Source organism: Arthrobacter sp. 01T428 (assembly GCF_056398685.1).
Genome location: NZ_JBFTPW010000028.1, coordinates 57,672 through 100,057, shown reverse-complemented (window position 1 = coordinate 100,057; position 42,386 = coordinate 57,672). Strand labels below are relative to the sequence as shown.

The window sequence follows — 42,386 nt, the reverse complement described above, 5'->3', positions numbered from 1 at the left end:
TCCGAACCCGGAAGCTAAGACCCACAGCGCCGATGGTACTGCACCCGGGAGGGTGTGGGAGAGTAGGACACCGCCGGACAACCATTCACCGGCCAGGCCCCGACACACCGTGTCGGGGCCTGACCCACTTAAAACACCCCAACACACGACACACGAGAGCCCGCGACCAACGAAAACCCTTTATTACTGAGCGGCGGTCCGGGGCATCCAACCCCGGCCCACCCATGACCCGGTTTCCCCGGACGCCCGCTCACCTATGGCCCGGTTTCCCCGGACCCCCGCTCAGATATAGGGCCATTTTGGCAGACCCCGGCTCGGATATGGCAGGGAAATCCCAAACCCCGGCTCACCTATCCAGGTTCCACGACCGACGCCCGCCGCCATAAGTGAGCGGGCGTCCCGCCGGGACCCGCCATACGTGAGCGGGCGTCCGGCCGGAACCCGGTATATGTGAGCGGGCGTCCGGCCGGAACCCGGTATATGTGAGCGGGCGTTGTTTGAGGATTCCGATCCCGGACTCGGATCTGTAAGCCAGCCCTAGCGGCTCAGTCATGCTTGGGGTTGTGATGATTCCCACGGGAAGCTGAATAGGCGGCCTACGAATGCGTTCGCAGATGCCTGTTCACCTAGAATTACATAAGAGATACGAGCCGGATCCCGGCGGCGTGAGAACAAAATACGGATAAGAGCGGCTGCGCATGCGCCAGTGGTCAGCTCACAACAGGAGGAATCCATCATGGCTGAGCACAACGGCGGCAACCGCGGCAACTTCGGCGGTGGCCGGGGCGATCGCGGCCCGTTCCGCGCCAACAACAATTCCGGGGGCGACCCGCGAGGATTCCGTTCCAGGGAAAACCGTGACGGCGCTCCTGGCGGTGACCGGGATCGTAAGCCGTTTGGTGACCGTCCGAGCCGCGACGGCGACCGTAAGCCGTTTGGTGATCGTCCTCGTCGTGATGGGGATGCGCGTCCGAGTATTGGTGACCGGGATCGGAAGCCGTTCGGTGACCGTCCGAGCCGTGAGGGGGATCGGGATCGGAAGCCGTTCGGTGATCGTGACAGGAAGCCCTTTGGTGACCGTCCTCGTCGTGATGGGGATGCGCGTCCGAGTTTCGGCGACCGGGATCGGAAGCCGTTTGGCGATCGTCCGAGTCGTGAGGGTGACCGTGATCGTAAGCCGTTTGGTGACCGTGACCGTAAACCCTTTGGTGACCGTTCTCGTCGTGATGGGGATGCGCGCCCGAGTTTCGGTGAGCGTGATCGTAAGCCGTTTGGTGACCGCGATCGCAAACCGTTCGGTGACCGTCCGCGCCGCGAAGGTGATGCGCGTCCGAGTTTCGGTGACCGTGACCGGAAGCCGTTTGGTGACCGCGATCGCAAACCGTTTGGTGATCGTCCTCGTCGTGATGGGGATGCGCGCCCGAGTTTCGGTGACCGTGATCGGAAGCCGTTTGGTGATCGTCCGAGCCGCGACGGCGACCGTGATCGGAAGCCGTTCGGTGACCGTCCGCGCCGCGAAGGCGACGGAGAACGCCGTAGCTTCGGCGACCGCCCCGAGCGCGGTCCCCGCAAGTTCGATGGCCCACGTACCGAGGGACGCAGCTTCGGCGGCGGATCCTGGGAAGAGCGTCCCGCCCGGGTTCCCAACGCGGCGGATCTGCGCAGCGCCAACCGCCCGGACCGCGAGCGTTCCCCGGAGATCGACGACGACGTTACAGGCCAGGAGCTCGACCGGGTCACCAAGCACCAGATCAAGACCCTTGAAGGCACGAATGCCGATTGGGTTGCCAAGCACCTGGTGATGGCGGGCCGCCTCATCGATATCGACCCTGAGCTGTCCTTCCAGCATGCCCTCGCCGCAAGCCGCCGTGGTGGCAGGTTGGCGGCTGTCCGCGAGGCTGTGGGCCTGACTGCCTACGCTGCCGGCCACTACGGGGAGGCACTTCGCGAATTCCGCACCTACCGCCGGATCAGTGGCTCCAACGTCCATTTGCCCCTTATGGCCGACTGCGAACGCGGTCTGGGGCGCCCGGACCGTGCGCTGGACGTCGTCCGTTCACCCGAGGCCCAGGATCTCGACGCTCCCGGCAAGGTTGAGCTAGCCATTGTGGCTTCCGGCGCCCGGAGCGATCTTGGCCAGCTGGATGCCGCCGTCGCTGAGTTGGAGATCATCCAGCTCGACATCAACCGCGCCTTCTCCTACAGCCCGCGTCTGTTCCGTGCCTACGCCGACGCCCTGACTGCAGTGGGTCGCACGGAAGAAGCCGGCAAGTGGCAGCGCCAGGCAGTTGTCGCCGAAAATGCCCTCGGCGTTGGAGACTTCGAGGATCCGGACATCATCGACCTCGGCGAGGACGACGAGAACGAGGTTCGCAAGCCCCGTTTCCGGAGCATCGAAGAGAACACCGGGCGATCCGAAGAGAGCACGTCCGAGGCCGCGCCCGCGATCCCGGAGACGGCCATCTCCTCCGAAACCACCGAACAGGACGACACGGAACAGAACGACGTAGAACTCGACGACGTCGAGTCTGACTACTTCGAGTCCGACGACGCCGAGTCGGACCGCGATTCCGTAGAGGAAGACGAGGACAACGAGGAAGACGGAGAAGAGGCTTCCGACGGCGAAGAGACCAAGAATGACTGAGGCCTCGCTGGTATCGCGTTTTGACGCCGTTCTGTCCGACCTGGACGGAGTTGTCTACGCAGGTCCGCACGCGATTCCCGGCGCTGTGGAGTCCCTGCAGCGGCTCGAGTCGGTCGGGGTGCGTCTGGGCTATGTCACCAACAACGCCTCGCGTACCCCGGCGCAGGTTGCCGCGCATCTTCGTGAACTGGGCGCGCCTGCTGAGGACAACCAGGTGGTCAGTTCTTCGCAGGCCGCAGGCGACCTTTTGGCTGGACTCCTGGCTCCGGGTTCCCGGGTAATGATCACCGGCAGCCCGGCCCTGGCCCACGAAATCGAACTCGTGGGCCTCACACCTGTCCACAGCGCCAAAGACAACCCTGTGGCTGTGGTCCAGGGCTTCAACCCGGACATCGCGTGGAAGGACCTGGCCGAGGCGTCCTACGTTGTTGCCGCAGGCGCCCTCTGGGTGGCTACCAATACGGACATGTCCATTCCCCAGGCCCGCGGGATCGCTCCCGGAAACGGCACCCTCGTGGCCGCTGTCGCGTCCGCCACGGGCAAACAGCCGCGGGTCGCCGGCAAGCCGGAGGCCCCGCTCTTCCACTCGGCGGCACGGAGGCTGAAGTCGGAGCGCCCGATCGTCGTCGGAGACAGACTGGACACCGACATCCTTGGTGGCAACCGTGCGGGCTTCGCGACGGCAGCGGTCCTCACCGGCGTCGACACGCCCGAATCCATCCTTGCTGCACGCAGCTCGGAACGCCCCGGCTACTTGCTGGCTGACCTGACGGAACTGTACGAGCCCTACCCAGAGATCGTCGAGGAGGACAGCACGTTCCGCTGCGGAAAGGCAACCGCCGAAGTCCAGGACGGCCTGATCACCGTCTCCGGTTCCGAGAAGGACCTGGACGCCTGGCGTGCTGCGTGCGCAGCCTGGTGGGCCGCCAATCCCGACGCGGCAGAGGCTACATCGCCGCGGCTCGAATGGCTGGAAAACTAGACTGGTCCAATGAGCGAGTTGAACGATCACCCGGAGGGCGCCGGCGGTCCGCAAAGCCCCGAGCCGCAAAGCCCCGAGCCGCAAAGCGTCGAACCGCACGACGCCCCATGGCCGGACGACGCGGCCCCCACAGGTGACGCCGCCGTGGACTCTGCCGTGGAGCAGCTGGCGGGCATTTCCGCTGTGCCCGTGGCCGAGCACATCGGTATCTACGCCGAGATCCACGACTCCCTGCTGGCGGCCCTCGACGCCGACGAGCGCTGAGCATGGCCAGACTCGACCAGGAACTCGTCAGTCGTGGATTGGCGAGATCGCGGACCCATGCCGCGAAACTCATTGCGGACGGAAAGGTCAGTTCCGGAGGCAGCGTTCTCGCCAAGGCAGCGCAACAGGTCTCCGAAGAGACGGAAATCGATGTTCAAGCCCACGCCGAGGACGTTTACGTCAGCCGTGCCGGACACAAACTGGCCGGGGCGCTGGCGGCCTTCCCTGCCGTCATTGTGGAAGGAAAGCGGTGCCTCGACGCCGGAGCCTCCACCGGTGGCTTTACTGACGTGCTGCTCCGGCAAGGTGCCGCGCATGTGGTGGCGGTCGACGTCGGGCATGACCAGTTGGTGCCGTCCCTGCGGAACGATCCCCGCGTCGCAGTCCATGAGGGCCTCAACGTCCGTTACATGACGCCCGGGCAGATCGGCGGGCCGGCCGCGCTCACTGTGGCGGATCTGTCCTTCATTTCCCTCACCCTGGTTCTGCATCCGCTTGCTGCATGCACCGAACCCGGGGGAGACCTGGTGCTCATGGTGAAGCCGCAATTCGAGGTTGGCAAGGAACGGTTGAGCCGCACCGGCGTGGTCACCTCCGATCATGAACGGCGGCGCGCCGTGGCCCAAGTCGCCAGGGCGGCCGTGGACGCAGGGCTTGAACTCTGCGGCCTGGCATCGAGTCCCTTGCCCGGCCAGGACGGAAATGTGGAGTACTTCCTGTGGATAAAACGCAGGATGCAGGCGGACTTGCCTAAGATCGAAGAGCGGGACGACGAAGTTGCTGCACTGATGGAACGAATCTGGACCACCCACTAGAAAGCAGAACACCATGAGCAGGCGCGTTTTGGTCCTTGCCCACACCGGGCGCGAGGACTCCCTTCGCGCGGCTTGGGATGCCTGCGGGCAGCTCCACTACTCCGGCTTGATACCCGTGATGCAGAAGTCTGAACTGGACGACATCGAACGGTTCTATGGCGTGGTGGACAAGCCGATCGAGATACTCCACGAGGACGTCCGGTTGGAAGATGTCGAACTCGTCATGGTTCTCGGGGGCGACGGCACCATCCTGCGCGCGGCCGAGCTGGTCCGCAACGTCGATGTTCCCCTGTTGGGCGTCAACCTCGGGCATGTCGGCTTCCTCGCCGAGAGCGAGCGTGCCGATCTTGCCCAGACCGTCGAATGGATTGCCAGCCGCGAATACACGGTGGAAGAGCGCATGACCATCGATGTCCAGGTGTGGGTCCGGGGCCAGAAGATCTGGCATACCTGGGCCCTCAACGAAGCCGCCATCGAAAAGGCGGACCGGGAACGCATGATCGAAGTGGTGACCGAAGTGGATGAACGTCCGCTGACGTCCTTCGGCTGCGATGGAGTGGTGCTTGCTACCCCTACGGGCTCCACGGCCTACGCCTTTTCATCCGGCGGGCCTGTGGTGTGGCCGGAGGTGGAGGCCCTCGTGATCGTCCCCATCAGCGCCCATGCCCTCTTCGCCAAGCCCCTTGTAGTTTCGCCGCGGTCCAAGCTGGCCGTGGAGATCCTTACCCGGACCGACGCCCAAGGCGTGCTTTGGTGCGACGGCCGCCGTTCCGTGGACCTGCCGCCAGGCGCCCGGATCGAAGTAACCCGGTCCACCCGGCCTGTGCGGCTTGCCCGCACCCACCAGACCCCGTTCTCCGCCCGGCTCGTGCGGAAGTTTGAGCTGCCCATCCACGGCTGGCGGGGTCCGGCACCCCGTTCGGCTGACATCCACACCGGTCCTACCCCCGTGATCAGGACCTTCAAGCCCAGCCCTTTGCCGACGCCCCAGGACGTGCGGACAGGCAGAGCGGCCGACCCCACAAAGGAGATGTAAACCATGATCGAGGAACTCCGGATCCGTGATCTCGGCGTCATCACCGACGCCACCTTGCCGTTGGGGCCCGGCCTGAGTGTGGTCACGGGTGAAACGGGCGCCGGCAAGACCATGGTGGTCACCGCCGTCGGGCTCCTTCTGGGGGCCAGGTCCGACGCCGGTGCGGTACGCTCCGGTGCCAAGTCGGCCTCTGCGGAGGCCACGCTCTTGCTCGATCCGGCGCACGCCGCCGTGGGACGGGCCGTGGAGGCCGGCGGCGACGCGGAAGAGTACGACGGCGGCACCCAGCTCCTGCTGGCCCGCACCGTGGGTGCTGACGGCCGCAGCCGTGCGTTCGTGGGCGGCCGGTCGGCGCCCGTCGGCGTGTTGGCGGAACTTGGCGAGAGCCTCGTGGTGGTGCATGGCCAGTCGGACCAGATCCGGCTCAAGGGTGCCGTGGCGCAGCGGCACGCATTGGACCGCTTCGCCGGGGCCGAGCTCGCGGCGATGCTCACCGAATACCAGGAGCTTTACGGCCATTGGAAATCCAGCCAGGCAGAGCTCGACACACTCCGCGGCGAGGCCCGCGAAAGGCTGCGCGAGGCGGAATCGCTCGCGGTCGCGCTCAACGAAATCGACGACGTCGATCCCCAGCCGGGTGAGGACGAGTCCCTCAAGGCCGAGGCCGTGAAGTTGGCGAACGTGGAAGAGCTCCGCATCGCCGCCGCGGCAGCGCATGAAGCACTGATCTCGGAGGAATTCGGCGAAACGGCCGATGCCACGACTCTGATTGACTCTGCCAAACGTGCGCTCGACCAGGTTTCCGAGCATGACGAATCGTTGGCGGGAGCCGCCGCAAGGCTCGCCGAGATCGGCTTCCTCGTCAACGACATCGCGGGGGAGCTGTCCAGCTACCAAGCGTCCCTGGACTCCGAGGGACCCGAACGGCTTTCGGAGATCGAGGAGCGGCGCGCAGCGCTGGCCAAACTTATCCGCAAGTACGCTCCGAGCATCGACGAGGTCCTGGAATGGGCGGCAGCTTCGAGGACCCGCCTGGATGAACTGCAGGATGACTCGAGCCGGATCGAAGCGCTTGACGCCGAGGTGGTTGCTGCGGAGTCGACGCTGCGAAAGCAGGCCACGCGCATCTCGAAGTCGCGCTCGAAGGCAGCCAAGGAGCTCTCCGCGCGCGTGAGTGCGGAACTCACTGCCCTTGCGATGGCCGATGCAACCCTGGTGATCGAGGTGGACAGCCAAGGACAGCTGGGGCCGCACGGCATCGACGACATCTCCTTCCTCCTGCAACCGCACTCAGGTGCCCCGGCACGCCCCCTCGGCAAGGGCGCGTCCGGTGGTGAGTTGTCCCGCGTCATGCTCGCCATCGAAGTGGTCCTCGCAGCCGTGGATCCGGTGCCGACCTTCGTCTTTGACGAAGTGGATGCCGGAGTGGGCGGGCGTGCCGCCGTCGAGATCGGACGCCGGCTTGCCATGCTGGCCCGCCACGTCCAGGTGCTGGTGGTAACCCACTTGCCGCAGGTGGCCGCCTTCGCCGACCAGCACATTCGGGTCACCAAGACCTCAGTCCGGGGAAGCGACGGAAAGACCGCTTCTGGCTTCACGTCCAGCGATGTCCAGCTCCTCGATGACGAAGAACGCGTGAAGGAGCTTGCCAGGATGCTCGCGGGGCAGGAAGACTCGGAGTCTGCGCGCGCGCATGCCCAGGAGTTGCTGGACGACGCCAAACTGCTGCCCCAGCAGGCATAGAAGCCCGGCCGCAGCCTGGGACATCGGTCACATGCGCGCCTTCGTCGGGCTGGGAGACCGCTTCGGCGGTCCCGGTGCCGGGCGGCGGATTCCCAGCCGCCCGGCCTGTTTTTACCGGTCCGGGTGGACTTTACTCTTGATCCTTGCCCCACGGCAGGGGACTATTGAGCATTTGGGAAAACGGCAAAGCGGATCCTTTGGAGGCGCAATTGATGATAGGCTCGAATTCCGTGGTGCAGCGATCAAATTCCCGTGTAAATTCCCGGTTCCCGGGCTCGTCCAAGACGACCAAACACATCTTTGTCACTGGCGGTGTGGCGTCCTCGCTCGGTAAGGGACTGACGGCTTCGAGCCTCGGCCACCTGCTGCGGGCACGCGGTTTGTCTGTAACTATGCAGAAACTCGATCCCTATCTCAACGTGGATCCGGGCACGATGAACCCCTTCCAGCACGGCGAAGTCTTCGTCACTGACGACGGCGCCGAAACCGACCTCGACATCGGACACTACGAGCGCTTCCTCGATGAGAACCTCGAGGGCTCGGCCAACGTCACAACCGGCCAGATCTACTCGACTGTCATCGCCAAGGAACGGCGTGGTGAGTACCTCGGCGACACCGTCCAGGTCATTCCGCACATCACGGACGAGATCAAGCGCCGCATGCGCCTCCCCGCTGAGGGCAAAAACGCTCCGGACGTCATCATCACCGAAATCGGCGGCACCGTGGGCGACATCGAGTCGCAGCCTTTCCTCGAGTCCGCGCGCCAGGTCCGCCAGGACATCGGCCGCAACAACGTCTTCTTCCTGCATGTCTCCTTGGTGCCGTACATCGGACCCTCGCAGGAACTGAAGACCAAACCAACACAGCACTCTGTTGCCGCGCTGCGTTCCCTCGGCATCCAGCCGGAAGCGATCGTGATCCGTTCGGACCGCGAAGTGCCTGACGCCATGCGCGAAAAGATTGGCCGCATGTGCGACGTCGATATCGACGCCGTGATCAACGCCGCCGATGCGCCGAGCATCTACGACATCCCCAAGACGCTGCACACCCAGGGCCTTGACTCCTACGTTGTCCGAGCCCTGGATCTCCCGTTCAAGGACGTCGACTGGACCAGCTGGGACAAGCTCCTCGAAGCTGTCCACAACCCCAAGCACCACGTGGAAGTTGCCCTCGTGGGCAAGTACATCGACCTCCCGGACGCATACTTGTCCGTGACCGAGGCCTTGCGTGCCGGCGGTTTTGCAAACGAAACCAAGGTCAAGATCCGCTGGGTCCCGTCCGACGAGTGTGAAACCCTCGAGGGCGCCACCAAGTCCTTGGCCGGCGTCGACGCCATTTGCGTTCCCGGCGGCTTCGGTATCCGTGGCCTCGAGGGCAAGCTTGGTGCGCTCAAGTTCGCCCGCGAGACAAAGCTTCCGGTGCTGGGCCTGTGCCTCGGTCTCCAGTGCATGGTCATTGAGTACGCCCGCAACGTGGTCGGCCTCGAGGGGGCGTCCTCCAGCGAGTTCGAACCCGACTCCAAGTACCCGGTCATCGCCACGATGGAAGAACAGCTCGACATCGTGGACGGCAAGGGCGACCTTGGCGGCACGATGCGCCTGGGCCTTTACGAAGCCAAGTTGGATGAAGGCTCCGTGGTTGCAGAGACCTATGGCGCAACAACCGTCAGCGAGCGTCACCGGCACCGCTACGAGGTCAACAACAAGTACCGCGAGCAGATCGCCTCCGAGGGACTCGTGTTCTCCGGTACGTCCCCCGATGGCAAGCTGGTTGAGTTCGTGGAACTGCCGCGTGACGTACACCCGTACTACGTGGCAACGCAGGCCCACCCCGAGCTCAGCTCCCGCCCGACGCGCCCGCACCCGCTGTTTGCCGGCCTCGTGAAGGCCGCGCTGGAGCGTCAGTCCGGCGTGGACTCGGTAGCAAAGTCAGCCCGCAAGGTCGCTGCGAAGTAATCGCTCACACAAACGAAGGACGGCGCGATGCCCGGTATTTCTGAAACCCCCAGCACTTTTCGGAAGGTTTCGGACATGCCGAGCCCGCGCCGTCTTTTGTCGTCCAGCAAGGTCTATGAAGGCCGTATTTGGGACGTCGTCAGTGACGCCTTCGAGCTCGGCGAAGACACCGGCACTTTGGTCCGCGACTACATCGACCATCCCGGCGCCGTCGCGGTGCTGCCGATGAATGTCGACGGCGAGATCCTGTTGCTCAAGCAATACCGCCACCCGGTGGGAATGGACCTGTGGGAGATTCCTGCCGGGCTTCTTGACGTGGCCGGCGAGGACTTCGTGGTCGGCGCGGCCAGGGAGCTCGCGGAAGAGGCCGATCTCACGGCGGCCACGTGGAATGTCCTCGCGGACTTCTTCAATTCGCCCGGCTCCTCGAGCGAGGCGATTCGCATCTATCTGGCGCGCGGATTGGGTGACGTTCCCGAGGCGGAACGGCACGTCCGCACGGATGAAGAGGCCGAAATCGAACTCGTGTGGGTCACGCTTGACGAGGCTGTTTCGGCGGTCCTCGAGGGCCGCCTGCATAACCCGTCCGCCGTCGTCGGGATACTCGCGGCCGCCGCCGCACGCGCCGACGGCTTCAGGAACCTGCGGCCGGCCGATGCTCCCTGGCCCGCCCACCCGAGCCAGCGCTGACCGTGCCCCAGCTCGCGGAGACCAGGGTCCGGACCGCCATTGACCGGGCCGTCACGGACTACCTGCAACACCTCGGCGTGGAACGAGGCCTTGCAAGCAACACTCTGTCCGCATACCGACGGGACCTGTCCCGCTATTCGAACTTCCTGGCCGCGTCCGGCGTCGACAACCCGGGCAATATCTCCCGGCGTGACGTCACCGCCTTTGTGCAGGCGTTGGCAGACGGTTCCGATGGGGGCGCCGCCCTCGGCGTCCGCTCTGCGGCCCGCACCGTGGTTGCCGTCCGGGGGCTGCACAAGTTTTGGGCCCTGGAGGGGACGACGACGGCGGACCCCGCCAGCGATGTCCACCCGCCAATGCCCGGCAAGCGTCTGCCGAAGGCAATTAGCGTCGGCGAAGTGACCCGCATACTTGAGGCTGCCGGTGCCGACACCGCCACCGGGTTGAGGGACCGCGCGCTCTTGGAGTTCCTCTACTCCACAGGTGCCCGCATCAGCGAAGCTGTAGGCCTTGACGTCGACGATGTCTCGCTCGAAGCGGAAGCCGATGGTCCCGCGATCGTGCGGCTCTTCGGAAAAGGTTCCAAAGAGCGCCTGGTTCCTCTGGGGTCTTACGGTGCACGCGCCGTCGGGTCCTACGTGGTTCGCGGAAGGCCTGCGTTGGCCGCGAAAGGAAAAGGCACGCCGGCGCTGTTCCTGAATGCCCGCGGAGGCCGGATCAGCCGGCAGAGCGCCTGGACTATTCTCAAGACCGCGGCCGAGAAGGCCAACATCACCAAGGACGTCTCCCCGCACACCCTCCGGCATTCTTTCGCCACGCATCTGCTTGAGGGTGGCGCTGACGTCCGGGTGGTTCAGGAGCTCCTGGGCCACGCCTCGGTGACCACCACGCAGGTGTACACCTTGGTCACTGCCGACACTTTGCGTGAAGTGTATGCGGCTGCGCATCCGCGAGCCCTCGGCTGATGCATTGCGCCACCCGCTGGACACTGCACGCAGTCCGGTGCCGGTTATGCCAAGACCTTGAAGGTCAGTTCCACCGCGTTCAGGAACAGCGCCAGAATGGACATGCCGAGGCCGGCTACGAGCAGAAGGCCCGGGTGCGCCAAGCCGACAACCACCCGCCTCAGATGAGGCCGGGAGCGCAGGAATTTCCTCGGCACCCGTGAACTGGCGGGACTTTGGCTCCAACCACGCAGACGGCGCAGGAACCAGGCACAGCGGACGATGAAAGCCATCCACAGCACGGAGATGACAAGCGGGACAGCTGCCACGAGCAAGTTGAAGCCGAGGGCCGTGACTTCGCGCTCGGAATTTCCTACGGCGGCCTGGACAGTCGTGGAGATCGAGGCGCTCATGACCACCGAAACGCCCCACACGAGGAATGCAGTCAGCAGGGCAAGGAATCTCACGAAGAAGTGGCCCAGCACTGATTCGCTGTGTGGTTTCAAATGCCTGCGGGGAGTAGCGTTCAGCACAGCGAGCGTGGACAGGAGGGTCGGCAGTGCGGCCATGCCGACCAGCAGGTACCAGCTCCAGCCGGCCAGGTCCAGGAATTCGTCGAGGACGATCAACAACGCCCAGAATCCGGTCCATACCCACCCGGAGTAGAGCGGATGCCGGACCAGCCAGCCAGGCAGCCAGGCCTCGGAGGCTTGCTCGTTCCCCTCTTGGCTCACGGCGACACTTTAGCAACCGGCGGCTCTTGCTGGTCCGGTTGGCGTGGCAGCGCTGTAACCTGCGGGCTCGTGCCGGAAACTATACAGTTGGCCAGGGTTTGGTTGGGGTTTCGGATTGAGGGTGGGGGATTGTGCTTTCCGAGGGGGAATCGGCGTTCGTTGCGCTGCATAGGGATACGTACCCGCGCATCTTCCGTTTTGTGCGGCGACGTGTGGAGGATCCGCATGTGGCCGAAGAGTTGGCTGCGGACGTATTTCGGGTCGCTTGGCAGAAGTGGGATGAGGCGTCATCGGTGGATGTGGCCTGGTTGTTCACGGTGGCGAGAAATCTTCTGGGAAACGCTTATCGGAGCCATCGGCGCCAGGTAGCACTGCATGAGCGCCTCCGTGAGTCCGTGGTTTCCGGCGACGGGGCCGGAAACGGATACTCGCTGGTGGATGAGGTGTTGGATTCCATGCGGGAGAAAGACCGGGACATCCTGCAGTTGGCGTACTGGGATCAAATGACGATGGTAGAGATCGCGGCGGTCCTGCAGTGCGGAGAGTCGGCCGCGAAGGTGCGGTTGCACCGGGCGCGGGAGGCTTTCCGAAAGCTACTGCCGGCCGGTAGCGGCGCGGTGGCACAGAAGTTGGGGGCATAGGGATGGATCCGATCAGAGAATTGATTGAGAGGGCCGATCCGTTGCGCAGCGGAGTTGGCGCGGTGCCGGATGCAGAGGCGGCTTTGGCCCGGGTGCTGGCTTCTCCCGGGAACGGTCCTGACAAGCTGCCGCCGAACGTTCGGTCCATGGCGGCTGGACGCCGGCTGCGGAATGCCAGGATTGCAGGATTGCTGACGATGGCCGCTGCCGCGGTGACCACAGGGGTGCTCGTGGCAGCGCACTTGGGTTCGATCACTGCAGTCCCGGATCCGGCCGGCGCGTCCTCCATGACGCCGAGCGCGCCACCGACGGCCACAGCTACGGCGGCCGGCACAGCCAGCCCGACGGCGAGTCCGAGCGAGACAGCAGGCCCGACGGCGGCGCCCACGTCACTTGCCGGCGTCGGACACGGTGAGTGCTCGATTCAGAACCTGACGGGCGCCATGACTTCATTGGAGCAGCTGAAACCGGTTCTCCGGCTTGTGGGCTGCAAGGCCGGATGGATGAGCATCATGGCGCCCGCACCAAGCGACAATCCGAACCCGGAACCGGGGGACTGGTTCTGGATCGCCAAGCTTGTCAACGGGAGCTATGTGCAGGAAACCAGCCTTGGGAACTGGGCAGGCGCAGCGTCCAACAACGATCGGCTGACGGCTGAGCAATTCATGGACAAGGCGTTCGTCACCAACGGAATCCCGGTGGACCTTCGTCCCGATCTGGTGGGTTCCCCGGAGCCAGGATCACTCGCTGCCGAAGGTCTCAAGACGTACGAGGACCGGTCCACGGGTTATAAAGTGAGCTTCAATTACCCGGCATCGTGGCAACTGGCCGATCCGTCCGGCAGCCTTGCCCTCACAAACGGCCCGGGAACCGCCCTCACGGATTCCAGCGGCCAGTACACGGCACGGCTGGCCTTCGGCGACACCAATGACTGGAGCACCAGCGGCTGCCAAAACAGGGCGCCCTACAAGATCCTCGACAGTCAGCCCATGACCGGGCTGCCGACGGACCTGGCGTCGCCGGCCCAGGGCACACCGAGATTCGTGTATGTCGCAATGACCTCAGCCGCAAATGACGGGGGTCCGGTTCAGGCAGGGATAGGAATTACCAACCGTATCGCTGGACAGGACGGAATAGGCTGCGTCCTTGACCTCGCGGTAGCAGGACCCGGTCCCTTGAAGTTCTTTAGCTTCACCGATCGCCGTCCACTGGGAGGGCCTTCCTGGGGTCTTTACAAATTCACCACCATCGAAGAAGCCGCGGCCTTTACCCAGACACAAAGCTATAAAGACCTCAAGGCGGTCATCACTTCGCTCACGATCACCAAGGTGGGCTAGAGACACGGCGCGACGCCGGGCCACCTTAGGTGAGCGGCCCGGCGTCGTACTTCGGGGGCGACGCAGTCGTAGTCTTGATGCCATGACAGCCGCACACGTGACCCTCTGTTTTCTCCTCCGCGAGGTCGATGGCGGCCGGGAGGTCCTTCTGGGACGCAAGCGCACCGGCTTCGGCAAGGGCAAAGTAGTAGGCGTCGGCGGCCATGTGGAGGAGGGCGAGACCGCCGTCGAGGCGATCTGCCGGGAAGTCCGCGAGGAAGTCTACGTCGATGTTGAGCCGGACGACCTGGTGGCCGCGGGAACTGTGGACTTTGTTTTCCCTGCCAAGCCTGAATGGAACATGTTTACTACCGTGTTCCTTTCCGAATCCTGGGTGGGGGAGCCTTCCGAGAGCGACGAGATCACGCCCCAGTGGTACCCGGCGGAGGACCTGCCGGTAGCTCACATGTGGGCCGACGCCGAGCACTGGCTTCCCGCGATGATGAATGGCCGGCGCATGGATGTGCGCGTGGTGCTCGCAGATGACAACGAGAACATGGCCGAGGTCTTCCACGCAGACTGGAACAACGACGGAGCAGCAGCTGGTGGGTCCGCGCGGAATTGGGTGCCCGGGCTGTAACCTCGGGGCGTCTTGCGGAAACTTACACGATAGACGCCCACTTCGGGCGCTAACCGACAAAGGGGGAACGGTGGATTCCAGACAGAAGATGCGGAGACTGAGAATCATCGTGTTGGTGGCCCTTGCCGCAGCGGTCCTTGCAGCGGGATTCCTCGTTGCCGCCAACCTTGGGTCCCAGGGACAATCCCGGAGCGGAAGCCAGCTACCGGCAACAGCAGCTACGACGGCCCCTGCGACGACTGCCCCATCGGCGTCGGCCACGGCCTCGGCTTCAACGGCCGCTACGGAAGAACCGACAGCATCAACACCAGCGACGGCGGGCTCCGGGTGGGCGAGCTTCGTCAGCACCAGCGCCCACGTGCAGTTCGATCTTCCTTCGGGATGGACGGCCGCCGATGTTCCAGCAGGCACCGCCAGTAATCCCGCATCCGGAATCCAGGTGAGCGATGAGTCGGGCAGTGTGGTGGCGAAGTTCTACTACGGCACGGGCGGCGGCGTAGGCGGGGCATGCGGGCCAGGAACGTACAAGCAAAAGGAGCTCGACACAGCTGCCACGTCACTAAAGGGCCAGTGGGTGACCACCGCCCAGGCCAGGTTCTCCTACCGCGTGCTGGATCAGACGGCCCAAGGCAAGGGCGTCGGCTATCAAATCGGTCTGGTGGACAAGTCCAGCGGGGAAGTGCAGGACAGCGGCCTGATGTACTCCTTCGTGGCCGGCGCTCCCAAAGGCACGCTGTCTTTCGCCACGGACGTGCCCCAAGCCCTTGGCGCCCGCACCTTCAGCACCATGGCGGAAGCCACGCAGTACTTGCAGACACCGGAATACCAGAAGCTCAAGCGGATGATCACCAGCCTGCAGCTGACTCAATAGCGACTGGAACGACGGCGGGCCGGCCTGGGCCCACGCGAAGCCGGGTTCCCTGGCCGAGCTTGCGAGGTCAGGGGGCTCGTGGGGAGGTGACCGGCCCGCCGTCGTGCAGGTGGAACTACGGCAGGTGCCGTTCGTCCACGCCGTTGTATTCGCTGAGCGGGCGGATCAGGGAGTTTGATCCGAGCTGCTCCATGATGTGTGCGGTCCATCCGGTGATGCGGCTGGCGACGAACAGCGGGGTGAAGGTCGGAGTGTCGAATCCCATGAGGTGGTAGGTGGGTCCGGCGGGGTAGTCGAGGTTGGGCTTGATCGCCTTGGCCTCGTCCATCGCCTGCTCGAGGCCGTTGTACAGGCCCAGGATCTCGGGCCGGCCGTAGTGGGCGATCATCTTGTCCAGCGCGGCCTTCATGGTGGGCACCCTGGAGTCGCCGTGCTTGTAGACGCGGTGACCGAATCCCATGACCTTTTTCTTCTGCGCGAGGGCGTGTTCCATCCAGGTCTTCGCCCGGGAGGCGGCGTCATCGAGCGATTCCTCGGTGCGGATGCCGATTTCCTCGAACGTGTGCATGACGGCCTCGTTGGCGCCGCCGTGCAGCGGGCCCTTGAGGGCGCCGATCGCCGCGGTGACCGCGGAGTGCAGGTCCGAGAGGGTGGAGGTGACCACGCGGGCCGTGAAGGTGGACGCGTTGAAGGAGTGCTCGGCGTAGAGGATCATCGAGACGTTGAAAGCCTTGACGACCTCGTCCACCGGGTCCTCGCCGAAGGTCATCCACAGGAAATTCGCGGAGTAGCCCAGGTCGTCCCGCGGTGCCACGGGTTCGATGGCCTGTCCGTCGGCGCGCCGACGGCGTTGGTCGTAGGCGACCACCGCCGGCATGGCGGCGAACAAGTCAATGGCCTTGGCCATATTGGCCTCGGGCGTGGAAACCTCGGCGAGAGGGTGCCGGGCTCCCAGCACCGAAGCGGCCGTCCGGCAGACATCCATGGGGTGGGACGTCGTCGGCAGCGCATCGATGACCTGCTTCACCACCGGGTCAAGGGCGCGGCCCGCACGCTCGCGGGCAGTGAACTCAGCAAGTTCCTCCGGAGTGGGCAGTTCACCGTTCCACAGCAGGTAGGCGACTTCTTCGAAGCTGCACTTGGCGGCGAGTTCCTGCACGGGGTAACCGCGGTACAACAGCGAGTTGGTGTCCGGGTTGACCTTGGAGATCGCGGTGTAGTCAACCACGACGCCGGCCAGGCCTTTCTTGATCTCAACAGCAACCATGCTGTCCTCCTTCGTTCGTCGGCAAGCACTCCGGAATAGCCGGAGCGCCTGCATCCCTTGGTTGATCCAGTTACCGGCTGAGCCCAGGAACCTGGAAGTTGAAAACGCTCGTGTCGAAGTGGTTGTAGGCCTCGTAGTCCACGAGGTCATAGAGGCGCGCACGGGTGAGCATGTTCTCCACCTGCGCCTCCTGCGTTCCAGTGGCCTTGATCGTTTCCAGCGTACGCTCTGCAGCCCCCATGGCAATGCGGAGCAGGGTGACGGGGTAGATCACCATGTTCACGCCGACGCCCTGGAGTTGTTCCACGGTGAAGAGTTCGCTTTTGCCGAACTCGGTCATGTTGGCCAGGATCGGCACATCCACTGCATCACGGATGGCTTGGAACTCGCTGAGATCTTTCATGGCTTCCGGGAAGATCGCGTCTGCGCCGGCGTCGACGAGTGCTTTGGCGCGTTCCTGGGCTGCTTCGATGCCCTCGACTGCGCGGATGTCGGTCCGGGCCATGATGAGGAAGTTCGGATCCCTGCGGGCGTCGGCCGCTGCGCGGATGCGCTTGGCGGCGGTGTCGACGTCGACCACGTTCTTGCCGTCCAGGTGCCCGCAGCGTTTCGGGTTGAACTGGTCCTCGATGTGGCAACCGGCCAGCCCGGCGTTTTCGAGCTCCTGGATGGTGCGGGCCACGTTCATCGGCTCGCCGAATCCGGTGTCCGCGTCCACGAGGCACGGGAGTTCGGTCATGCGGGCGATTTGCCCTGCCCGGGTGGCGACCTCCGTGAGGGTGGTGAGTCCTATGTCCGGCAGGCCGAGGTCGTTGGCGAGGACGGCACCGGAGATGTAGACGCCGGGGAAGCCCTTCTCCTCGATCAGGCGTGCCGAGAGCGGGTTGAAAGCCCCGGGGAACTGGGCGATGGTCCCTGAGTTCAGCAGGTCCCGGAGCTTGAGTCGCTTCTGCTCCGGGGTCGTCTCGGAGTAGAGCATCTAGAACAGTCCCTTCGGTGCGGCGGCGAGGTCGATGACGCCCGGGGCGGCGGTGATGTTCAGCTGGTCCAGTTCGCCCGGGCCCAGTTCCGGGAGGCGCTCGACGGCGGCGAGGAACCTTTCGATCTCGGCCTCTTCCACCAGCCCGGCCGCGAGGGTGCGGAACTTGTTGATGTATTGCTGACGGGCGAACGGCCTGGCGCCGAGCGGGTGGGCGTCGGCGACGGCGATCTCGTCCGTGATGACGGTGCCGTCGTTGAGGGTGATGACAACGGTGCCGCCGAAGGCCTTTTCCGCGATGTCCAGGGAGTGGTAGCGGCGGGTCCATTCGGGGTCTTCGACGGTGGTGACTTTGTGCCAGAGTTCCACGGTGTCGGGGCGGCCGGCGCGTTCCGGGCTGTAGGAGTCGACGTGGTGCCAGGAGCCGTCCTGCAGGGCGACGGTGAAGATGTAGGGGATGGAGTGGTCCAGGGTTTCCCGGGACGCGGTGGGGCTGTACTTCTGGGGGTCGTTGGCGTCGGAGCCGATCACGTAGTGCGTGTGGTGGCTGGTTTTGATCAGGACGGAGGCCACGTTGGCCGGGTCCGTGGCCTCGGGGTGCTCTTTGTGGAGCTTGCGGGCGAGGTCGATCCAGGCCTGGGCCTGGTACTCGGCGGAGTGTTCCTTGGTGTAGGTGTCCAGGATGGCGCGCTTGGCTTCGCCGGCCTCGGGGAGAGGGACTTCGTAGGAGGCGTCCGGGCCGTCGAGCATCCAGGCGATGACGCCGTCTTCGCCTTCGTAGATGGGCACGGGGGAGGTTTGGCCGCGCATGGAGCGGTCCACGGCCTCGACGGCCATCTTGCCGGCGAACGCGGGGGCGTGGGCTTTCCAGGTGGAGATTTCGCCCTTGCGGGACTGCCGTGTGGCGGTGGTGGTGTGCAGGGCTTGGCCGACGGACTGGAAGATTGTCTCGACGTCCAGGCCCAGGAGGGTGCCGATGCCGGCGGCGGCGGAGGGGCCGAGGTGGGCGACGTGGTCGATCTTGTGTTTGTGCAGGCAGATGGCCTTGACGAGGTTCACCTGGATTTCGTAGCCGGTGGCGATGCCGCGGATCAGGTCCTTACCGCTGGAACCGACGTGCTGGGCCACGGCGAGGATCGGCGGGATGTTGTCGCCCGGGTGGGAGTAGTCCGCGGCCAGGAACGTGTCGTGGTAGTCGAGTTCGCGGACGGCGACGCCGTTGGCCCAGGCGGCCCATTCGGGGGAGACCTTGTCGCTGATGCCGAAGACGGACGAGCCCTTGCCGTTGGTGGTCGGCGCGTGGGTCAGGGCCTGCGCCCGGGCAGCAATGATCGGGGCACGGTTCAAGGACGCGACAGCGACGGAGGCGTTGTCGATGATCCGGTTGATGACCATCTCCGTGACGAGGGGAAGAACCTCGACTGGGTCGGCAGCAACAGTAGCGATCTTGTGCGCCAGCTGCTCCTCGCGGGGAAGGTTTTCTTCGCTCTTGTAGACGCGGACGTGGTTGTTCTTCACCATGGTGCTCCTTTAGTGAGGGGTATGGGTGGCTTTGACGTGGGAAAGACTGCGGTGCAGATGGACGGTGGTGGCGGCTTCGGCGAGCCGGGGGTTGCCTGCCGCGATGGCTTCGGCGATCGCGGCGTGCTCTGCCGCGGCGGCAAGGAGGCGCTCGGCGTCGTCGGCCGCGAGGCGGCGGACCCGCACCAGGTGCACGCGCAGGCTGCGCATGGCCTGGGCGAGGTAGGAATTGCAGATGGCCTCGTCGATCGCCTCATCCAGCCTTCCCACGAGGGCGTAGTAGTCGTGCCGGGAGGGGTCGCTGTCGTTGAGCATCTCCGGGGCCCGGAGGAGCTCAGCGTGGAGTTGCTCGAACACCGGGCGTTCACCGCGTTCCGCGGCGAGGGCGGCGGCTTTGCCTTCCAGGGTTTCGCGCAGCTCGAACAGTTCGTCGATGTCTTCCAGCGAGATATCGGTGACGACGACGCCGCGGCCGCCTGCCGCCGTCGTCAGCCCTTCCGCGCTGAGCCGGCCCAGCGCCTCCCGGACCGGTGTGCGGGACACGCCCAGGCGTTCGGATTGTTCCACTTCCGCGAGGACCGTTCCGGGTGCCAGGCGCCATTCGATGATGTCTTCGCGCAGGGCCGCATAGGCTTTGTCGCTGGCACGCATGGACCCTCCTTCACTGGGTGGACGTCCTCAGTGTATACATAAACAGCGATCAAGCCTAGCTTTTCTGGCGAATGCTCGCCCGATGATCGATCTGTGTATACATCCACCGGTGAATTGTGGACTAACTCCGGTTCCAGCGGTACTCGTTCTCCGGACGTCCCGGAGTGCCGTATCGCGCATTCCGCGTGACCATACCGGCGTCGGCCAGGTACTCGAGATAGCGGCGTACTGTAACCCGGGACATCCCAAGGGCGACAGTTGCCTCGCTTGCGGACACCGGCCGGCCAAGGCTGGCCAGGAGGTCTTTGACGGACTCCAGGCTATGGGCGGAAAGCCCCTTGGGCAGTGGGACTTCGGTGGGTGCGCGGAGACTGGCAAACGCCTGGTCCACATCGCTTTGCGATGCTCCGCTCGCCCGGGCGCCCGACGCCGGTGCGGCGAGTTGTTCGCGGAAGGCGCGGTAACTGGCGAGTTTATCCGCGAAGGTGGCGAACGTGAACGGCTTGATGAGGTACTGCACCACGCCGATCGACACCGCGCTCCGGACAATGTTCACTTCCCTGACGGCGGTGATGGCGATGATGTCCGCAAGGAGTCCCGCAGCGCGCATTCGGCGGGCAACATCCAGTCCATGCAGATCCGGCAGGTTCATGTCCAGCAGGACGAGGTCCACCGGCTGGCCGGCAACGGCGAATTCGTTGAGTAGCCGCAGGGCCGACTGTCCGTCCGGGGCCGTTCCCGCGACGGTAAAACCGTCGATTCGGCCCACGTAGACGCCATGGGCATCGGCGGCGATGGGTTCGTCCTCGACAACGAGGACGCGGATTTCGGTCATTCGGCTTCTTTCCTGGAGTCCGGCACCGGGAGCACTACGCGGAAGAACGCGCCGCCCAAGGCGCTCGTGGAGTCGCTGATGGACAGCGTACCGCCAAGCCGCTGCACAGCTTGCCGGACCAGGGCGAGGCCCACGCCGCGGGAAGGGGCTCCGGGCTGCCCGGCCTGTCCGATTCCCGCCGCCTTGGTGCTGTATCCGTACTGCCAGACGTCGTCCACGATGCCGGGATCGATCCCGTGGCCGGAATCGACAACCGTGAAGGTGGTTCCTTCAGGTCCGGAGTCGATGCCCAGTTCCACTTTGCGCGGCGGGGGAGCGGCGGCTGCCGCGTCGAGGGCGTTGTCCAGCAGGTTTCCCAAAATCGTCACAAGGTCCTGCACTGCCAGGCCCTGGAGGCCGTCCCCGCCGGTCACTGTGACCGTCAGCTCCGCTCCGCGTTCGTGCGCCTCGGCCGACTTCCCCATGATGAGCGCGCTCAGGACGGGCTCGTCCACTGACGCCACGAGGTGGTCGGTCAGTTGTTGACTCAGTTCCAAGTCCTTGGTGGCGAAGTCCAAGGCATCGGAGGTACGCCCGAGCTCCATGAGGGACACTATGGTGTGCAGCCGGTTGGCGTGTTCATGAGTCTGTGCCCGCAAGGCGTCAGACAGGGTCTTCATGGTTTCGAGTTCACTGCCCAGGGACTCGATTTCCGTCCTGTCCCGGAGCGTGGCTACGGTCCCGAACACCGCAGGCCGCTGCCGGCCCCTCATGCCGGGCGGCCCCACTGCCGGCGCCTGGTTCACCACCAGGATGCGCGAGCCGGTGAGGTGGATCTCGTCGTGCGCCGTCCGGCCGGACTCGAAGAGGCGGTGGAGGCTGGGATCGAGTGGCAGATCAGACAAGCGTGGGGCGGCTTCCGCCGCGGGATCGACGTCGGACCGTTCCAGTCCCAGCAGTTCCGCGGCCTGGTCGTTGTACATGACCACCCTGCCGCCGGTGTCGATCAGGACCACGCCTTCGCGGACCGAATGCAGGACCGACTCGTAATACGCGAACAACTGCGCCAATTGCTCCGGTCCCCAGCCCCTGGTGACCGAGCGCAGGTACCGCCCCAATAGCCACGAGGCGAGGGAGCCGCCTGCGAGCATGGCCAGGGAGATGCCGATGATCGCCGTGAGTCGTGCTGACACGGCGACATCCACGGTGCGCACCGTGACACCCGCCGCCACGAGGGCCCGGACTTTGCCGGATGGATCCTCCACGGGGACGATGGTGCGCACGGACGGGCCCAGGGTGCCGGCGGTGACTTCGGTGAATGTCTGGCCGCGGAGGGCAGGATCGATGGTGCCGATGTACGGTTTGCCGATTTCGTCGGGGTTCGGATGGGTCCAGCGGGTCCGGTCCGGAGCCATGATGGTGATGAAATCGGCATGGGCATTGGCCGTCACCACCTGGGCGTACGGCTGCAGGGTGGCGGATGGATTCGGCGTGCCGGCTGCTTGGAGCACGAGCGGATTGGCTGCGATCGCGGCGGCCACTGCCTGCATGCGCTGGCCGGCGTCGTTGTAGGCCCGGTCCCTCGCGTCCAGGAAGGCAGCCGTGCCCACGATGGCGGTGAGCGCCAGCACGAACAGTAGATTCGCCACAAAGAGTCTGCGGGCAATGCTCCAGCGTCGGATCACGTGCTCCTTTCTGCGGGCCATCCTGTGACCAATATGAACGCAACAGTGATACATGTCACGCCGCGCCTAATGATGGGTATCACAGCAGAGCGACGCAGGGACATTTTGCAGGGACCACGGCGCTTTCCAGAGTATCTATAAGGAGCAAAGCCATGACCTCTCAAAGAGGAGAGATTGCACCCGCGAAGGCCGGGCGCAAGGGGCTGGACAAGTCGCATTACCTCTACATCGCCGTGATCGCCGCAGTTGTGCTGGGCGCCGTCGTCGGCTTGCTTTTCCCGGAAGTGGGTAAATCCCTCAAGCCCTTGGGTGACGGCTTCATCAAGCTCATCAAGATGATGATCGCCCCCGTCATCTTCTGCACCATCGTCCTGGGCATCGGATCGATCGCCAAGGCTGCCACGGTTGGCAAGGTCGGTGGGCTCGCACTCATCTACTTCCTGGTGATGTCCACCTTCGCGCTCGCCATCGGTTTGGTCGTTGGCAACATCATCCACCCGGGCGAGGGCCTGAAACTGATCCCGTACGACCCCAATGCGAAGGCTGCCACGAACAGCACCGCCGATTTCCTGCTGGGCATCATCCCCGGAGACATTCCGGTCCTGCCGACTCTCCTGGCCGCCATCCTGGTGGGCTTCGCGCTGCAACGCATGGGGTCCCAGGGCCAGCCGGTCCTCAAGGCAATCCAGCACGGGCAGGCACTCGTTTTCCGGATCCTCATCATGATCATGTGGCTGGCTCCGGTCGGCGCCTTCGGTGCGATCGCCGCGGTAGTCGGTGCCACCGGCGTGAAGGCAATTTTCGGAATGCTCACCCTGATGGTTGCGTTCTACATCACCTGCGCGCTGTTCATCGTCGTGGTGCTCGGCACCTTGCTCCGGGTTGTGGCAGGCGTCAGCATCTTCCAGCTGATGAAGTACCTGGCCCGCGAGTACCTGCTCATCTTCTCCACCTCGTCCTCCGAAGCGGCGCTGCCCAGGCTCATCGCCAAGATGGAGCACCTCGGCGTTTCCAAGCCGGTTGTTGGTGTCACGGTGCCTACCGGCTACTCCTTCAACCTCGATGGAACTGCCATCTACCTGACCATGGCCTCGCTGTTCGTCGCCAACGCCATGGGTATTCCGCTGGACCTCGGCGCCCAGGTATCGCTGCTGGTCTTCATGATCATTGCGTCCAAGGGAGCGGCCGGCGTTTCCGGAGCCGGCCTGGCCACCCTCGCCGCGGGCCTGCAGGCACACCGGCCCGAACTGCTGGGCGGCGTCGGGATGATCGTCGGCATCGACCGCTTCATGTCCGAAGCCCGCGCTTTGACCAACTTCACGGGCAACGCCGTCGCCACCGTGTTGATCGGTACCTGGGTCAAGGAAATCGACCGCAAGCAGGTCACCAACGTCCTGTCCGGTGCGACGCCTTTCGACGAGTTGACCATGATCAGCCACCACGCTGAACCCGAGGTGAAAGAGGCCGTGGCCGCTTAGTCCGGCACGCCGTTTGGAAGCATCCATGCAGGCAAGGCAGGAACCCGCCAAGGGACCTGCCTTGCCTGCTTTTGATTGCATGTTTTACGGCACGCGGGCCCAACCTTCTACCTCAGCTAGAAGGTAAAGGCTCAAATTGCGGGCAATGTCAAGTTCCGCAAAATGCCGTGTCGGGCGCTGTAGCCTAGGTGGGGAGCAGTGCTGGTGCTGGAGACAGCCGCAGGAAATGACCGTCGTGGAGAGAGTGGATAAATACGTGAGCAGCGAACGGGGAACAACTACGCTGGAGGGCACGGATTTCGATCTGGAAGACGCCGTCATGGGGCCAACGGGCCGCCCGTACCGCGACTTCCCCGAACCCGCGCCGCTGGCCTCGCATGGCCCGGCCCGGGTCATCGCCATGGTCAACCAGAAGGGTGGCGTGGGCAAGACCACGTCAACCATCAACCTCGCCGCCGCGCTCGCAGAATTCGGCCGTCGCGTCCTGCTCGTTGACTTCGATCCGCAGGGAGCCCTTTCCGCAGGCCTGGGCGCGAACCCGCACGAGCTCGACCTCACCGTTTACAACGTCCTGATGGACCGCAAGGTGGACATCCGTGACGCCATCCAGAAGACCGGCGTCGAAGGCATCGACCTCCTGCCGGCGAACATCGACCTCTCCGCCGCCGAGGTCCAGTTGGTCAACGAGGTGGCCCGCGAGCAAGTGCTTGACCGCGCCCTCAAGAGCGTCGAGGACGATTACGACGTCGTGCTCATCGACTGCCAGCCGTCCCTAGGCCTCCTGACGGTCAATGCACTGACGGCTGCGCATGGCGTCATCATCCCGCTGATCTGCGAATTCTTCGCCCTCCGCGCGGTGGCACTGCTCGTCGAAACGATCGAAAAGGTCCAGGACCGCTTGAACCCGCGCCTTCAAGTGGACGGCGTGCTCGCCACGATGTACGACGCGCGCACCCTGCACAGTCGCGAAGTCATTTCGAGGCTCGTGGAGGCGTTCGGGGACAAGGTCTTCGAGACGGTCATCAAGCGTTCCATCAAATTCGCCGACGCCACGGTCGCCGCGGAGCCGATCACCAGCTACGCGGGAAACCACATCGGTGCCGACGCCTACCGCCGCCTGGCCAAGGAACTGATTTCGCGCGGCGGCGCACCCTAGCCCGCGTGGCAGAGCCACTCACCCCTGAAGCCGGGCCCGTCCTGGTGGGCGACGCGCCGCCGTCGTACTCCTCCGGGAGTAACACGGACGACGCCGGAGCCGCGCCTTCGGGACGAAAGGGCGGCTTCGAGGTCCGGCTGGCGAACTTCACCGGCCCCTTCGATCTCCTGCTCGGCTTGATCTCCAAGCACAAGCTGGACATCACGGAAGTTGCGCTGGCCACCGTCACGGACGAGTTCATCAAATACATCCGGCGGTTGCAGGAGTTGGGGGAGGACTGGGCGCTGGATGAGGCCAGCGAATTCCTGGTCATCGCCGCGACCCTCCTGGACCTCAAAGCCGCAAGGCTCCTGCCGGCGGGCGAAGTGGAAGACGCCGAGGACATTGCCTTGCTGGAAGCCCGGGATCTTCTTTTCGCCCGGCTCCTGCAGTACAAGGCCTTCAAGCAGGTGGCTGCGATCATGTCCGGCACCTTGGAGTCCGAAGCCCGGCGCTTCCCGCGGCAAGTTGCGTTGGAAGGGCATTTCGCTGCAATGTTGCCCGAGCTGATTTGGCGCCACACGCCCGAACAGTTCGCCGCGCTGGCGGCCAAGACCCTCGCGCCGAAGGACAACACGCCAGAGGAAGTCGGGCTCGACCACCTTCACGGAACACCCGTCAGCGTCAAGGAACAAGCCGAGATCATCGGGTACCGCCTGCAGCGCGGCCAGCCACAATCCTTCAGGGCGCTGATCGCGGACGCTGAGTCCACGCTTGTTGTCGTGGTCCGGTTCCTGGCGCTCCTCGAGCTGTTCCGCGACCGTGTGGTGGCGTTTGACCAGCCGGGTCCGCTCGCAGAACTGACCGTCCGCTGGACAGGGCGCCCCGAAGGGTGGAGCAGCGACAATGTGAGCGACGAATACGAGCAGGTCGACCAAGGAGAGGAACCGCTGTGAGCGAGCAGGATACAGGCGGGGACGGCCTCGCCGAGCTTGAGGCCCTGCCCGGAGGCGCCCGCGCGGCCCTCGAAGCCGTCCTGATGGTGATCGACCAACCGGCCACCGCGGAAGAGCTCGCTGCCGGGCTCAACGTGACGGTCGCCGTCGTCGAGGATTTGCTGGAGGGACTGCGGCAGGAGTATAGCGGCTATACTGTTAAAGCCCCGGGCAGGGACGCTGATGACTTGCACATTGATGCACGTGCCAGCGCTGCACCCCGGGGTTTTGAGTTGCGGAACGTTGCCGGCGGGTGGCGGATCTATTCACGCGCGGAATTTGCCGACGTCGTGGGCAGGTTCGTTCTCGAAGGCCAGACCGCGCGGCTGACGCAGGCAGCCCTTGAAACCATGGCGGTCATCGCGTACCGGCAGCCGGTTTCCAGGGCCAGGGTGTCGGCCATCCGCGGCGTCAATGTCGATTCAGTCGTCAGGACCCTTGTCCAACGCGGGCTGATCGAGGACTCGGGTACTGATCCTGAATCGGGGGCCATCCTTTACCGGACCACCTCGTATTTCCTCGAGCGCATGGGCATTGGCTCGGTGGCGGAACTGCCTCAATTGTCCCCCCACCTTCCGGGGCTGGAGGGCATCGAGGAGTTCTTCGACGCCGAACGCATGTAGCCGCGGGAACCCGCGGCGGCAGGCAAGGCAAAACAACTCAATATTGCAAGGATCTACAAACGCCCGGGCTAGTAGCGGGCAGAGTTCACACAGGGCAGATATCCTCTGTCCGGCTGGCTAATGTTGAGAAAGAACAAGCCGGCCACCATAACAAAAGGACGGGTCATGACACAGGCGGGACGCCAGGGTTCACCACGTAATAGTTCGGGACGAAACAATTCCGGACGCAACGAGTCGCAAGACTCAGGCCGCAGCAGCGCCGGCCGTACAGGAGGCAGCGGCTTCGGTGCCGGCCGGGGTGGCGCAAGCCGAGCCGGAGGCGCCTCCGGAGGCAGTAAGCGCAGCTTCTCCCCGGGCGGAGAACGCCCCTTCAAGCCCACTCGTCCGCGTGAAGAGCGCCCCTTCGATCCGGACAACCCCACGTCGGCCGGAGGCTACGGGCGTCGTGACGACGCCGGCCGCCAAGACGCAAGGCCGGCCAAGGCCCCCCGGAAGCCGGGCTCCAACAAGCCCGGCTTCGGCAAGGCTCCGGGCACCCCGGGCGCATTGAAGCCCAAGGCCAGCAACAAGAAGCAGTACGCTTCCCGCGCCTTCGGCAGTGAGCGCTTCGGCCAGAACCTTGGCCCGATCCGCAAGCCCCGCGGCCGCCGCGGCGAGGTGGCGCAGTCCGAGCAGCACGACGCCGATGGCGTGCGCCTGCAGAAGGTCATGGCCCAGGCAGGCGTGGCTTCCCGCCGCGTGTGCGAGGAAATGATCGAGGAAGGCCGCGTCGAGGTCAACGGCCAGCTCACCACCGAGCTCGGCATGCGTGTGGATCCCGCGACCGCCGTGATCCACGTGGACGGCATCCGGATCCAGCTCGATGACACCATGCTCTACATGGTGTTCAACAAGCCCAAGGGCGTCGTCTCCACCATGGAAGACCCCGAAGGCCGTCCCTGCATCAGCGACTTCCTGAAGTCCGCCAAGAACAAGGGCGAGCGTCTCTTCCACGTCGGCCGCCTTGACGTCGCCACTGAGGGCCTGCTGCTGCTGACCAACGACGGCGAACTCGCCAACCGCCTGACGCACCCCTCCTACGAGGTGCCCAAGACGTACCTGGTACAGGTCCGCGGTCCATTCCCGCAGGGCGTCGGTGCGCAGCTGAAGGCCGGCATCGAGCTCGAAGACGGCATCGCTTCCGTTGACTCCTTCAAGCTCGTGGACTCCACTCCGGGCCACGTGCTGATCGAGGTTGTGCTGCACTCCGGCAAGAACCGTATTGTCCGCCGTTTGTTCGAAGCCGTAGGGTTCCCCGTGCTTCGTCTTGTGCGCGTCAAGATCGGTCCCATCGGCCTGGGCGACCAGCGCCAGGGCAGCATCCGCAACCTCGGCAAGCAGGAAGTCGGACACCTCCTGGCCTCCGTAGGACTGTAAGGCATGTCGGCATTCCACTCGCACGGCCGGGGCCACCTTGACGGCCCGGTGGTCGTTTTCGGCACCGGGCTGCTCGGAGCCAGCATCGGTCTCGGCCTGCGTGGCCGGGGTGTCTCCGTGTTCCTTTCGGACCCCTCGCCAACCAACCAGGCCGTCGCCGTGGATATCGGTGCGGGCAGGCCTCTGTCCGAGCTTGCGAATCCGCCCCAGCTGGTTGTCGTCGCGGCGCCACCGGACGTGACGGCCGACGTCGTCGAGCGTGCCCTGGGTGAATACCCGGAGGCCGTTGTGGTGGACATTGCCAGCGTCAAGCTGGCAATCCAGGCCGATCTCCGTGCGCGTGGAGTGGACCTGTCCCGCTACGTGGGGACGCACCCGATGGCTGGGCGCGAGAAGTCGGGGCCCGTCGCTGCCCGCGGCGAGCTCTTCACGTCCATGCCCTGGGTCCTGTGCCCGTCCGACGAGACCAGTGCCGACGCGCTTCAGACTGCGCGTTCCCTTGCCGGGGACTTGGGGGCAATAGTCTCCCAGTTCACGGCGGAGGAGCACGATGAAGCCGTTGCGTTGGTGTCGCACTTGCCCCAAGTGATGTCATCGCTTCTCGCAAGCCGTTTGCAGGGGACACCGCTCCACGCGCTGTCGCTGGCCGGCAACGGGCTGCGGGACACCACGAGGATTGCTGCCAGCGATCCCACCCTTTGGGTGCAGATCCTTGGCAACAATGCGGCCAAGATGGTGGATATCCTCCATGGTGTCCGTGAGGACCTCAACCGTCTGATCGGTACCTTGGAGGATCCCACAGCCCCCGGTGCGCGGCTGGACCTTGCCCAGCTCATCAGCGAAGGCAACGCCGGGCAGGCCCGGATCCCGGGAAAGCACGGCGGACCCCCGCAGGCATATTCATGGCTTACAGTTCTGGTAGACGACCGGCCCGGGCAGATCGCCAGGCTGTTGACGGAGATCGGCGAGATCGGCGTCAACGTCGAAGACCTCCGCCTGGATCACTCGTCCGGGCAGAACGTTGGCATGGTGGAACTTTCAGTCATGCCCAACAAACATGACCTCCTTGTTGAAGCCTTGACCGACCGTGGATGGCGGGTACTCCAGTAATGACACGTGAACTATTCGGTCCGGAGACCGTAGTACGCCCGGGCAAGCCGCTCGTTGTCGCCATCGACGGCCCGTCCGGCTCCGGCAAGTCCAGCGTCAGCAAGGAAGTTGCCCGGCGCTTGAAGCTCGCCTATCTGGACACGGGTGCGATGTACCGTGCTTTGACCTGGTACTGCCTCAAGACCGGCATCGACCTCGCCGACGGTGCCGCCGTCGAGCAGGCCTCAAAGGATTTGCCGCTTGAACTGAGCACCAGCGCCAACGTCGAATACGTCAGTGTTGCCGGGGTGGACATCACAGAGGAAATCCGCGAGCCGAGGATCTCCTCGTCCGTCAGCGCCGTTGCGACCACCCTGGGTGCCCGCAATGAACTGATTCGTCGACAGCGCCAGCTGATCGAACAGCACCACCGCCGCATGGTGGTGGAGGGACGGGACATCACCACCGTCGTCGCGCCCAACGCGGAGGTCCGCATGCTGCTGACCGCCAGCGAGGAAGCGCGGCTGCGGCGCCGCGGCCTCCAGTTGGGCGGGACGCAGAGTCAGGAGCAGCTTGCCGCCCAAGTGATCCACCGCGACGCCAAGGACTCCACTGTGGTGAACTTCACCCAAGCGGCCGACGGCGTCGTAACGCTGGATTCCTCGGAGCTGGACTTCGAAGAAACCGTCGAAACGGCACTGAGCATTGTGGGCAAGGTCATCTACGGTGACTGAAGCCCGGCTCCCGGCGCGCTGGACCATGATGTGGAGCCGGCCTGTTGGCTGGCTGTTGGACCATGTCCTGTACCGGACCGCGATAACGGGACGTTCCAATGTTCCCAAATCCGGCCCGGTCATTTTCGCGGGCAACCACATCAGCTTCTTGGACGGGCCGGTGATGTTCGGCGCGGCTCCGCGGGCCATGCACATCCTGGTCAAGAAAGAGATGTTCAAGGGTTTCCTTGGACGGGTGCTTCGTGCCTCGGGGCAGATTTCCATCGACCGCTCCGGTGACCGCTCGGCTCTCCAGCTCGGAAAGAAAGTGCTCGACGCCGGCCGTTGCGTGGGGATTCTCCCCGAAGGAACGCGGGGGAGCGGCACTGCCGGCAACATCAGCAATGGCGTCGCATGGCTCGCCCTGATGTCCGGGGCCACGGTGATTCCCGTGGCCATCCTCGGAACGCGGATCGGAGACGAACACCGTGACTCCATTCCGAGGCTGCGGCGCCGCCTGCACGTCAGTTTCGGAGCCCCCTTGAATGTGACCCGCAGAAATGGCGAGTCGGGGCGTGTTTCAATGGACAGGGCGGCCGCGGAGATCCGCGCTGCGCTGGCTGGACACGTCCAGGATGCCGTCAAGACCACCGGTCAGTCCCTTCCGGGGGACTAATGCACCGGCCCACAGCCAATGCAGCACCGCCAAGAAGAAGTAGCCGGGACGCCGGCAGATCACCACTAAGGAAAGTGCAATGAGCGATACGACTCACAAATCCGGCAACATCGGAGCCGGCGACGACGAATACACGCCCACCGGCACCGACCAGGTGGCTGAAAACCTCGCCGCCCTGGACGACGACGAAGCCGAACTCCGTGCAGCCTCCCTCCGGGCGGGCCTGGAAGACTACGACCTCGACGAGGACGACGCAGCCCTGCTGAGCGGACTCTACGACGACGAAGGCGACGACGGCCCCCTCAAGCTTGACCCGGTCCTGGCCATCATTGGCCGCCCCAACGTCGGCAAGTCCACGCTGGTGAACCGCATCCTTGGCCGCCGCGAGGCCGTCGTCGAGGACACCCCGGGCGTTACCCGTGACCGCGTCATGTACTCGGCACACTGGAACGGCCGCAACTTCACGCTGGTGGACACCGGTGGCTGGGAGCACGATGCCAGGGGCATCCACGCCCGCGTCGCCGAGCAGGCCGAGATGGCCGTGGAACTGGCCGACGCCGTGCTCTTCGTGGTGGACTCCGCCGTTGGCGCCACTGCCACGGACGAAGGCGTCATGAAGATGCTGCGCAAGTCCAAGAAGCCGGTCATCATGGTGGCCAACAAGGTGGACGACTTTGCGCAGGAAGCGGACTCGGCAACGCTCTGGGGCCTTGGCTTCGGCGAGCCGTACCCGGTGTCCGCCCTCCATGGCCGCGGCGTTGCCGACCTCCTGGACCACGTCATGGACACCTTGCCGGAGTTCTCCACGGTGGAAGGCGTCGAGCGCTCCGGCGGTCCCCGCCGCATTGCCCTCATCGGCCGCCCGAACGTCGGCAAGTCCTCTTTGCTGAACAAGCTGGCCGGCTCCGAGCGCGTGGTGGTTGATCCCCTCGCCGGGACCACCCGCGACCCCGTGGACGAATTCATCGAACTCGGCGGCCGCACGTGGCGCTTCGTGGACACCGCAGGCATCCGCCGCCGCCAGCACATGGCGCAGGGCGCGGACTTCTACGCCTCCCTGCGTACGCAGGCCGCGCTCGAAAAGGCGGAGGTCGCCGTCGTGCTCCTGGCCGTTGACGAGGTGCTCAGCGAACAGGACGTCCGCATCCTGCAGCTCGCCATCGAGTCGGGCCGCGCGCTCGTCCTCGCGTTCAACAAGTGGGACCTGCTCGACGACGAACGTCGCCGCTACCTTGAGCGTGAAATCGAGCAGGACCTGGCACACGTTGAATGGGCTCCGCGCGTCAACATCTCCGCCAAGACCGGCTGGCACAAGGACCGTCTTGTGCCCGCACTGGACCTCGCCTTGGAGAGCTGGGACAAGCGCATCCCCACCGGACGCCTCAACGCGTTCCTGGGCGAGCTCGTGGCTGCCCACCCGCACCCGGTCCGCGGCGGCAAGCAGCCGCGCATCCTGTTCGGCACCCAGGCGTCCAGCCGTCCGCCGAAGTTCGTGCTCTTCACCACGGGCTTCCTGGACCCCGGATACCGCCGGTTCATCACCCGCCGGCTGCGGGAAACCTTTGGCTTCGACGGCACGCCGATCGAGGTCAACATGCGCGTCCGCGAAAAGCGCGGCAAGAAGCGCTAATTGAGACGCGCATCACAGATGACACCCGCCAAGGTGGCATTGAGAACCTCGAACATCGTGTAAGCTTTTTGAGGTGGTTCGGCCGGACTGCTTAGGTGAAAACCTAGGCGGAGAACGGCAGGACTGACGGGCTGTAGCGCAGCTTGGTAGCGCACTTGACTGGGGGTCAAGGGGTCGCAGGTTCAAATCCTGTCAGCCCGACCAGAAAGCCGTGGGAACTCTAGGGTTCCCACGGCTTTTGCGTTAAGCGTTGGTGTTGCAGTGAGTGCGTGGACTCCGCTCATCTGAAGGGATCGTCAGCGCTGGGATGTCGGATTCTGCTCAATCACTCGAATGGATTAACTTCGGACCCGCGAAATCACGAGGGCGGCAACTTCGGCGAAGAGAGTGATCCGGCAGAATCCGACGGTGTTCCCGAGATTCTCGCCCGACCTGAACACGCCGTCCTGACCTTCTTTGACGGGCCAAGGCGTTGAAACGACGTGACTCGCGGTGTCGCAAGCGCTTTCCCAAACCAAAGAAGGTCAGGATGGCGCATGCATCGAGGTGCGGAATGATCCAGCAGAATCCGGTGCACTCCGAGGAAGGCGTACTCATTTCCAAGGCCATGGGCACAGACCGCGAGAGATCAATTTGCAGCAGGGGACAACCTGGCGGGCAATTCCAAAGGTAGCTTGACGCCGAGGGCGCTTTCTAAATGGTCCTTTTTGAGATCTGTGTTTCACCACAGTTTGCACTCGAGGTATGTATGACGCTGACAGTGACCAAGGCTTCGGCTTTGACAAGGCTTATTGGAAGCACTGAATCAAGAGTGTCGCGGCCGTTAAATTCGTGATGGACGGGCCTGGTACCTGGCAAGGAACCGATTGGACCACCACAGCTTATGGAAACAAGATCCGTTGCAAGTAAGGATTACCGGTCCTCGTACTATGGCCAATGGGTTGGAGGTACTCTCGGCTCGAAGACCGCTTACTGTCTTGGTTACACTGTTTGCCCCTGCTGTCCACGTGTTGCACCACCCCCGACTATCATTGGACGGTGAGTGAAACCCTGCCCCCTTGCCCCGAATGCGCCAGCGAGTACACCTACGAGATGGGCGCCTTGCTGGTTTGCCCCGAGTGCGCCCACGAATGGTCGCCGGTCGCGTCTGATGAAGCGGCATCAGAGTCCACGGAGACTAAGGACGCCGTGGGCAATGTGCTCGCGGACGGGGACACGGTCACTGTAATCAAGGACCTCAAGGTCAAGGGGAGCGCCACGGCCATCAAGGTCGGAACCAAGGTCCGCAACATCCGCCTCGTGAACGGCGTGGGGGACCACGACATCGACTGCAAAGTGGACGGCTTCGGCCCCATGCAGCTCAAGTCCAGCGTGGTCAAGAAGGTCTGACGCGCCCCCAAAGGCAACTGCAGTCCCAAAGACAACAAAACCCCGCCGTTCCACTGAAGGAGCGGCGGGGTTCGTCGTTTCGCGACTCACCGCACGCGAAACAAACCTCAAACCCCCTGCAGCGCCCCCAACGCCTTCACCAGCGGCTCGAGCTCCGGCACCGATTCAGCGGCCGCCAGCGATTCCGCGAGGGTTTCGTCGTGCACCGGCCGGGCCGCCAGCAACAGCTTCTGGCCCGCTTCGGTGAGTTCCGTGTAGATGCCACGCCGGTCGTCGGCGCACAGGATCCTGGTCAGCAGCGCGCGGTCTTCAAGCCGGTTCACCAAGCGCGTCGTCGCGCTGCTGGACAGTGCTGTGGCCCTCGCGAGCTGCTGCATCCGCATGTGCCAGCCATCCTGGCGGCTCAGAGCGTCCAGCACGGTGTACTCAACCACCGAGAGATCCGCGGCGGACTGCAACGCCTTCTCCAGTGCTGCCTCGATATTGCCGTGCAGCGCTGCGAGAGTCCGCCACCCCTGCGCGCGCACCTCAACGGCGTCGTCCTTGATGCCCATGTCTCCCGAAACTCCTGCCGATTGATGAAACCAGACGCACGAAAAGTAGTTGCTTGCGCAATTACATGGCGTGTGCAACTATATATGCAGCGTCTGCAACTAATATTCTACGGTTCTCGGCGGCGCACTTCCACTCTCACGGGAATCCATCCCCACAAAGGAGCAACAACATGCCCGCAGGGTTGATCGCCCTTGCCCTCGGCGGATTCGGCATTGGCTTGACCGAGTTTGTCATCATGGGCCTCTTGCCCGAGATTGCCGCTGACTTCGGAGTCAGTGAAGCGGCCGCCGGCTGGTTCATCACCGGCTATGCGCTCAGCGTTGTTGTCGGCGCCCTCCTTGTGACAGCGGCCGTCACCCGCCTGCCCCGCAAGCCTGTGCTCATCGGGCTCCTCGTCCTGTTCATCGCCGGCAACTTCCTCTCCGCCATCGCGGACAGCTACCCGGCCATGCTGATAGAGCGCATTGTCGCCGCCCTCTGCCACGGCGCGTTCTTCGGTATCGGCTCAGTGGTGGCGGCCGGTTTGGTTCCGGCCCACAAGAAGGCGGGAGCCATTGCCATCATGTTCACGGGCCTCACCGCCGCCAATGTGCTGGGCGTGCCCTTCGGAACGTTCCTCGGCCAGAACTTCGGCTGGCGGTCCACGTTCTGGGCTATCACCATCATCGGCGTTGTCGCGCTCATGGGCATCGCCCTCATGGTCCCGCGCACCACGGAAGGGACCGCGACCAGCAGCCTCCGCAGCGAGCTTGGTGCATTCACGTCCGGCCAGGTGTGGCTGTCCATCGTCGTCACGATTCTCGGCTTCGGCGGCATGTTCGGCGCCTTCACCTACATCGCCTTCACCCTGACCGAGGTCTCCGGATTCGATCCGCACGCCGTCCCGTGGCTCCTCGTCCTGTTTGGGGCCGGGCTGTTCGTCGGCAATATCGCCGGCGGCAAAGCGGCCGACAAATCCATCGACAAAACCCTCATGGTCATCCTCGCGGGCCTGGCGCTGGTGCTCGTGTTCTTCGCGCTCACCGCCGCGAGCCCCACGGCCACCCTGTTCTCGCTGGCACTCATGGGCGGCTTCGGCTTCGCTACCGTCCCGGGCCTGCAGATGCGCGTCATGCACTTTGCCGCCACCGCTCCCACCCTCGCCTCCGGCGCGAACATCGGCGCCTTCAACCTGGGTAACGCCCTCGGCGCCTGGCTGGGCGGCGTCACCATCACCATGGGCCTGGGTTATACCTCGCCGATCTGGGCCGGGGCCGCCATCACCGTAGCGGCACTGCTCGTCATGATCGCCGCCGCGGCGGCGGCCCGGCGTGGGGGAGCGGCGCAGTCCGCTTCCGCACCGCAAGCAGCCCCCGACGTCGTTCGCGAACCTGAGGAGGCACCGGTCGCCTAGGCGAACCGCAAGGAAGCCCGCCACCTGTTTTTCAAGGACAGCGGCGGGCTTCCGGGGGTTCAGGAGCCGTCGCTGCTGCCGCGTTTGGCCAGGATCTCGCCGTTGGTCTGGCACGTGGGACAGTACTGCAGGGAAGTCCCCACGAAGGCCACCTCCCGTACGGTGTCCCCGCAGACCGGACACGGCTCTCCGGTCCTGCCGTGCACGCGCATCGAGGCTTTCTTGGCGGGCTTCAGTTCGTCGGGCAGCTTGCCTGCGTATTCCCGGGCCGCTCCCGCGAGTATGTCCTTCATCGTGGTGAAGAGGCGCTCCACCTCCTCCGGCTCCAGCGACGAAGCGTGGGCAACCGGAGACAACTTCGCTGCGTGGAGGATTTCGTCGCTATAGGCATTCCCGATACCCGCGATGAGTTTCTGGTTCTTCAGGACCCCCTTGACCTGCTGCCGCTTCGTGAGAAGCCTGCTGAACTGCTCCAATCCGAAGGCCGGATCGAGGGGATCCGGGCCGAGCTCGGCAATGCCATGGACTTCCTCGGGCTGACGAACGATGAAGAGGGCCAAACCCTTCCAGGTGCCCGTGTCGGCAAGCGTGACGTCGTAATCGTGGCCATTGTTCGAAAAGCCCAATTGCGCGGCGAAGTAGCCGGCTGTCGCGGTCGCTTCAGTGTCCCGTTGGTTGTCGGCGAACCATAGCCAGCCGGACTTCGCAAAACTGACAACCAAGTAGGCGGGCTCCGCATCGGCGCCCTGGGATACGGCAACCATCTCGAAAACGAGGAATTTCCCTCGCCGGCCGACCGCTTCGACGGTCCGCCCGATCAGCGATTCATGGGGAATATCCGCCATTTTCAGGGCGAACGCCGATGGCAGATGGAACTGCGTGAGCCGTGCCCCGGACAGTTGCTCGTCCAGAAAGTCGGCCAAGGCGGTGATTTCGGGCAGTTCCGGCATGATCGCGCTCCTCCGACGGCGTTGCAGGACTATGCGGCTCGAGTCTGCTTCCAATCATTCCAGACACCTGTGGGGAGGGGGCATGGATGTGCTTATACTTTCAGCGGTGGCCGGATGACCGGGCCGCCGTCGTGGTCCGAAATGTCCCGATGAAAGGCGACTCATGAGCAACATTCCTGCCGATCTTTCCTACACCGCCGAACATGAATGGGTCAGTGCCCCGAATGCAGACGGCGTCGTGCGCGTCGGCATTACGGACTTCGCCCAGGATGCACTCGGCGATGTCGTGTACGCCCAGCTGCCCGAGCCCGGCACCACCGTGAAGGGCAACGACGTCGTGGGTGAAGTCGAATCCACGAAGAGCGTGAGCGACATATATGCCCCGGTCAGCGGCGAAATTATTTCCCGCAACGAGGCTCTCGACACCGACTCTGCCCTGATCAACTCGGATCCCTACGGTGACGGCTGGCTGTTCGAGGTAAAGCTTTCGGAAGCTGACGCCATCGAGACCCTTCTCAGTGCATCAGAGTACGAACAACAGGTAGGCTAAATGGTATCTGGCCCGCCAAGTCGGTTCTCCCCGGAACGCCGGGAGCGACGGCGGCGGGCCAGCGACCTGTTTGGCCCGGGGGAACCGGGCAGTTGCGTAACCGGCAGTTTTGTCAACTGCCGGCGGATGAGGAGGATTTCCATGGTTGGCGGCAAGCGGAACCACGCCCGGGACGAGCACGGTGCTGTAGAACAGCCAACCTCGGAGACCACCTCAATCCAGCTCACGCCCGTGCGCCACCACGAGCCGGATGCCCGTCCGCCGCTGGCCGCCGAGGAGCGCGCCGCGGTCCAGGCATTGCCTCCTGGATCGGCCTTGCTGATTGCGCACACCGGCCCGAATGCCGGCGCGCGGTTCCTTCTGGACTCCGACACCACCACCGCTGGCCGCCACCCGGATGCGGACATCTTCCTGGATGACGTGACGGTTTCGCGCAAGCACGTGGAATTCGTGCGCACCCCCGAGGGCTTCGAAGTGGTGGACACCGGAAGCCTCAATGGCACCTACGTCAACCAGGACCGGGTGGACAACGTCCTGCTCAAGAACGGCAGCGAGGTCCAGATCGGGAAGTTCCGCCTCACCTACTACCTGAGCCCTGCCCGCGCAGCAGGCCAAGACTGATTCCGGGTACGCCTGTGGCACTGCCCCAGCCGGAACGGCGAGGACCGCAGGTCCTCAACATCGGGGAGGTCCTCGCCCAACTCAGCGACGATTTTCCCACCATGACGGCGTCCAAGATCCGTTTTCTTGAGGAAAAGGGACTGATCAATCCGAAGCGCACTCCTGCCGGGTACCGGCAATACGCCGAAAGCGACGTCGAGCGCCTCCGCTTCGTGCTGGCCCTCCAGCGTGACCAGTACCTGCCCCTGAAGGTCATCAAGGACTACCTTGACGCGATCGACCGTGGCGAGCGTCCCGAAAACCTCCCGCCGGGCGTGTCGGTGTCCCCACGGATTGTCTCGGACGAACTTGCGGCCGAGCTGCAGGGCCGCGCACGCGCCCTGAGCGAGGAACAGTTGCGGACGGAATCCGGGGCCAGCGTCCCGCTCTTGCAGTCCCTCCTCAGTTACGGGCTCATCAGCCACGTCAACGGCAAATTCGACGAACACGCCCTTCAAGTGGCGCGTGCCTGCGTCCAACTTGAAAGCCACGGACTTGAGCCGCGGCACCTCCGTCCGTTCCAGGCCGCGGCCGAGCGCGAATTCGGCTTGGTGGAGCGCGTCGTCGCTCCTCTGACGTCCCGCAAGGACGCGGCATCGCAATCCAGGGCTGCCGAAGCCGCCCGGGAAATCAGCGAACTCTGCCTCAGCCTGCATCGAGCCTTGGTGCAGGACCGTATCTCCCGTATGGACGCATGATGATTGAGGTCGAGATCGTTGGAGTGCGGATTGAACTGCCTTCAAACCAGCCTCTGGTCCTCCTCCGTGAGATGCACGGGGAACGCCATGTCCCTATTTGGATCGGCACGCCCGAAGCAAGCGCTATCGCCCTGGCCCAGCAAGGCGTGGTGCCGCCCCGGCCGATGACCCACGATCTGATGATCGACGTCGTTGAAGCACTCGGCCACACGATCATCAGCGTGAACATCGTCGCGGTCGAGGACAACATCTTCTACGGCCAACTCCAGTTCGACGACGGCACCGTAGTGAGTTCCCGCGCTTCCGATGCGCTGGCGCTTGCCTTGCGGGCGAAATGCCGCATCTGGTGTGCCGACGCCGTCATGGAAGAAGCCGGCGTCCGGATCACCGAACACGACGAAGGCGAAGACACCGAGCCGGGCCCCGAAGTTGACGAGGAACGGGAATTGCGCCGCTTCCGGGAGTTCCTGGACGACGTAGAGCCCGAGGATTTCGAAGGCTGAAGGTAGCCTAAGGTTAAAGTTGAGGGTGAAAGTTTCGACACGATCTGAAAATGCCCGGACGTCTTTGACCTAAGGCTCCCGCACGCCTAACGTCGAAGATATCAAGTTCCCGTTGCATGCAGGTCGCGCGCAAGTCACACTGAAAGGTGCGGACGCGTTGAAATTACACGAGTGCATTTCCCCTTTCGTGTTGCCCCCGTATGCACCATCCCCAAGGGAACTTCTGACAAGGAGGGTCACGTGAGTCCCAAAGGCGAAGCAGGCGAGCTAAAGCAGGCCTCGACAGGCGTTGCTGTACCCGCAAGCGGTGCCCAGGGTCTGCTTTTCACCGAGGACCTTCCGGTCCTGGATGAAGATGCCGGCTACCGTGGCCCCACCGCGTGCAAGGCGGCGGGGATTACCTACCGCCAGCTGGACTACTGGGCACGCACAGGCCTTGTTGAACCCGCCGTGCGGGGAGCCGCCGGTTCCGGATCGCAGCGGCTCTATGGCTTCCGGGACATCCTGGTTCTCAAAGTCGTCAAGCGGCTCCTGGACACAGGCGTGTCCCTCCAACAGATCCGCACGGCCGTCGAACACTTGCGCGAACGCGGAGTGGAAGACCTGGCGCAAATCACGCTCATGAGCGATGGCGCGAGTGTCTATGAATGCACTTCAGCGGACGAGGTCATTGACCTGGTGCAGGGCGGCCAAGGCGTATTCGGCATCGCAGTGGGCCGCGTCTGGCGCGAAGTCGAAGGCAGCCTAGCTGCGCTCCCGAGCGAACACGCGGTAGAACAGCCCTTTCCGGACGACGAACTCAGCAAGCGCCGTTCCGCCCGCCGCACCGGCTGAACCGCCGTCGGGATTGCCGCCAGCGGCCACTGAAGACCAATGAAGCCGCCTTCCGACAGGAAAGTGGCTTCATCTTTTTTTGAAGGGGGTGGCTTCTGGCTCGCAGAGCCGCTCAGCGCTTACGGCGTTCCCGCGTGCCGTTGTTCGAGGACAACATGTTCTCCAGGAGCGAGTCGAACAGGTTGGCGGTGTTCTTCGCCGAGTCGCCAGGCCAGTGGTGCACGGCGTGGGCGGCCCCCTGGATTTGCTGCCAATTCGCCTGCTCCGGAATATGCGGTGCCAGCAACAGCTCGCCGAACATCGATTCCATCTCGGCGAGCCGGAACGTGTGCTCGGACGAGGCGGGACGGACCCTGTTGGCAACGATCCCTGCAGGAGCCAGCTGGGGAGCGAACTCCTGGCGGAACAATTGGATGGCGCGCATGGTGCGTTCCGTGCCGGCCACCGAGAAGAGCCCTGGTTCGGCAACAAGGACCACGCGGTCACTCGCGCTCCAGGCCATGCGGGTGAGGCCGTTGAGGGACGGCGGGCAGTCGACGAGTACCAGCTCGTACTTTTCGGCCGGGGCAAGGACAGCAGTCAGGCGGCGGAGATCGCGGCGCCCAAGATCTGGCCGGTCGTAGATTCCGGTGTAGGCGGATCCGACGGCGACGTCGAGGGCCGTCCCGCCGCCGTCGCCGCGGGGGTGGTCAACCCAGCCGCTGCTGACCACGTTGTCCAAGAGTCTCGCCTTGCGGGGGTTCTTCAGCATGCGGCCAATGTCGAGCTGGTCGCCGGCCTGGACGCCGAGGGCCGTAGTGGCGTCGGCGTGGGGATCCAGGTCCACGACAAGGGTGGGGATCCCTGCGGCCAGTGCGGCCGAGGCCAACCCAGTGGTTACGGATGTCTTGCCCACGCCGCCTTTGAGGCTGCTGATGCTGACTACTTGCACTTGAAAACCCAAAACCTAACGCCGGTTGCCGTGTCGCGGTGCTTGTGTTCCGGCCTTGCCGGAACCGGGGCCCTGCCGCTGCCCTTCAACATCATATGTTGAGTGGCAACAGATTCCTGCCTTATCGGCCCGGAGCGGCTTTGACGGACTATTACTTCGCTGGCTTATTAGCACGTGAAACTGCATCGTGCGCGAAGGTACACTGCTCGTGACGAATTCCTGTGTGACTGTCACCACAAAGATTTGTGTTTGGGTATGGAGGTCTTACACACTGTGACCACCGACCGTTACACCCGCAATGATGCAGGAGAAGCATGTTTTCCAAGATTCTGGTGGCTAATCGCGGCGAAATCGCGATCAGGGCCTTCCGCGCTGGCTACGAACTCGGCGCCAAGACCGTAGCGGTCTTCCCGTATGAGGATCGCAATTCGATCCACCGGCAGAAGGCTGATGAGGCTTATCTGATCGGCCAGGAAGGCCATCCGGTCCGTGCGTACCTTGACGTGGACGAGATTGTCCGTGTCGCCAAGGAAGCGGGTGCAGACGCAATCTACCCGGGCTACGGATTCCTGTCCGAAAACCCGGACCTCGCCCGGGCAGCGCAAGACGCCGGCATCACGTTTGTGGGCCCGCCCGCGGAGGTGCTTGAGCTTGCCGGCAACAAGGTAGCCGCACTCGAGGCCGCCCGCAAAGCCGGTGTGCCGGTCCTGAAGTCCAGCGCACCGTCCCGCGACGTCGACGAACTTATCGCCGCGGCGGACCAGATCGGATTCCCGATCTTCGCCAAGGCCGTCGCCGGTGGCGGTGGCCGCGGCATGCGCCGGGTGGAGACCCGTGAGGACCTTCCGGAGGCACTCCAGTCGGCCATGCGCGAGGCGGACGCTGCATTCGGCGATCCCACCATGTTCCTCGAGCAGGCAGTGCTGCGTCCCCGCCACATCGAGGTCCAGATCCTGGCCGATGCCGAGGGCAATGTCATGCACCTCTTCGAGCGCGACTGCTCCCTGCAGCGCCGCCACCAGAAAGTCGTGGAAATCGCTCCGGCCCCCAACCTGGACGAGTCCATCCGCCAGGCCCTGTACCGGGATGCCGTGGCTTTCGCGAAGGCCCTGAACTACGTCAACGCCGGAACAGTCGAGTTCCTGGTGGACACCGAGGGCGAACGCGCCGGCCAGCACGTCTTCATCGAGATGAACCCGCGCATCCAGGTTGAGCACACGGTCACCGAGGAAATCACTGACGTGGACCTCGTCCAGGCGCAGATGCGCATCGCCTCGGGGGAGACCCTCGCAGACCTCGGCTTGAGCCAGGAGACGGTATTCATCAAGGGTGCAGCCCTGCAGTGCCGCATCACCACGGAAGATCCCGCCAACGGATTCCGGCCCGACGTCGGAAGGATCACCGGCTACCGTTCCGCGGGCGGCGCCGGCGTCCGTCTCGACGGCGGCACGGTCTACTCGGGTGCCGAAATCAGCCCCCACTTCGACTCCATGCTGGTCAAGCTGACCTGCCGCGGACGCGACTACCCGGCCGCAGTGGCCCGCGCCCGGCGCGGCCTGGCCGAGTTCCGGATCCGGGGCGTGTCCACCAACATCCCCTTCCTCCAGGCCGTCCTGGCCGATCCGGACTTCATTGCCGGCAACGTGGCGACCGACTTCATCGACAAGCGCCCCGAACTGCTGAAGTCCCACGTCTCCGCTGACCGCGGAACCAAGCTCCTGACCTGGCTGGCCGATGTGACGGTCAACAAGCCCAACGGCGAACTCAAGGTCCACTCGGACCCCGCAGCCAAGCTCCCGTCGATTGCCGGGACCGTTGCACCGGCCGGCTCGCGCCAGAGGCTGCAGGAGTTGGGCCCGGAAGACTTTGCGAAGGCGCTGCGCGAGCAGCAGGCCGTGGCCGTCACGGACACCACCTTCCGCGATGCCCACCAGTCGCTCCTCGCAACCCGTGTCCGTACCCGCGACCTGGTCGCG

General features: G+C 64.5%; 39 protein-coding genes, 1 tRNA gene, 1 rRNA gene and 2 pseudogenes (1 of these 43 only partly in view). 32 read left to right on the top strand and 11 right to left on the bottom strand.

Annotated elements, in window-relative coordinates; translation table 11 throughout:
• Window positions 1-79, top strand: a 5S ribosomal RNA gene (rrf, locus tag AC1DJB_RS21710); the annotation flags it as partial.
• A gap of 636 nt (window positions 80-715) precedes the next feature.
• On the opposite strand, the gene AC1DJB_RS21705 is transcribed toward rrf, so the two are convergent.
• Window positions 716-1,795, bottom strand: a complete 1,080-nt coding sequence (locus AC1DJB_RS21705) for a hypothetical protein (protein WP_476910818.1) — start codon at window positions 1,793-1,795, stop codon at window positions 716-718.
• A gap of 6 nt (window positions 1,796-1,801) precedes the next feature.
• On the opposite strand from AC1DJB_RS21705, the gene AC1DJB_RS21700 reads away from it, so the two are divergent.
• From AC1DJB_RS21700 to xerD, 9 genes are all read left to right on the top strand, one after another.
• Window positions 1,802-2,644, top strand: a complete 843-nt coding sequence (locus tag AC1DJB_RS21700) for a hypothetical protein (protein WP_441438373.1) — start codon at window positions 1,802-1,804, stop codon at window positions 2,642-2,644.
• The gene (locus AC1DJB_RS21695) at window positions 2,637-3,626 is read left to right on the top strand and encodes an HAD-IIA family hydrolase (protein WP_059390265.1); all 990 of its coding nucleotides are present in this window, start codon (window positions 2,637-2,639) and stop codon (window positions 3,624-3,626) included. Before AC1DJB_RS21700 ends, AC1DJB_RS21695 begins: the two co-directional genes overlap by 8 nt.
• 9 nt (window positions 3,627-3,635) lie before the next feature.
• Window positions 3,636-3,890 carry a hypothetical protein gene (locus tag AC1DJB_RS21690; RefSeq protein ID WP_476910817.1) on the top strand — a complete coding sequence of 85 codons (255 nt, stop codon included), beginning with the start codon at window positions 3,636-3,638 and terminating at the stop codon, window positions 3,888-3,890.
• A 2-nt stretch (window positions 3,891-3,892) separates the two neighbouring features.
• On the top strand, window positions 3,893-4,705 hold the full coding sequence (locus tag AC1DJB_RS21685) for a TlyA family RNA methyltransferase (protein WP_476910816.1): 813 nt from the start codon (window positions 3,893-3,895) through the stop codon (window positions 4,703-4,705).
• A 13-nt stretch (window positions 4,706-4,718) separates the two neighbouring features.
• Window positions 4,719-5,741: an NAD kinase gene (locus AC1DJB_RS21680; RefSeq protein ID WP_284991620.1), complete on the top strand. Its 1,023-nt coding sequence runs from the start codon at window positions 4,719-4,721 to the stop codon at window positions 5,739-5,741.
• Window positions 5,742-5,744: 3 nt separating this feature from the next.
• Window positions 5,745-7,484 carry a DNA repair protein RecN gene (gene recN, locus AC1DJB_RS21675; RefSeq protein ID WP_441438369.1) on the top strand — a complete coding sequence of 580 codons (1,740 nt, stop codon included), beginning with the start codon at window positions 5,745-5,747 and terminating at the stop codon, window positions 7,482-7,484.
• Between the two features lie 212 nt (window positions 7,485-7,696).
• The gene (locus AC1DJB_RS21670) at window positions 7,697-9,439 is read left to right on the top strand and encodes a CTP synthase (protein WP_059389171.1); all 1,743 of its coding nucleotides are present in this window, start codon (window positions 7,697-7,699) and stop codon (window positions 9,437-9,439) included.
• 27 nt (window positions 9,440-9,466) lie between these two features.
• The gene (locus AC1DJB_RS21665; protein ID WP_284991618.1) at window positions 9,467-10,129 is read left to right on the top strand and encodes an NUDIX domain-containing protein; all 663 of its coding nucleotides are present in this window, start codon (window positions 9,467-9,469) and stop codon (window positions 10,127-10,129) included.
• Entirely contained in the window at window positions 10,102-11,094 is a 993-nt protein-coding gene (gene xerD / locus AC1DJB_RS21660) for a site-specific tyrosine recombinase XerD (RefSeq protein ID WP_306963741.1), read from the top strand. The genes AC1DJB_RS21665 and xerD overlap by 28 nt, the downstream gene beginning before the upstream one ends.
• Window positions 11,095-11,138: 44 nt before the next feature.
• On the opposite strand, the gene AC1DJB_RS21655 is transcribed toward xerD, so the two are convergent.
• Window positions 11,139-11,807, bottom strand: a complete 669-nt coding sequence (locus AC1DJB_RS21655) for a hypothetical protein (RefSeq protein WP_476910815.1) — start codon at window positions 11,805-11,807, stop codon at window positions 11,139-11,141.
• Between the two features lie 131 nt (window positions 11,808-11,938).
• On the opposite strand from AC1DJB_RS21655, the gene AC1DJB_RS21650 reads away from it, so the two are divergent.
• From AC1DJB_RS21650 to AC1DJB_RS21635, 4 genes are all read left to right on the top strand, one after another.
• Window positions 11,939-12,448 carry an RNA polymerase sigma factor gene (locus AC1DJB_RS21650; RefSeq protein WP_284991616.1) on the top strand — a complete coding sequence of 170 codons (510 nt, stop codon included), beginning with the start codon at window positions 11,939-11,941 and terminating at the stop codon, window positions 12,446-12,448.
• Between the two features lie 2 nt (window positions 12,449-12,450).
• Complete coding sequence (locus AC1DJB_RS21645; RefSeq protein ID WP_476910814.1) at window positions 12,451-13,785, top strand: hypothetical protein; 1,335 nt, start codon at window positions 12,451-12,453, stop codon at window positions 13,783-13,785.
• Between the two features lie 82 nt (window positions 13,786-13,867).
• Window positions 13,868-14,404: an NUDIX domain-containing protein gene (locus tag AC1DJB_RS21640; RefSeq protein ID WP_476910813.1), complete on the top strand. Its 537-nt coding sequence runs from the start codon at window positions 13,868-13,870 to the stop codon at window positions 14,402-14,404.
• A 70-nt stretch (window positions 14,405-14,474) separates the two neighbouring features.
• Window positions 14,475-15,275, top strand: coding sequence for a hypothetical protein (locus AC1DJB_RS21635; RefSeq protein ID WP_476910812.1), 801 nt, complete (start codon window positions 14,475-14,477; stop codon window positions 15,273-15,275).
• Window positions 15,276-15,390: 115 nt separating this feature from the next.
• Here the strand turns inward: AC1DJB_RS21635 and AC1DJB_RS21630 are convergent, their stop codons facing one another.
• The 6 genes and pseudogenes from AC1DJB_RS21630 to AC1DJB_RS21605 all read right to left on the bottom strand — a co-directional run bounded on the left by AC1DJB_RS21630 (window position 15,391) and on the right by AC1DJB_RS21605 (window position 22,192).
• Window positions 15,391-16,542, bottom strand: coding sequence for a bifunctional 2-methylcitrate synthase/citrate synthase (locus AC1DJB_RS21630; RefSeq protein WP_307055641.1), 1,152 nt, complete (start codon window positions 16,540-16,542; stop codon window positions 15,391-15,393).
• Between the two features lie 70 nt (window positions 16,543-16,612).
• Window positions 16,613-17,521, bottom strand: coding sequence for a methylisocitrate lyase (prpB, locus tag AC1DJB_RS21625; protein ID WP_476910811.1), 909 nt, complete (start codon window positions 17,519-17,521; stop codon window positions 16,613-16,615).
• Window positions 17,522-19,042, bottom strand: a complete 1,521-nt coding sequence (locus AC1DJB_RS21620; RefSeq protein WP_476910810.1) for an MmgE/PrpD family protein — start codon at window positions 19,040-19,042, stop codon at window positions 17,522-17,524.
• Window positions 19,038-19,693, bottom strand: a pseudogene (locus AC1DJB_RS21615) (GntR family transcriptional regulator); the annotation flags it as partial. The pseudogene AC1DJB_RS21615 and the gene AC1DJB_RS21620, both read right to left, overlap by 5 nt.
• Window positions 19,694-19,814: 121 nt before the next feature.
• Window positions 19,815-20,528 carry a response regulator gene (locus AC1DJB_RS21610; RefSeq protein ID WP_476910809.1) on the bottom strand — a complete coding sequence of 238 codons (714 nt, stop codon included), beginning with the start codon at window positions 20,526-20,528 and terminating at the stop codon, window positions 19,815-19,817.
• The gene (locus AC1DJB_RS21605) at window positions 20,525-22,192 is read right to left on the bottom strand and encodes a sensor histidine kinase (RefSeq protein ID WP_306963665.1); all 1,668 of its coding nucleotides are present in this window, start codon (window positions 22,190-22,192) and stop codon (window positions 20,525-20,527) included. Before AC1DJB_RS21605 ends, AC1DJB_RS21610 begins: the two co-directional genes overlap by 4 nt.
• Window positions 22,193-22,344: 152 nt before the next feature.
• Here AC1DJB_RS21605 and AC1DJB_RS21600 point away from each other — a divergent pair, with 152 nt between their 5' ends.
• The 11 genes and pseudogenes from AC1DJB_RS21600 (at window position 22,345) to AC1DJB_RS21550 (ending at window position 33,336) form a co-directional block, all read left to right on the top strand.
• Window positions 22,345-23,670, top strand: coding sequence for a cation:dicarboxylate symporter family transporter (locus AC1DJB_RS21600; protein WP_390282169.1), 1,326 nt, complete (start codon window positions 22,345-22,347; stop codon window positions 23,668-23,670).
• 256 nt (window positions 23,671-23,926) lie between these two features.
• Window positions 23,927-24,826, top strand: a complete 900-nt coding sequence (locus AC1DJB_RS21595) for a ParA family protein (protein WP_284751736.1) — start codon at window positions 23,927-23,929, stop codon at window positions 24,824-24,826.
• 5 nt (window positions 24,827-24,831) lie between these two features.
• Complete coding sequence (locus AC1DJB_RS21590; RefSeq protein ID WP_442880362.1) at window positions 24,832-25,761, top strand: segregation and condensation protein A; 930 nt, start codon at window positions 24,832-24,834, stop codon at window positions 25,759-25,761.
• Window positions 25,758-26,423, top strand: coding sequence for an SMC-Scp complex subunit ScpB (gene scpB / locus AC1DJB_RS21585; RefSeq protein ID WP_284991606.1), 666 nt, complete (start codon window positions 25,758-25,760; stop codon window positions 26,421-26,423). The genes AC1DJB_RS21590 and scpB overlap by 4 nt, the downstream gene beginning before the upstream one ends.
• Window positions 26,424-26,588: 165 nt before the next feature.
• Window positions 26,589-27,839, top strand: coding sequence for a pseudouridine synthase (locus tag AC1DJB_RS21580; RefSeq protein ID WP_284991605.1), 1,251 nt, complete (start codon window positions 26,589-26,591; stop codon window positions 27,837-27,839).
• Between the two features lie 3 nt (window positions 27,840-27,842).
• On the top strand, window positions 27,843-28,949 hold the full coding sequence (locus tag AC1DJB_RS21575) for a prephenate dehydrogenase (RefSeq protein ID WP_284991604.1): 1,107 nt from the start codon (window positions 27,843-27,845) through the stop codon (window positions 28,947-28,949).
• Window positions 28,949-29,662, top strand: a complete 714-nt coding sequence (gene cmk, locus AC1DJB_RS21570) for a (d)CMP kinase (protein WP_284991603.1) — start codon at window positions 28,949-28,951, stop codon at window positions 29,660-29,662. The genes AC1DJB_RS21575 and cmk overlap by 1 nt, the downstream gene beginning before the upstream one ends.
• A 28-nt stretch (window positions 29,663-29,690) precedes the next feature.
• Window positions 29,691-30,386: pseudogene (locus AC1DJB_RS21565) on the top strand (lysophospholipid acyltransferase family protein).
• A 10-nt stretch (window positions 30,387-30,396) separates the two neighbouring features.
• Window positions 30,397-31,947 carry a ribosome biogenesis GTPase Der gene (der, locus tag AC1DJB_RS21560; protein ID WP_284991602.1) on the top strand — a complete coding sequence of 517 codons (1,551 nt, stop codon included), beginning with the start codon at window positions 30,397-30,399 and terminating at the stop codon, window positions 31,945-31,947.
• A 127-nt stretch (window positions 31,948-32,074) separates the two neighbouring features.
• A tRNA-Pro gene (locus AC1DJB_RS21555) sits at window positions 32,075-32,151 on the top strand.
• An 834-nt stretch (window positions 32,152-32,985) separates the two neighbouring features.
• Window positions 32,986-33,336, top strand: coding sequence for a zinc ribbon domain-containing protein YjdM (locus tag AC1DJB_RS21550; RefSeq protein ID WP_441438363.1), 351 nt, complete (start codon window positions 32,986-32,988; stop codon window positions 33,334-33,336).
• A 107-nt stretch (window positions 33,337-33,443) separates the two neighbouring features.
• Here the strand turns inward: AC1DJB_RS21550 and AC1DJB_RS21545 are convergent, their stop codons facing one another.
• On the bottom strand, window positions 33,444-33,890 hold the full coding sequence (locus tag AC1DJB_RS21545) for a MarR family winged helix-turn-helix transcriptional regulator (protein ID WP_307055631.1): 447 nt from the start codon (window positions 33,888-33,890) through the stop codon (window positions 33,444-33,446).
• Between the two features lie 170 nt (window positions 33,891-34,060).
• On the opposite strand from AC1DJB_RS21545, the gene AC1DJB_RS21540 reads away from it, so the two are divergent.
• A complete protein-coding gene (locus tag AC1DJB_RS21540) occupies window positions 34,061-35,284 on the top strand; it encodes an MFS transporter (protein WP_476910808.1) in 1,224 nt (407 codons plus the stop codon).
• 59 nt (window positions 35,285-35,343) lie between these two features.
• Here the strand turns inward: AC1DJB_RS21540 and AC1DJB_RS21535 are convergent, their stop codons facing one another.
• A complete protein-coding gene (locus tag AC1DJB_RS21535) occupies window positions 35,344-36,234 on the bottom strand; it encodes an Fpg/Nei family DNA glycosylase (protein ID WP_306963681.1) in 891 nt (296 codons plus the stop codon).
• A gap of 163 nt (window positions 36,235-36,397) precedes the next feature.
• On the opposite strand from AC1DJB_RS21535, the gene gcvH reads away from it, so the two are divergent.
• From gcvH to AC1DJB_RS21510, 5 genes are all read left to right on the top strand, one after another.
• The gene (gene gcvH / locus AC1DJB_RS21530) at window positions 36,398-36,784 is read left to right on the top strand and encodes a glycine cleavage system protein GcvH (RefSeq protein ID WP_284991596.1); all 387 of its coding nucleotides are present in this window, start codon (window positions 36,398-36,400) and stop codon (window positions 36,782-36,784) included.
• Window positions 36,785-36,925: 141 nt separating this feature from the next.
• The gene (locus AC1DJB_RS21525; RefSeq protein ID WP_234753790.1) at window positions 36,926-37,405 is read left to right on the top strand and encodes an FHA domain-containing protein; all 480 of its coding nucleotides are present in this window, start codon (window positions 36,926-36,928) and stop codon (window positions 37,403-37,405) included.
• A 20-nt stretch (window positions 37,406-37,425) separates the two neighbouring features.
• Entirely contained in the window at window positions 37,426-38,142 is a 717-nt protein-coding gene (gene ftsR / locus AC1DJB_RS21520; RefSeq protein ID WP_059389162.1) for a transcriptional regulator FtsR, read from the top strand.
• A complete protein-coding gene (locus AC1DJB_RS21515) occupies window positions 38,142-38,645 on the top strand; it encodes a bifunctional nuclease family protein (protein ID WP_059389161.1) in 504 nt (167 codons plus the stop codon). Before ftsR ends, AC1DJB_RS21515 begins: the two co-directional genes overlap by 1 nt.
• Window positions 38,646-38,885: 240 nt before the next feature.
• Window positions 38,886-39,479, top strand: coding sequence for a MerR family transcriptional regulator (locus tag AC1DJB_RS21510; protein ID WP_059389160.1), 594 nt, complete (start codon window positions 38,886-38,888; stop codon window positions 39,477-39,479).
• A 112-nt stretch (window positions 39,480-39,591) separates the two neighbouring features.
• Here AC1DJB_RS21510 and AC1DJB_RS21505 read toward each other — a convergent pair whose 3' ends face one another.
• Window positions 39,592-40,410 (bottom strand): ParA family protein, encoded by an 819-nt coding sequence (locus AC1DJB_RS21505; protein ID WP_441438362.1) that lies wholly within the window; start codon window positions 40,408-40,410, stop codon window positions 39,592-39,594.
• A gap of 314 nt (window positions 40,411-40,724) precedes the next feature.
• On the opposite strand from AC1DJB_RS21505, the gene AC1DJB_RS21500 reads away from it, so the two are divergent.
• Window positions 40,725-42,386, top strand: partial view of a pyruvate carboxylase gene (locus AC1DJB_RS21500; RefSeq protein WP_441438361.1) — the start only. 1,734 nt of this gene lie beyond the right edge of the window; 1,662 of the gene's 3,396 nt are visible here — the first part of the coding sequence; it begins with the start codon at window positions 40,725-40,727; its stop codon lies off the right edge, out of view.

Coding starts and splice junctions, on each gene's coding strand:
- AC1DJB_RS21700 (WP_441438373.1), top strand. CDS start 1,802: ATGGCGGGCCGCCTCATCGATATCGACCCTGAGCTGTCCTTCCAGCAT.
- AC1DJB_RS21695 (WP_059390265.1), top strand. CDS start 2,637: ATGACTGAGGCCTCGCTGGTATCGCGTTTTGACGCCGTTCTGTCCGAC.
- AC1DJB_RS21690 (WP_476910817.1), top strand. CDS start 3,636: ATGAGCGAGTTGAACGATCACCCGGAGGGCGCCGGCGGTCCGCAAAGC.
- AC1DJB_RS21685 (WP_476910816.1), top strand. CDS start 3,893: ATGGCCAGACTCGACCAGGAACTCGTCAGTCGTGGATTGGCGAGATCG.
- AC1DJB_RS21680 (WP_284991620.1), top strand. CDS start 4,719: ATGAGCAGGCGCGTTTTGGTCCTTGCCCACACCGGGCGCGAGGACTCC.
- recN (WP_441438369.1), top strand. CDS start 5,745: ATGATCGAGGAACTCCGGATCCGTGATCTCGGCGTCATCACCGACGCC.
- AC1DJB_RS21670 (WP_059389171.1), top strand. CDS start 7,697: ATGATAGGCTCGAATTCCGTGGTGCAGCGATCAAATTCCCGTGTAAAT.
- AC1DJB_RS21665 (WP_284991618.1), top strand. CDS start 9,467: ATGCCCGGTATTTCTGAAACCCCCAGCACTTTTCGGAAGGTTTCGGAC.
- AC1DJB_RS21645 (WP_476910814.1), top strand. CDS start 12,451: ATGGATCCGATCAGAGAATTGATTGAGAGGGCCGATCCGTTGCGCAGC.
- AC1DJB_RS21640 (WP_476910813.1), top strand. CDS start 13,868: ATGACAGCCGCACACGTGACCCTCTGTTTTCTCCTCCGCGAGGTCGAT.
- AC1DJB_RS21630 (WP_307055641.1), bottom strand. CDS start 16,542: ATGGTTGCTGTTGAGATCAAGAAAGGCCTGGCCGGCGTCGTGGTTGAC.
- prpB (WP_476910811.1), bottom strand. CDS start 17,521: ATGCTCTACTCCGAGACGACCCCGGAGCAGAAGCGACTCAAGCTCCGG.
- AC1DJB_RS21620 (WP_476910810.1), bottom strand. CDS start 19,042: ATGGTGAAGAACAACCACGTCCGCGTCTACAAGAGCGAAGAAAACCTT.
- AC1DJB_RS21610 (WP_476910809.1), bottom strand. CDS start 20,528: ATGACCGAAATCCGCGTCCTCGTTGTCGAGGACGAACCCATCGCCGCC.
- AC1DJB_RS21600 (WP_390282169.1), top strand. CDS start 22,345: ATGACCTCTCAAAGAGGAGAGATTGCACCCGCGAAGGCCGGGCGCAAG.
- AC1DJB_RS21580 (WP_284991605.1), top strand. CDS start 26,589: ATGACACAGGCGGGACGCCAGGGTTCACCACGTAATAGTTCGGGACGA.
- AC1DJB_RS21575 (WP_284991604.1), top strand. CDS start 27,843: ATGTCGGCATTCCACTCGCACGGCCGGGGCCACCTTGACGGCCCGGTG.
- cmk (WP_284991603.1), top strand. CDS start 28,949: ATGACACGTGAACTATTCGGTCCGGAGACCGTAGTACGCCCGGGCAAG.
- der (WP_284991602.1), top strand. CDS start 30,397: ATGAGCGATACGACTCACAAATCCGGCAACATCGGAGCCGGCGACGAC.
- AC1DJB_RS21545 (WP_307055631.1), bottom strand. CDS start 33,890: ATGGGCATCAAGGACGACGCCGTTGAGGTGCGCGCGCAGGGGTGGCGG.
- AC1DJB_RS21540 (WP_476910808.1), top strand. CDS start 34,061: ATGCCCGCAGGGTTGATCGCCCTTGCCCTCGGCGGATTCGGCATTGGC.
- AC1DJB_RS21535 (WP_306963681.1), bottom strand. CDS start 36,234: ATGCCGGAACTGCCCGAAATCACCGCCTTGGCCGACTTTCTGGACGAG.
- gcvH (WP_284991596.1), top strand. CDS start 36,398: ATGAGCAACATTCCTGCCGATCTTTCCTACACCGCCGAACATGAATGG.
- AC1DJB_RS21525 (WP_234753790.1), top strand. CDS start 36,926: ATGGTTGGCGGCAAGCGGAACCACGCCCGGGACGAGCACGGTGCTGTA.
- AC1DJB_RS21515 (WP_059389161.1), top strand. CDS start 38,142: ATGATTGAGGTCGAGATCGTTGGAGTGCGGATTGAACTGCCTTCAAAC.